This window comes from Mesorhizobium ventifaucium (assembly GCF_935822925.1).
Classification (GTDB): Bacteria; Pseudomonadota; Alphaproteobacteria; order Rhizobiales; family Rhizobiaceae; genus Mesorhizobium; species Mesorhizobium ventifaucium.
Map to the genome: position 1 here is coordinate 212661 of NZ_CAKXZS010000024.1, position 57346 is coordinate 270006.

The 57346-nt window shown below is 62.7% G+C and carries 53 protein-coding genes, 1 pseudogene and 1 riboswitch (1 of these 55 running past the window's edge); of the genes and pseudogenes, 25 read left to right on the forward strand and 29 right to left on the reverse strand.

Annotated features, from left to right (window positions below):
• The 3 genes from NMG70_RS21745 to NMG70_RS21755 all read left to right on the forward strand — a co-directional run.
• A protein-coding gene (locus tag NMG70_RS21745; RefSeq protein ID WP_254026548.1) for an ASKHA domain-containing protein crosses the window boundary here: on the forward strand, positions 1-1191 show its 3' portion. It extends 939 nt beyond the left edge of the window; only the last 1191 of its 2130 coding nucleotides appear in the window; its start codon lies beyond the left edge, outside the window; it ends in the stop codon at positions 1189-1191.
• A 190-nt stretch (positions 1192-1381) separates the two neighbouring features.
• A complete protein-coding gene (locus NMG70_RS21750) occupies positions 1382-1567 on the forward strand; it encodes a hypothetical protein (protein WP_254026427.1) in 186 nt (61 codons plus the stop codon).
• Between the two features lie 261 nt (positions 1568-1828).
• Positions 1829-2812, forward strand: a complete 984-nt coding sequence (locus NMG70_RS21755) for an alpha/beta hydrolase (RefSeq protein WP_254026428.1) — start codon at positions 1829-1831, stop codon at positions 2810-2812.
• Position 2813: 1 nt separating this feature from the next.
• Here NMG70_RS21755 and NMG70_RS21760 read toward each other — a convergent pair whose 3' ends face one another.
• On the reverse strand, positions 2814-3713 hold the full coding sequence (locus tag NMG70_RS21760; RefSeq protein WP_254021926.1) for a LysR substrate-binding domain-containing protein: 900 nt from the start codon (positions 3711-3713) through the stop codon (positions 2814-2816).
• A 229-nt stretch (positions 3714-3942) separates the two neighbouring features.
• Here NMG70_RS21760 and NMG70_RS21765 point away from each other — a divergent pair, with 229 nt between their 5' ends.
• Positions 3943-4131, forward strand: coding sequence for a hypothetical protein (locus tag NMG70_RS21765; RefSeq protein ID WP_254021925.1), 189 nt, complete (start codon positions 3943-3945; stop codon positions 4129-4131).
• Positions 4132-4167: 36 nt separating this feature from the next.
• On the opposite strand, the gene NMG70_RS21770 is transcribed toward NMG70_RS21765, so the two are convergent.
• On the reverse strand, positions 4168-4644 hold the full coding sequence (locus NMG70_RS21770) for a hypothetical protein (protein WP_254026560.1): 477 nt from the start codon (positions 4642-4644) through the stop codon (positions 4168-4170).
• A gap of 300 nt (positions 4645-4944) precedes the next feature.
• On the opposite strand from NMG70_RS21770, the gene NMG70_RS21775 reads away from it, so the two are divergent.
• Positions 4945-5883, forward strand: a complete 939-nt coding sequence (locus NMG70_RS21775) for a GlxA family transcriptional regulator (protein ID WP_367185576.1) — start codon at positions 4945-4947, stop codon at positions 5881-5883.
• Between the two features lie 56 nt (positions 5884-5939).
• On the opposite strand, the gene NMG70_RS21780 is transcribed toward NMG70_RS21775, so the two are convergent.
• The 11 genes from NMG70_RS21780 to NMG70_RS21830 form a co-directional block, all read right to left on the reverse strand.
• Positions 5940-6788 (reverse strand): DUF1194 domain-containing protein, encoded by an 849-nt coding sequence (locus NMG70_RS21780; protein WP_254026429.1) that lies wholly within the window; start codon positions 6786-6788, stop codon positions 5940-5942.
• Between the two features lie 220 nt (positions 6789-7008).
• Positions 7009-9570 carry a GcvT family protein gene (locus tag NMG70_RS21785; RefSeq protein WP_254026430.1) on the reverse strand — a complete coding sequence of 854 codons (2562 nt, stop codon included), beginning with the start codon at positions 9568-9570 and terminating at the stop codon, positions 7009-7011.
• Positions 9571-9727: 157 nt separating this feature from the next.
• Positions 9728-10486 carry an FkbM family methyltransferase gene (locus tag NMG70_RS21790; protein WP_254026431.1) on the reverse strand — a complete coding sequence of 253 codons (759 nt, stop codon included), beginning with the start codon at positions 10484-10486 and terminating at the stop codon, positions 9728-9730.
• Positions 10483-11718: a hypothetical protein gene (locus tag NMG70_RS21795; RefSeq protein WP_254026432.1), complete on the reverse strand. Its 1236-nt coding sequence runs from the start codon at positions 11716-11718 to the stop codon at positions 10483-10485. The genes NMG70_RS21790 and NMG70_RS21795 overlap by 4 nt, the downstream gene beginning before the upstream one ends.
• A gap of 21 nt (positions 11719-11739) precedes the next feature.
• Entirely contained in the window at positions 11740-13212 is a 1473-nt protein-coding gene (locus tag NMG70_RS21800) for an aspartate aminotransferase family protein (protein ID WP_254026433.1), read from the reverse strand.
• Between the two features lie 23 nt (positions 13213-13235).
• Entirely contained in the window at positions 13236-14243 is a 1008-nt protein-coding gene (locus tag NMG70_RS21805; RefSeq protein WP_254026434.1) for an NAD-dependent epimerase/dehydratase family protein, read from the reverse strand.
• Positions 14240-14701, reverse strand: coding sequence for an EamA family transporter (locus tag NMG70_RS21810; protein WP_254026435.1), 462 nt, complete (start codon positions 14699-14701; stop codon positions 14240-14242). Before NMG70_RS21810 ends, NMG70_RS21805 begins: the two co-directional genes overlap by 4 nt.
• Before the next feature lie 118 nt (positions 14702-14819).
• Positions 14820-16172, reverse strand: a complete 1353-nt coding sequence (locus tag NMG70_RS21815; protein WP_254026436.1) for an FAD-binding oxidoreductase — start codon at positions 16170-16172, stop codon at positions 14820-14822.
• A 2-nt stretch (positions 16173-16174) separates the two neighbouring features.
• Positions 16175-17608 carry a UbiA family prenyltransferase gene (locus tag NMG70_RS21820; RefSeq protein WP_254026437.1) on the reverse strand — a complete coding sequence of 478 codons (1434 nt, stop codon included), beginning with the start codon at positions 17606-17608 and terminating at the stop codon, positions 16175-16177.
• A gap of 268 nt (positions 17609-17876) precedes the next feature.
• Positions 17877-18140 (reverse strand): hypothetical protein, encoded by a 264-nt coding sequence (locus NMG70_RS21825; protein ID WP_254026438.1) that lies wholly within the window; start codon positions 18138-18140, stop codon positions 17877-17879.
• A gap of 242 nt (positions 18141-18382) precedes the next feature.
• A complete protein-coding gene (locus NMG70_RS21830) occupies positions 18383-20872 on the reverse strand; it encodes a mechanosensitive ion channel family protein (protein ID WP_254026439.1) in 2490 nt (829 codons plus the stop codon).
• Between the two features lie 236 nt (positions 20873-21108).
• Between NMG70_RS21830 and NMG70_RS21835 the strand changes: the two genes are divergently transcribed.
• From NMG70_RS21835 to NMG70_RS21850, 4 genes are all read left to right on the forward strand, one after another.
• On the forward strand, positions 21109-22368 hold the full coding sequence (locus NMG70_RS21835) for a sarcosine oxidase subunit beta (RefSeq protein ID WP_254026440.1): 1260 nt from the start codon (positions 21109-21111) through the stop codon (positions 22366-22368).
• Positions 22369-22456: 88 nt separating this feature from the next.
• On the forward strand, positions 22457-22753 hold the full coding sequence (locus NMG70_RS21840) for a sarcosine oxidase subunit delta (protein WP_254026441.1): 297 nt from the start codon (positions 22457-22459) through the stop codon (positions 22751-22753).
• On the forward strand, positions 22750-25758 hold the full coding sequence (locus NMG70_RS21845; RefSeq protein WP_254026442.1) for a sarcosine oxidase subunit alpha: 3009 nt from the start codon (positions 22750-22752) through the stop codon (positions 25756-25758). Before NMG70_RS21840 ends, NMG70_RS21845 begins: the two co-directional genes overlap by 4 nt.
• The gene (locus NMG70_RS21850) at positions 25751-26353 is read left to right on the forward strand and encodes a sarcosine oxidase subunit gamma (RefSeq protein ID WP_254026443.1); all 603 of its coding nucleotides are present in this window, start codon (positions 25751-25753) and stop codon (positions 26351-26353) included. Before NMG70_RS21845 ends, NMG70_RS21850 begins: the two co-directional genes overlap by 8 nt.
• A gap of 37 nt (positions 26354-26390) precedes the next feature.
• On the opposite strand, the gene NMG70_RS21855 is transcribed toward NMG70_RS21850, so the two are convergent.
• The gene (locus NMG70_RS21855) at positions 26391-27095 is read right to left on the reverse strand and encodes a nitroreductase (protein ID WP_254026549.1); all 705 of its coding nucleotides are present in this window, start codon (positions 27093-27095) and stop codon (positions 26391-26393) included.
• A 313-nt stretch (positions 27096-27408) separates the two neighbouring features.
• Between NMG70_RS21855 and NMG70_RS21860 the strand changes: the two genes are divergently transcribed.
• From NMG70_RS21860 to NMG70_RS21880, 5 genes are read left to right on the forward strand one after another with little or no spacing between them, the layout of a single operon-like run.
• Positions 27409-28002: a helix-turn-helix domain-containing protein gene (locus tag NMG70_RS21860; RefSeq protein ID WP_254026444.1), complete on the forward strand. Its 594-nt coding sequence runs from the start codon at positions 27409-27411 to the stop codon at positions 28000-28002.
• Positions 28003-28018: 16 nt separating this feature from the next.
• Positions 28019-30472, forward strand: coding sequence for a GcvT family protein (locus NMG70_RS21865; protein WP_254026445.1), 2454 nt, complete (start codon positions 28019-28021; stop codon positions 30470-30472).
• Positions 30469-31368 carry a homocysteine S-methyltransferase family protein gene (locus tag NMG70_RS21870; RefSeq protein WP_254026446.1) on the forward strand — a complete coding sequence of 300 codons (900 nt, stop codon included), beginning with the start codon at positions 30469-30471 and terminating at the stop codon, positions 31366-31368. Before NMG70_RS21865 ends, NMG70_RS21870 begins: the two co-directional genes overlap by 4 nt.
• Positions 31368-32549: a pyridoxal phosphate-dependent aminotransferase gene (locus NMG70_RS21875; RefSeq protein WP_254026447.1), complete on the forward strand. Its 1182-nt coding sequence runs from the start codon at positions 31368-31370 to the stop codon at positions 32547-32549. The genes NMG70_RS21870 and NMG70_RS21875 overlap by 1 nt, the downstream gene beginning before the upstream one ends.
• Positions 32546-35005, forward strand: a complete 2460-nt coding sequence (locus NMG70_RS21880; protein WP_254026448.1) for a GcvT family protein — start codon at positions 32546-32548, stop codon at positions 35003-35005. Before NMG70_RS21875 ends, NMG70_RS21880 begins: the two co-directional genes overlap by 4 nt.
• A gap of 1 nt (position 35006) precedes the next feature.
• On the opposite strand, the gene NMG70_RS21885 is transcribed toward NMG70_RS21880, so the two are convergent.
• From NMG70_RS21885 to NMG70_RS21915, 7 genes are all read right to left on the reverse strand, one after another.
• Positions 35007-35594: an NAD(P)H-dependent oxidoreductase gene (locus NMG70_RS21885; protein ID WP_254026449.1), complete on the reverse strand. Its 588-nt coding sequence runs from the start codon at positions 35592-35594 to the stop codon at positions 35007-35009.
• The gene (locus NMG70_RS21890; protein ID WP_254026450.1) at positions 35594-36175 is read right to left on the reverse strand and encodes an NAD(P)H-dependent oxidoreductase; all 582 of its coding nucleotides are present in this window, start codon (positions 36173-36175) and stop codon (positions 35594-35596) included. The genes NMG70_RS21885 and NMG70_RS21890 overlap by 1 nt, the downstream gene beginning before the upstream one ends.
• 47 nt (positions 36176-36222) lie before the next feature.
• Positions 36223-37623 (reverse strand): FAD-binding oxidoreductase, encoded by a 1401-nt coding sequence (locus tag NMG70_RS21895; RefSeq protein WP_436798435.1) that lies wholly within the window; start codon positions 37621-37623, stop codon positions 36223-36225.
• On the reverse strand, positions 37620-38921 hold the full coding sequence (locus NMG70_RS21900) for a cytosine deaminase (RefSeq protein ID WP_254026451.1): 1302 nt from the start codon (positions 38919-38921) through the stop codon (positions 37620-37622). The genes NMG70_RS21895 and NMG70_RS21900 overlap by 4 nt, the downstream gene beginning before the upstream one ends.
• Before the next feature lie 177 nt (positions 38922-39098).
• Positions 39099-39950: an ABC transporter permease gene (locus NMG70_RS21905; RefSeq protein ID WP_254026452.1), complete on the reverse strand. Its 852-nt coding sequence runs from the start codon at positions 39948-39950 to the stop codon at positions 39099-39101.
• A complete protein-coding gene (locus tag NMG70_RS21910) occupies positions 39937-40767 on the reverse strand; it encodes an ABC transporter ATP-binding protein (protein WP_254026453.1) in 831 nt (276 codons plus the stop codon). Before NMG70_RS21910 ends, NMG70_RS21905 begins: the two co-directional genes overlap by 14 nt.
• Before the next feature lie 9 nt (positions 40768-40776).
• The gene (locus NMG70_RS21915; protein WP_254026454.1) at positions 40777-41781 is read right to left on the reverse strand and encodes an ABC transporter substrate-binding protein; all 1005 of its coding nucleotides are present in this window, start codon (positions 41779-41781) and stop codon (positions 40777-40779) included.
• Positions 41782-42049: 268 nt separating this feature from the next.
• Between NMG70_RS21915 and NMG70_RS21920 the strand changes: the two genes are divergently transcribed.
• On the forward strand, positions 42050-42433 hold the full coding sequence (locus tag NMG70_RS21920; protein ID WP_254026455.1) for a RidA family protein: 384 nt from the start codon (positions 42050-42052) through the stop codon (positions 42431-42433).
• 221 nt (positions 42434-42654) lie between these two features.
• Entirely contained in the window at positions 42655-43458 is an 804-nt protein-coding gene (locus NMG70_RS21925; protein WP_254026456.1) for a creatininase family protein, read from the forward strand.
• Between the two features lie 154 nt (positions 43459-43612).
• Here NMG70_RS21925 and NMG70_RS21930 read toward each other — a convergent pair whose 3' ends face one another.
• Both NMG70_RS21930 and cobD read right to left on the reverse strand, forming a co-directional pair.
• Positions 43613-44122 (reverse strand): tyrosine phosphatase family protein, encoded by a 510-nt coding sequence (locus NMG70_RS21930; protein ID WP_254026457.1) that lies wholly within the window; start codon positions 44120-44122, stop codon positions 43613-43615.
• 115 nt (positions 44123-44237) lie between these two features.
• Positions 44238-45278: a threonine-phosphate decarboxylase CobD gene (cobD, locus tag NMG70_RS21935; protein WP_254026458.1), complete on the reverse strand. Its 1041-nt coding sequence runs from the start codon at positions 45276-45278 to the stop codon at positions 44238-44240.
• Here cobD and cbiB point away from each other — a divergent pair.
• Positions 45277-46245, forward strand: a complete 969-nt coding sequence (gene cbiB, locus NMG70_RS21940) for an adenosylcobinamide-phosphate synthase CbiB (protein ID WP_254026459.1) — start codon at positions 45277-45279, stop codon at positions 46243-46245. The two genes, cobD and cbiB, sit on opposite strands and share 2 nt — an antisense overlap.
• A gap of 422 nt (positions 46246-46667) precedes the next feature.
• Here the strand turns inward: cbiB and cobO are convergent, their stop codons facing one another.
• The 4 genes from cobO to NMG70_RS21960 are packed head-to-tail and all read right to left on the reverse strand — an operon-like array spanning position 46668 to position 48759.
• Complete coding sequence (gene cobO, locus NMG70_RS21945) at positions 46668-47282, reverse strand: cob(I)yrinic acid a,c-diamide adenosyltransferase (RefSeq protein WP_254026460.1); 615 nt, start codon at positions 47280-47282, stop codon at positions 46668-46670.
• Position 47283: 1 nt separating this feature from the next.
• Positions 47284-47781, reverse strand: a complete 498-nt coding sequence (cobU, locus tag NMG70_RS21950) for a bifunctional adenosylcobinamide kinase/adenosylcobinamide-phosphate guanylyltransferase (RefSeq protein WP_436798442.1) — start codon at positions 47779-47781, stop codon at positions 47284-47286.
• 22 nt (positions 47782-47803) lie between these two features.
• Entirely contained in the window at positions 47804-48565 is a 762-nt protein-coding gene (locus NMG70_RS21955; RefSeq protein ID WP_254026462.1) for a CbtA family protein, read from the reverse strand.
• A gap of 14 nt (positions 48566-48579) precedes the next feature.
• On the reverse strand, positions 48580-48759 hold the full coding sequence (locus tag NMG70_RS21960; protein ID WP_023798882.1) for a CbtB domain-containing protein: 180 nt from the start codon (positions 48757-48759) through the stop codon (positions 48580-48582).
• Positions 48760-48796: 37 nt separating this feature from the next.
• Positions 48797-49005: riboswitch (cobalamin riboswitch) on the reverse strand.
• 138 nt (positions 49006-49143) lie between these two features.
• On the opposite strand from NMG70_RS21960, the gene NMG70_RS21965 reads away from it, so the two are divergent.
• From NMG70_RS21965 to NMG70_RS21975, 4 genes are all read left to right on the forward strand, one after another.
• On the forward strand, positions 49144-50145 hold the full coding sequence (locus NMG70_RS21965; protein WP_254026463.1) for an aromatic ring-hydroxylating oxygenase subunit alpha: 1002 nt from the start codon (positions 49144-49146) through the stop codon (positions 50143-50145).
• 44 nt (positions 50146-50189) lie between these two features.
• Positions 50190-50321, forward strand: coding sequence for a hypothetical protein (locus NMG70_RS32690; RefSeq protein ID WP_301555173.1), 132 nt, complete (start codon positions 50190-50192; stop codon positions 50319-50321).
• Positions 50322-50405: 84 nt separating this feature from the next.
• On the forward strand, positions 50406-51398 hold the full coding sequence (locus NMG70_RS21970) for an acetyltransferase domain-containing protein (RefSeq protein ID WP_254026464.1): 993 nt from the start codon (positions 50406-50408) through the stop codon (positions 51396-51398).
• Positions 51395-51901 (forward strand): methyltransferase family protein, encoded by a 507-nt coding sequence (locus tag NMG70_RS21975; protein WP_436798436.1) that lies wholly within the window; start codon positions 51395-51397, stop codon positions 51899-51901. Before NMG70_RS21970 ends, NMG70_RS21975 begins: the two co-directional genes overlap by 4 nt.
• A 3-nt stretch (positions 51902-51904) precedes the next feature.
• Here the strand turns inward: NMG70_RS21975 and NMG70_RS21980 are convergent, their stop codons facing one another.
• Positions 51905-52291 carry a MerR family transcriptional regulator gene (locus tag NMG70_RS21980; RefSeq protein WP_023685221.1) on the reverse strand — a complete coding sequence of 129 codons (387 nt, stop codon included), beginning with the start codon at positions 52289-52291 and terminating at the stop codon, positions 51905-51907.
• A gap of 138 nt (positions 52292-52429) precedes the next feature.
• Entirely contained in the window at positions 52430-53845 is a 1416-nt protein-coding gene (mgtE, locus tag NMG70_RS21985) for a magnesium transporter (protein WP_254026465.1), read from the reverse strand.
• Between the two features lie 427 nt (positions 53846-54272).
• On the opposite strand from mgtE, the gene NMG70_RS21990 reads away from it, so the two are divergent.
• From NMG70_RS21990 to NMG70_RS22005, 4 genes and pseudogenes are all read left to right on the forward strand, one after another.
• Positions 54273-55133 carry a MipA/OmpV family protein gene (locus tag NMG70_RS21990; protein ID WP_254026466.1) on the forward strand — a complete coding sequence of 287 codons (861 nt, stop codon included), beginning with the start codon at positions 54273-54275 and terminating at the stop codon, positions 55131-55133.
• A gap of 25 nt (positions 55134-55158) precedes the next feature.
• Positions 55159-55907: pseudogene (locus NMG70_RS21995) on the forward strand (response regulator transcription factor); the annotation flags it as partial.
• A gap of 175 nt (positions 55908-56082) precedes the next feature.
• Positions 56083-56724, forward strand: a complete 642-nt coding sequence (locus NMG70_RS22000; protein ID WP_254026467.1) for a methyl-accepting chemotaxis protein — start codon at positions 56083-56085, stop codon at positions 56722-56724.
• Positions 56691-57323, forward strand: a complete 633-nt coding sequence (locus NMG70_RS22005) for a sensor histidine kinase (RefSeq protein WP_254026468.1) — start codon at positions 56691-56693, stop codon at positions 57321-57323. The genes NMG70_RS22000 and NMG70_RS22005 overlap by 34 nt, the downstream gene beginning before the upstream one ends.
• The last annotated feature ends 23 nt before the right edge of the window (positions 57324-57346 follow it).

Genomic DNA, 57346 nt, shown 5'->3' on the forward strand with positions numbered 1-57346 from the left:
GAGGGCAGCGTCCAGCGCAACGACATCCTGGATTCCGTCTTCGTCGGCAATCCGATCATGCACCATCTGTTCCTCGGCATCGACCCGACCGAACTCGGCGGCGCACCTTTCGCGCTGGCCGTCTCGGGTGCCGTGCACATAAAGGCGTCGGACATCGGCCTCAAGCTCAACCAGGGTGCTAGGCTCTACATGCTGCCCTGCATCGCCGGCCACGTCGGCGCCGACGCGGCGGCGGTGACGCTGTCGGAAGGTCCGCACCGCCAGGACGAGATGATGCTGATCGTCGACGTCGGCACCAACGCCGAGATCGTGCTCGGCAATCGCCAGCGGGTCGTGGCGGCCTCCTCGCCCACCGGTCCGGCCTTTGAGGGCGCGGAAATCTCCGGCGGCCAGCGCGCCGCGCCCGGCGCCATCGAGCGCGTCCGCATCGATCCCGACACGCTGGAGCCGAAATACCGCGTCATCGGCTCGGAACTGTGGTCCGACGAGCCCGGCTTCCTCGACAGCGTGCAGGCGACCGGGGTCACCGGTATCTGCGGCTCCGGCATCATCGAAGTGGTCGCCGAGATGTACCTGGCCGGCATTATCTCCGAGGACGGCGTCGTCGATGGTGGGCTCTCCGCCCGCTCGCCGCGCGTCACAGCCATTGGCCGCACCTTCTCCTACGTGCTGAAGGAGGGTGAGCCGAGGATCACCATCACCCAGACCGACGTGCGCGCCATCCAACTCGCCAAAGCCGCACTCTATGCCGGCACCAAGCTGTTGATGGAAAAGCAGCACACCGATCATGTCGACCGCATCCACTTCGCCGGCGCCTTCGGCTCGTTCATCGATCCGAAATACGCCATGGTGCTGGGATTGATCCCCGACTGCGATCTCGACAAGGTCTCGGCCGTCGGCAACGCCGCCGGCGCCGGTGCACGCATGGCGCTGCTCAATCGCGGTTATCGCCGCGAGATCGAGGAAACGGTGAGCCGGATCGAGAAGATCGAGACGGCGCTGGAGCCAAAATTCCAGGAGCACTTCGTCTACGCCATGGCGCTGCCGAACAAGGTCGACCCGTTCCCGAAACTATCGGCGGCGGTGAAACTGCCACCGCGCAAGACCGTCAGCGAGGACGGCATTGCCGGCGATGCCGCCCCACGGCGTCGTTCGCGCGAGGGCCACGCCGCCCGGCGCGGCCGGGGGTAGCCCCCACTGCTAAAAAGCTGCACTTCGCCCTCATTCTCGTTTGCATGCAAATGTTTCCGGATCAGCCAAAGTGAAACAAGGCGCTGTTTTTCGTGAAATCCACCAGATACACGCGCGGCGCATTTAACCGGCATCGAAAGGCAGGCAGATAATAACTTTCAGCCGCCGCAGCACTCCAAGGGAGATGAAGATGTCGATGTTCGAAAGTCTCGGCCGCTTTGGTACGGCCATCAAGCACGCGCACAGCAGGAACAGGTCGGTCCGGGCCCTCAAAAGCCTGCCGCCCGAAATTCAGAGGGACATCGGCTGGCCCGTGTCGCCGCGCAACGACCCCCAGGTCGCCTTCTCGACCCTGCTTCTCGGTTCGGCGCGCTGATGACCTTCGCCGACAAATGCAAGCTGCTGGCCAAGCGCCGGAGCCGTCATCCGGCTCCGGCGGCAAGCGACCGTCGGCTGCGCGCCGTACTGCTGCCCCGACGCTGATCGCTGCGGCGAACCATGACCAGATGCTGCCTTGATTGCCAGCCAGATCACAGGGCCGTGTTGAGACTGCGCAAATCTTGACATTCTGGGCGAAGGCACGATCTTCGATAGCAAGGGTTCTCTTAGTCGGCTCAGCCGAAGTCCGTGTGTCCGCATGCCCAGTATCAAAAGCCACGTCGTGTCCTTCGTGCTCAGGTATAGCCGCAAGAAAGCCTTCTCCAGCCCGGAGAACCTGCAGCGCTGGATTGCCTACGCGCGCACGACGGAGAACCATCGGCCGCCCGCATCGCTGCATCAGCGTTTCGAGATCGCGACGCACAGCGTCGACGGCTTTCCCGTGTACGAGATCGCGCCAAAGACCGGCGAGCGAAGGCGGATCCTTTACCTGCATGGCGGCGCCTATGTCTTTCAAATCACGTCCTATCACTGGGGATTGATCGCCGACATGGCGGCCCGGCTGGGCTTCGGCATCACCGTGCCGATCTATCCTATTGCTCCCGAACACGATTTCCACGCCATGTTCGGCATGGTCGGAAAGGTCTACCGTCAGATGCTCGACGAAACGGAAGCGCAGGACATCGTCTTCATGGGCGATTCCGCCGGCGGCAACATGGCCGTGGTGCTGACCATGATGGCCGCGGAAGCCGCCCTGCCCTTGCCGTGGCGTCATGTGCTGATTTCGCCCGGGCTCGATGTGTCGCTCGCCAATCCCGAAGTGTTCGAGGCGGAACGCTACGATCCGTGGCTGGGAATTCCTGGCGGGCTGGAGGCAGTCCGGCTCTACAGTGCCGGCATAGATCCCAGCGACTGGCGCATCAGTCCGCTTTACGGTGACCTCTCGGTGTTGCCGAAAACGCTGCTTCTGACCGGTTCGCGCGACATGCTGACCCCCGACAATCTGATCTTCGCGCAAAAGGCCCGTGCCGCCGGTGTCGAGATCGAGGTCGTGCACGAGCAAGGCATGTTCCACGTCTGGCCGCTGATCGACATGCCGGAAGCGCGGCGCGCGCGGGACAGCATCGTGACGTTTTTAGCCAGCGCCACCGAAAGCTATCATGCCAAAGCCGGCGAATTGGCGCTGCAAAGGACGGATCGCGGCGTCACCGCTCACAACCTGGCTACGCCGTTGAGGTCCTAAGTCAAAATTTCCCGGTTTCCCTGAACACTTCGAAAGTCGCACGGATGTGGTCGGCAACGGCTTTCACTGGCGCGCTGGCGTCCGGCGCCACCACCATGGCCAGATTGTAGGTGCCGATGTCAGGCATGCCGTCCTTCGGGCAAAGCTCGACCATATCGCTGCCGAGGAACGATTTCGGCAGCGGCGCCACCGCGAGGTCGGACATGATTGCGGCGCGCTGGCCGGCCGTGTGCGCACTCATATAGGCGACGCGGTAGTTGCGGCCCTCACGCCCAAGCGCCTCGAGCGCACCGGCCCGCCAGGCGCAGCCCTCTTCCCACAATGACACCGGCAGCGGCTCGCGCAGATGTGCGCAGCCGCCCTTGGCGCCGGCCCAGACGATCGGTTCGGTGAGCAGCACTTCGGCGCCGAGCGCGCTGGTCTTGTAGGAATTGGTGAGAAGCGTGATGTCGAGCGCCCGGTCGTCCATGCGCCGGCGCAGATTGATGCTCTGGTCGATGGTGACGTCGACCGCGATCGAAGGATGCGACTGCGCAAAACGCTTCAGCACATGCGGCAGCACGCGCTCGCCATAGTCGTCGGGCGAGCCGAGCCGCACCACCCCGACAATGTCGGGGATAATGAACTTCGACACCACCTCGCGGTTGATCGACAACAGCCGGCGGGCGTAGCCGAGCAGCATCTCGCCATCCGTGGTCAGCGTCACCGAGCGGGCGTCGCGCGCAAACACGGAGCGGCCGAGAATGTCCTCCAGCTTCTTGATCTGCATAGAAACAGCCGACGGTGTGCGGAAGACGGCATTGGCCGCGGTGGTGAAACTGCCGGTCTCGGCGATCGCCACGAAGGTGCGCAAGACGTCGAGATCGAGCAGCGGCAACGGATGATTGAGTGGGGCGTTCATTGGGATCGACCTTCAATTTTTCTGATGCAAACTATCATTCCATTTCGTTTGATTGAACATCATTTTGGGAGGATAGTCAACTCCATCGAACGCAGACGCATCGAAGGCGGCGTTGAAACGCCGGTGACACTGATCTGCAATCGACACGAAATGAAGCTGAAACAAATCGGATGTAGCGCTTGGTCCGCCGAGCGACCGGCACCCGACCCAACCTGAAGGAGATTTAAAAATGTCTATCCTGTCATCCATCGGCCGCATCGCGACCGAATTCAGCGCGGCCCGCGCCCGCTACCAGACCGAACGCGCCATCCGCTCTCTGCCGATCGAACTGCAAAAGGATATCGGCTGGCCCGAAGCCGCCGACACCAAGACCGGCACTCGCTATGGCGTTGGATCCTGGGCTGGCGGAGTAAAATAGATCGTGTGCATCAAAGCTGAAGGCCTGCCGCGCAGATCATGTCCGGCGGGCTTTTTTGTTTGCAGCCATTTCCGAGCCATGCCGTCGTCGCATGGTGCCTTTGAACAGGCCGCATAGCAGCTCAAATTTTGAACTAACGCCTTGTAAGTGATCATAAATCTGGGCGGAATGCCCAAATACGTCGCATTCCGTGTCGCTTTTCATATCAAGTGCTTCGCATTTGCGATTTAGTTTCCCCTCACGTAAGCCTATATCAGCGCTAGCCAACGAGCTGCCCCACTCCATCACGCGAAGGCGACCCGTCTGAGCAACCGAATGGAGATGATGATGAAGCTTTTTGCCCGCCTTTTTGCTCGCCGTGAAATGAGCCTGACGACCGCGCTCGAGCGCCAGCGCCTTGCCAACACCATGCCGGGTCAGACCGGCGCCGTGGCCGCCGCGCGCCTCGGCTTCGTCGCCTGATCTGCCAAGCTCGCAAGCGGCGCTCGCTGCTGTTGCTTCGAAGTTGATCACAGCGCCGCTTCGGTCTGCCGAGGCGGCGTGCTTGGTTATGCCCCGACCACATGCGGCCTACGCTCAATCCGGCAGCATGTTGGGTCCATCATCACATAGCGATTGCCCATTTGCGACCCATGTCGCAAATAAAGTCTTTCCGTTGCCGCCTAGCCGATTGACAGGAAAGCTTTTTCCTGATGTCGCTATGCTGATCGCGACATCCTGTTCGCGCCATTGCAGCGTGAGGGTTACCCTGTGAACGTCGTAAATCATCAGATCAGGCGATCGTTTGTATTCTTCCTGGTCCCCGATTTCACCATGATCGCCTTTGCAACGGCGCTCGATCCGTTGCGCTCGGCCAACCGGATGCTCGGCTACGAGGCCTACCGCTGGCGGCTCGCCAGCATCGACGGCAAGCCTGTGCGCGCCTCGAATGGCGTCGAATGCGCCGTCAACACCTCGCTGGAGGACGAACGCAAGAAGATGTCCGGCCCCGAACGGCCGAACATGGCGGTCGTTTGCAGCGGCATCAATGTCGAGCGCTACCAGAACAGATCGGCCTTCGCCTGGCTGCGCGAGGAATACAACCGCGGCGTCGCCCTCGGCGGCCTGTGCACCGGCGCACATATACTGGCCGCCGCCGGCCTGTTGTCCAACAAGCGCTGCGCCATTCATTGGGAGAACCTGCCCGGCTTTTCCGAAGCGTTCCCCAAGGCCAATGTCTTTGCCGACCTCTTCGAGATCGACCAGAACATCTACACCTGCGCCGGCGGCACCGCGGCGCTCGACATGATGCTGAAGCTGATCGGCGACGATTTCGACGACAATCTCGTTAATCGGGTCTGCGAGCAGGTCTTGACTGACCGCGTGCGCAGCCCGACCGATCGCCAGCGCCTGCCGCTGCGCGCACGCCTTGGCGTACAGAACTCCAAGGTGCTGACCATCATCGAATTGATGGAAGCAAACCTGTCCGAGCCGCTGTCGTTGATCGAGATCGCCGACCATGTCGATCTGTCACGCCGGCAGATCGAGCGCCTGTTCCGCACCGAGATGGGACGATCCCCTGCCCGCTACTATCTGGAGATCCGCCTCGACCGGGCCCGGCACTTGCTGATCCAATCATCGCTGCCGGTGGTCGAAGTGGCGGTCGCTTGCGGCTTCGTCTCCGCCTCGCATTTCTCCAAATGCTATCGCGAGCTCTATGCGCGCTCGCCGCAGCAGGAGCGCGTCGATCGCAAGCAGTTGCTGGCCGCGTAGACAAGCCAACATCTTGCACGCGTACTTCTGGCGGGCAGCACTTGAAGTCAAGCTAGCTAGCGGCTGTCGAACATCCAGCTTCGGTCGCGCCACATTTTCTCGCCGACCTGGCAGTCGGTGGCCGGCTTGTCTTGCGCCAGCACCACCGGCGGATGCGCCGCTTCTTCCACCGCCCATTGCGGTGAGGCAGGCCCGGCAAGCTCAAGCACCAGCTTGCGGCGGATCGCTTCGGGAAACTGCGTCCACTCATTGACCGGAATCATGAACGCGCCGGGCCCGCCGATGACGCAGTCGGTGTAATAGCGGTCGAGATAGTTGACGTCGTAGACGCTCGTGAAGCCGCCCCGGGTCATCAGCGGCAGGCCATTGATGGTGATGCCTTGCTTGACCAGTTCGTCACGGATGATGTCGACGGGAGCACCTTGATTGTTGGGGCCATCGCCTGAAATGTCGATGACCCGCTTGACGCCCTGAAAGCCGCTTTCGGCGAAGAGATCATTGCCGAATTGCAAGGCACCGGAAATCGAGGTGCGCCGGGCGCTGTTGGGCGCATGGGCGGAGAGCTGTTCGACCACCCGCTCGGCGTCGGCACGATTGGCGATCACCGTCCACGGCACGATGACGTGCTGCCAGGTCGTGCCGGCCCATTCGACATAGGTGACGGCAATCTTGCCATAGGCGCCCTCAGCGATGGCCTGCAGCACAGTGTCGTGCGTCAGCGCCGCGACATAGCCGCGACGCTGGATTTCGAGTTCGGCCGGCGACATCGACAGCGAAACGTCGACCGCCAGCACCAGTTCGATATCGACAGGTTCGGCGGCGCGGGATTTCGGCGCCTGAACGAGCATCAGCGCCAGCACGGCGGCGCCTGAGAGGAGATGTCCTGCGTGAGGAAAAGCAGACATGCCGCAAGGTAAGCGAAGATCATCGCGCCACAAAGCGAAAAGCCCAGCGCCGGTCTAACTAATCGGGCTTGAACCGAGGGTGCGCAGCGGTTTTGGGTAACGACATGCATAAAAACGAGAACTTAAAGCGCGTCGCATGACTCCCGTCAGACGCGACGCGCCTTAAGTCTTTGCGTTCACGTTTTGCGAGTCCAACCCCTCACCGTCTATTGAGGAAGGCTCAACTGCGTGGCTTGAGGTTCTCCGGGTCGTAGAGCGGCCTGTAGCCGACTGCGGCCACTTCGACCGGGTATGTCTCGCCAAAATATTCGACGTTCAGATTGCGGCCCTCCTGGCAGTACGCCCAGGGCAGATAGGCAAGCGCGATGTTCTTGCCGATGGTCGGGCCGTAGGCGATCGAAGTCGTGAAAGATCGGCGGCCGAGTTCGTCGACCAGCGTCTCGCCCGTTTGCGGATCCATCACCGGCATCGTGCCGACGGGATAGCGGGCAACGCCCTTGGAATCGACATTATTCGTCATGACAAGCGTGCAAAGCATGGCCGGCTGATGTGCGCGGGCGCGATAGTCCAGATGCTTCGCCTTGCCGCTGAAATCAGCCTCCTTGACCTTCGGACGGGCAAGATCGGCCTCCAGCAGATTGTACTCGGTCAGAAGATCCGCGTTCTGCAGGCGCAGGCTCTTCTCCATGCGGCGGCTGTTGGCATAGGTTTCGACGCCAAAAGCCATCACCCCGGTCGAACGCAACGCGTCCCAGACGGCCAGGCCGTCTTCGTATCGCATGTGCAGTTCCCAGCCCTGCTCGCCGACATAGGAGATGCGGAAAGCGGTCACGTCCTTGCCGGCGATCCGGACAGGCTTGATCGCCGCGAAGGGGAAATTCTCCGGCGTCAGGCCGTCCGGGTCTTCCACGACCTTGCTCAATGTTGCCCGGGCGTTTGGGCCCCAGATGCCGACGGTCACATACTTTTCGGTCACGTCGGTGATGGTGACGTCGAAACCTTTGTCTTCTGCCATCCGCCGCATGTAGTGGAAGTCGCGCGGGCCGGCATCTGCGCCGTCGATAACGCGGCAGCGGTCGGCCATGCGGATGACGGTCAGGTCGGCGCGCACCATGCCCTCATCGTCGAGGAAATGGGTGTAGATGCCTTTGCCGATATTGCCGTCGCCGCCGATCTTTGCGGCGCATAGCCATTCCATCAGCGCGACATGATCCGGGCCTTCCACGTCGTACATCGCGAAATGCGACAGGTTGACGATGCCGCAATCCTCGCTCATGGCGAGATGCTCGGCATTGGAGACGCGGCAGAAATGGCGGTTGTCCCACTCGTTTTCGCGCACCGGCACCCGGTTGCCGTATTTCTCGAGCAGGTGCTCGTTGGCGGCATAGCCATGGGCGCGCTCCCAGCCGCCGAGTTCCATGAAATAGCCACCGAGTTCCTTCTCGCGCTCCCAGAAGGGCGAGCGGCGCATATTACGGCCTTTTGAGAACGGCTCGCGCGGATGGACGGCCGGATTGTAGACCTTCATCGCTGTTTCCGTGCAGCGGTCCCAGATGAACTGCTCTTGCGTCTGGTGCGGATAGAAGCGCGAATAATCGATGGCGTGATGGTCGATCGACGTCCGGCCGTCCGTCATCCAGTCGGCGATGAGCTTGCCCATGCCGGGGCCGTCCTTGACCCAGATCGCGACGGCATACCAGAGGCCCCGCACCTTCTGGCTCTCGCCCATGGAGGGGCCGCCGTCTGCCGTCACCTGCAGAAGCCCATTGAAGGAATGGCTCTCATTGTAGCCCAGTTCGCCCAGAATCGGCGTCAGTTCCATGGCGCGCTCGAGCGGCGCGAGGATCTGTTCCATGTCGAGGTCGCGCTGCGAGGGCGAAAGACGGGCCTGGTCCTTCTCCAGCAGGTCGCGCGGATGGCAAAGGCGCGGATTGGTCTCTTCGTAATAGCCCCACTCGATCTGCCCGCCTTCGGCGGTCTTGGGATCGCCAGTGTCGCGCATGTAAGCCGAGTTGCCCTGGTCGCGCAGCAGCGGCCAGCCGATCTCCTTGCCGGTGCCGGCGAACTCGGTATAGGGCCCGAAGAAGGTGAGCGGATGATCGATCGGCATGATCGGCAGGTCCTCGCCCACCATTTCCGCGATCAACCGGCCCCAGATACCCGCGCAAACAATCACATAGTCGGCTTCGATGGTGCCGCGATCGGTCACCACGCCCTTGATGCGACCGTTCTCGACGACAAGCGACCTGGCCGGCGTGTTGGCGAAGGATTTGAGTTTGCTGGAGGCTTCCGCCTGGTCGACCAGCTTGCCGGCGACTGTTTGCGAGCGCGGGATGACGAGACCGGCATCGGGATCCCACAGGCCGCCCTGCACCATCTCTTCTTCGATCAGCGGGAATTTTTGCTTGATCTCAGCCGGTTCGATTAAGCGCGCGCGCGTGCCAAAAGCCTTTGCCGAGGCGATCTTGCGCTTGATCTCCGCCATACGATCGTCGTCGCCGACGCGGGCAACCTCGAGGCCGCCGATGCGGGCGTAATGGCCCACCTTTTCGTAGAAGTCGATGGAGTAGAGCGTGGTCCAGCATGACAGGAAATCATGGCTGGTGGTGTAGCAGAAGTCGGAAGCATGCGCTGTCGAGCCGATATCGGTCGGGATGCCTGACTTGTCGATGCCGACGATGTCGTCCCATCCGCGCTCGATCAGGTGATGGGCGACCGATGCACCGACAATACCGCCCAGCCCGACGATGACGACCTTCGCCTTTTCCGGAAACCCTGCCATTGCCCGCGACTCCAAAAGTGCTGCTGCAGGCGCCAGGCGCCCGCTTGATCGGCGCACAATATGCAGGCGACAGCCGCCATGCTACCGCCTGTTTGCGACACGCTGCAGGTGCGACGCGACCCGAAAAAATCAGGTGCTTTCGGGCCCGGGGCTACCCTCAGGCGAAGGCCCAGATGTCCTCGGCCTGGAAGCCGACCTGGTAGCCGGCGGTCTTCAACTTGACCACGACCTGGCCGATCTCGGCCGCCGGCAACGCACCAACCTCGACCTTGATCATGCCGGGACGGTAGCGCTCGAGGTCGAGCTGCTCGAAGACGATCCAGTCGGCGCCTTCGCAATCGACAAGGAAGGCGTCGATATGGGTGATGCCGTTGCGGTCGAGCAGCGTCTGCAAAGTCTCCGACGGCACTTCGATATCCCTGAGGTGCGGCGCGAATTTGTTGAAGTTGGCATCGGCCTCGCCCCAGGCATTTTTGCCCGACATCAGATTGGTGTCGGTCACCGACGAGCAGCCGATGAACTCGATCGGCAGCGTGCCAGCCTCGAGTGCGGCGGCATCGAAGGTGTGGACCGTGATCGTTCCCTTGGTCTTCGTCACCGCGACCGGCTCGATGATGAAGCGGCCCGTATCAGGATAGTTGGCGCGCAACCGTTTCTGGTTGTATGGAATCGGCTCGACCAGTACGGCGCGAGCGTGCGGGATGTGGTGCAGCCACGGCGTTACATCGTCGAACAACGCGCCATCGCAGGCCCCGACATTGACCATTTGGAACCGCCTTTTTGCCCCACTGAGGCGCGCCTTCAGAGCGGCCTTCGCCAGAAACTTGGTACCGCGCAGCGACGGCCCGCGATCGAGGATGCCAGCGGGGAGGCCGAGCGACAGCGCGATGCGCGCCAGGCTGGAAACGGAACTCATGGCTTGTCTCCAGGAATGACGTGCAATGGCGCGGCGTCGCGCCCTTTGGTGCTCGCTGATGCCCACAACGCCATGAATGGCCCGGCGAGCAGCAGGAACGGCGGGATCAGATTGGGAAAATAGATGCGGGTGTCGTGGATCGGGAAGACGGTGAACTTCGCCAGGACGCCAAGCACCAATGCCGCAAACAGAATGCCGGCGCGGCGGTCGAGCTTGAAGCCTGCACGGCTTAAGGCATACCACCCCGCCAGCGCCAGCACGGAGACGCCGACCCAGTTGTTCAGGCTGACGGCACGGATCAGGGAGACGGCAAAAGCCCTGAGGTAAGCGACAGCCGAGAACGGCGGATCGAAGCCGGCCATATTGTAATGCTGCTCGATCGAGGAGAACCACAGATGCGGCCACCAGCCGGGATGCTGCGCCCAATGCGAGATGGCAAAGTAGGCGACCAGGGAGGCGGCAAAGCCGGTCAGCGCGCCCCACGCCTTCTGCCGGAAGACCAACAGCAGCACGGCAAAAATTGCAAGGAAGACAATATTGTCGGGCCGCGCCATGAAAGCGAGGATGAGCAGGATCGCGGTGGCCACTTCACGACCGCGGATATAGGCAAAGAGCCCGCCGAGGAACAGCGCCGAGCACAGCAGATCAGGCGTCGACGCCCGCGCCGCGTCGCCGAAATCTGCCATCATCAGCACCGCGCCGAGAACCGGCGCCAGCGCCAGCGCGCCTTCGGACCGCAGCCAGAGCAGCGCGATCGCACCGAACAGCAGCACTGACAATACCGAGACCGCGCGCATCGCCTCGACCGGCGACATCACAGAACTCATCGTCGAAAGAATCTCGGCGTAGAGGAACTTGATCCGGTACATGCCGAGCAGCGAATGGAAATCGGCGGCGTTGCCGGCCATATGACTGCGGAAGCCGCCGCCATCATCGATCAGTGTCTTATAGTCGCCCGCCGACACGCCGTCCCTAACCGTGCCATAGGCATAATCATGCAGCGCCTGCACATCGCGATAGGTGCCCTCCTCGGCGATCGCAAGATAGGGCAGCATGTCCCAATTGGCGTCAGGCATGAACCATGCGGTGACGGCGGTTAGCAGAATGTAGAGCGCGAAGGCAGCCGCCCCGATCGGTGCGGCAAGACGCGCATAGGTGCCCTCGCCCCACGCCAGACCGGCCTCGGTGAACCGGTCGAGCGGGTTTGTCGGAGCGGGAGACTTGGTCAGCATGGTCTCGCTCGGCGCACCTGGCTAACGGACCTGGCTTTTGACGAAATCCTTCACGATCGACACGATGCCGCGCGACAACAGGCTGTCGAGCGCCTCGACAAAGCGGTCGACATGGTCGCGCTGGCAGATCAGCGGCGGTTCGAGACGGATGACGTTGCGGTTGTATTCGGTGAAGGCGACGAGCACATCGTAGTCGCGCAGCAGCAAAGCACCAACAAAGCCGGACAAGGATCCCTTCAGCTTGTCGTCAAGCACGCTGATCACAGGCCGCAGTACCATCGGCAAGGTCTGCGAAAAGTCGTGGAATTCCAGCCCGACCATAAGGCCTTTACCGCGGACCTCCTTGATGATCTTCGGGTATTTTTCCCGCAACGCCTGCAGGCGTTGCAGCAGATAGTCGCCGGTGACCGCGGCGTTGTCGATCAGCCCCTCATCGTAAAGCACGTTGAGCGCCTCGATCGAAGTGACGCAGGCCTCGCCCATGCCGCCGAAAGTGGCCATGGCGTGGATCATCGCCATCTTCGGCGTGCCATAGGCCTTCATATAGACCTCGCGCCTGGCGATCATCGCGCCGACCGCCGCCTTGCCGCCACCGAGCGACTTTGCCAGCGCCGTCACATCCGGAACGACGCCGTAGTGCTCGAAGGCATAAAAGCGGCCGGAGCGCCCATAGCCGCACTGCACCTCGTCGGCGACCCACAGAACACCGTAGTGGTCGCATAGCGCACGCAGCTTCTGCCAGTATTCGGCAGGCGCCTGGATGATGCCGCCGCCGCCCTGGATGGTTTCGAGCACGATGACGCCGACCTCGGGATCGGAGCGGAACGTGCGCTCGACCGCTTCGATGTCGGCAAACGGGATGCGCACTACATTGTCGGCCATCTTGAAGTCGGCGCGATAGAGCGAACCGTCGGTGATTGCCAGCACGCCCTTCGTCTTGCCGTGGAAGGAATTCTCGGCATAGACGATTTTCGGCCGCTTCGGGCCGGCGGCGCGCTCGGCGAGCTTCACCGCCGCCTCCATGGCTTCCGAGCCGGAAGAGCCCAAAAACACCATGTCGAGGTCGCCGGGCGAGCATTTGGCGAGATTGTGCGCCAGCGCCGCCGCGTATTGCGACATGAAGGCGATGGCGATCTCCTGCCGCTTCTCCTCCTGGAACTTTTTGCGCGCCTCGAGAAGGCGCGGATGATTGTGGCCGAAGGCCAGCGAGCCGAAGCCGCCGAAGAAATCCAGGATCTTGCGGCCGTTCTGATCGATGTAGAACATGCCTTCGGCGCGCTCGACCTTGATCTTGTGGAAGCCGAGCAGCTTCATGAAATGCAGCTGGCCGGGATTAAGATGCGCCTTGAACAGGTCGGTCATGCGCGCGACGTCCATCGCCTTGGCCTGCTCGACGCTGATCAGATCGGGCTTGGCTGTGGTGGCGGGCGAAAGCGCCGGTGCGCGGACCGTGGCGCGCGCAGTCGTGTGGTCTGGCTTGGTCATGACGGTCATCTCAAGAGTCTCCTGCTGGCCCTTCACTCGGCGGGCACATGTTTGGCGGCGACGGCATGGCCGTCTTTCTTGGCGCGGTATTCGCTGTAGGCGGCGATCAGCATGTCCTCGTCGCGATATTGCGGTACCCAGCCGAGCTGGCGTTCGGCCTTGGACACATCGAGCACGCAATCCTCGTCGGCGATCAGATACTGCTCCGGATCCATGATCGGCATGTTCAAGAGGTCGAGCAGGTCGAGCGTGCGCTTGACCGCCCAGCCCGGTGTCGGGATCAGGATCGATTTCGAACCGGCATGCCTGATCAGGTCGCCGAGCAGTTTCCGGACCGGCGGCGGGTTGAGCGAGCCGAGATTATAAGCCTCATCAGGCACGCCGGCTCTCCAGGCGGCGCGCGCCGCCTCGGCGCAGTCGAACACCGAGATGAACTGATACGGGTTCTTGCCCGAGCCGATCATCGGCACCGGAAGGTTCCAGTCGATCAGCTTGAACAGTTTCTCGAGGATGCCGAGGCGGCCGGGGCCGATGATCAGGCGCGGTCGAAACAGCGAGATCGACATGCCGCGCTTGCGCCATTCTGCGGCCAGTTCCTCGGTCTTCTGCTTCGACCAGCCATATTCGCCGAGCGGCGCGACCGGGTGCTCCTCGGTCATCGGCTGCGTGACCGTATGGCCGTAGATCATGTCAGTCGTGTAATGGACAAGCTTGGGCGCGCCGGCTCTGTCCATCGCCTGCATGATGTGCTCGGTGCCGTGGAAATTCACCGGGAAGAAGAATTCGTGGCGCTTGGCGCGCACCTGGATCGGCGACAGCATTTTCGCCGACAGATTGTAGACCATGTCGTCGGCCTTCAGTCCGACCGAAGCGACCGAGGCCGGATCGGTGACGTTGCAGCTGACATATCGGGCGGAGCGGTAATGCGGCAGATCGCTCCTGGCGATGTCGGCGACGACCACCTCCTCGCCGTCGGCCAGAAGTTTCGGGGCAAGATGGCGGCCGACGAAACCGTCGCCGCCGAAGATCACATGTCTCATCGAACGATCCCACTGTGAATCTTGTCGGACGAAAGGGAGGCCGTTTCCTCGTCATGCCCGTGACCGCTCAAATCCCGGCCACCCAAATCCCGACCACTTTGGGCGATCAGCACCGTGCCGATGCAGATGAAAGCGATGCCGGCGATACGCCAGCCATTGAGATCTTCGCGGAAAATGAAATAGGCGAAGATCGCAACGGCGACATAGGCGAGACTGAGGAACGGATAGGCGAAGCTGAGCTCTACCTTGGACAGCACGTAGAGGTGCGACGCCATCGAGATGACGAAGGTGCACAGGCCGAGGAAAACCCATGGGCTGAAGACGATCTGCAACAGCTTCAGCAACGGATTGGTGCCCTCGAAGGAAATCGGACCGAGTGACATCATGCCCTGCTTCAGCATGAGTTGGGCGGCGGCGTTGGTCATGACCGTGAACAGAATGAAGACAATGTATTTCATGCTTTTTCCATCAACCTTTCCCGTTCTATTGAAAACTTCCAAACATTTCGTGAAGCACAAAAAAGTTCGAGGAAAGCTTGAGTTATCGATCCGTTAACCACGAACTATTCGAATGTATTTATTCCGCGGCTTCAGCGGTTCCGAGTCGCGCCTCTAGCTTTTTCGCCGTTCGCGCCCAGAAACTCGACATGAAGACGGGATCGCGGATCGCTTCGAGGCGTTGCCATTCCGGATAGGAGGCGGCGAAAACGTCGGCGCCCATGCGGGCGTCCTTGTAAGGATTGACCGCGCCACCGGCCTCGACTGTGATTTGGTCGAGCTCCTTCAGCAGCGCCAGCGTCGCCCGGCCACGGTTGGGGAAATCCAGCGTCAACGTGAAACCCGGCCGCGGGAACGACAGCAGTGCCGGCGAGCGGACCCCGCCGAAGCGCTTCAGGACTGTGAGGAACGAGCCCTGCCTGGCCCGTTTTGCCGCTGCAAGCAACGCCGGCACCACTCGGCGCGCGACGTCTTCCGGCATCACGCTCTGGTGCTGGAAAAGCCCATTCGGTCCATAGAGCCGGTTCCAGTTGCCGACGCCGTCGAGCGGAAAGAAGAAACCCTGGTAGCCCACCTGGCGCGGCGCCGTGGACCGGCCTTTCTTCCACCGGTAGGCGGCATTGAAGGCGGTCAGGAACGGCCGGTTGAGCACGTTGAACGGCGGCTGGAACGGCACTGAAAGATTTCCACCGGCACGCAAGGCGACATGGGAGCCATGCTCGGCGTGATTGCCGGTGAACAGCAGCCCGCGCCCGCGTCTGTGGCCGCCGGCAAGCTGGTCGATCCAGGCGACGACGTATTCGTTGGCCTGATCGGCCGCTTCTGCAAGTTCGAAGAACTCGCCGAGATCACGGAACGGCGTTGTCTTCTCGACGATGTCGAGCGATGGCACCCGCATCAGCCGGATCGATGCGGACAGTATCAGGCCAGTCAGCCCCACCCCGCCGATCGTCGCCGCGAACAGCCGTTCATTCTCCGTGGCCGAGCAGTAATGGGCCTGTCCGTCCGATCTGAGCAGCATGAAGGATTCGACATGGCAGCCGAAGGTGCCGCGCCGGTGATGGTTCTTGCCGTGAACGTCGTTGGCGATGGCGCCGCCGAGCGTGACGAACTGCGTGCCCGGAACGACGGCCGGAAAGAAGCCGTATGGCGCTGCATGGGCGATGATGTCGGACAGAAGCACGCCGGCCTCGGCCTCGATCAGGCCGGTCTCGGCATTGAAGGCGCGGATCCTGTTCAGCGGCCGCATATCGACGATCATGCCGGCCCCATTCTGGCAGGAATCGCCATAGGAGCGGCCATTGCCGTAGGCGAGCAAAGCGTTTCTTGTCGCCTTGCCGCTCTTCAGCAGCGCAACAGCGTCATCCGCCGGGATCACTTTGTGTGCCGGTGGCGTGGCAAGACCGAAGCTCTGGAGCCGCTCCTTCCCCACGCCTACCAGCCTCCGGCGACCAGAAACACGGCGCCGATGAGCACGACGATCTGGCTGCGCCAGTCGCGGATGATAAAGACGACTGGATCGTCATGCATCTGGTCGCGGCGAGCGAGAATCCAGACGCGCATCGTCAGATACAGCACGATCGGCGCCAGCGGCCAGACCAGCCAAGGATGCGGATAAAGTTCGCGCACCGCAACGCTGTCCATATAGAGCGCCAGCACCAGCGCCGAGGAAAAAGCCGAGGCCATCCCCGCCTGGGCGACGATCTCCTGGTCTTCGGTGCGGTAGCCGCGGCCGGCGATGCGCTCGCCGGCCGGAATGACAGTCGTGCGCAGCTCGACAAACCGCTTTACCAGCGCCAGCGACAGAAAAAAGAAGATCGAGAAGGCCAGCAGCCAGAACGAGACGTCGACGCCGGTCGCCGCGGCGCCTGCCAGAACGCGGATCGTGTAGAGACCTGCCAATGTCAGCACGTCGATCAGAAGCATGCGCTTGAACGATAGCGAATAGCCGGTGGTGATGACCATGTAGCCGCCGAGCACGCCGAGGAATTCGATCGGCAGCAGAAGCCCTGCACCAACGCCTATTGCGAGCAGCACCATCATTGAACCGAGGCCGAACGGGATCGACAGCGCGCCGCTGGCGAATGGCCGGTTGCGCTTGGTCAGGTGTTTGCGGTCGAGCGCGAGATCGAAGAAATCATTGAGAATGTAGATGGCGGAAGCGACTGCGCTGAACGAGACGAATGCCAGCAGGCATTCCCAGATCATGTCGGCGTTGAAGTATTCGTGCGACAGCACCATCGGCACCGCGATCAGCGAGTTTTTCAGCCACTGATGAACGCGCAGCATCTTGACGATGGTTCTGAATGTCGGCTTCGGCGCCGGCATCATTTCGGCGCTGTGCGCGGCCTGCCAGCGCGCGGCATGGCGGTCGGGCGCGACGACGATTGCCGTGCGCGCGGCGTCAAATACCCTAAGGTCGTGCCGGCTGTTGCCGGCATAGTCGAAGCCGCCATCGCCATAGGCGGCGACAAGCGAGGCGCGCTTTCTGCCCGACGTCATGTTGTGGGGGCCGTCGGTCGCCAGGACGCGATCGAATATCCCGAGATGTGCGGCGATCGCCTCGGCGAATTTGCGCGGCGTCCCGGTCGCCAGCACGATCTTGCGGCCGTCTCCATGTTCGGTGCGAAGGCGCTGAAGCAGCGCCTCGCGGTAGGGCAGCGACGCAGGATCGATGTCGATGCGTTGGGCGATGGCCTGCTTCAACCGCGCCGGCCCGCCGGCGAGCCACAACGGCACCAGGAAAATATAGAGCGGATTCTTCTTGAGAAGGATGAACAGGCCTTCCCACAACAGGTCCGTCGCGATCAGCGTGCCGTCGAGATCGACGGCAAGCGGGATTGCGTTCCTGTCCGACCGCGCATCCATTCTTCGTTGCCCCTGCCTAAAAGCGCATGATCCCCGAAACTCGATCTTTCGGAGAGGATCAGGCGCCGATCCAAACCCGCCCGTGCTTCGGCGTCTTCGGCCCGATATAGCGGGCAACAGCGCAGCGATCGTTAAAACGCCCAACCCGGCCGGGTTCGCGTCACGGTATTTCCCTTTTCATCGTTAAGTTTCGATAACCCGAAACGATCAAAGGCCGGGCAATTTGCCCGGCCTTCGAAAAACAAGTCGTCAACGTTTTTTGACGCGGTTACTTGATACGGGCGACGCCGCCCGAGATTTCGATCGTTTCCGAACCGGTCAGCGCTTCGAGGTCGCCGTTCGGCATCGTAACGAAACAGCCGGTCGGGCAGAATTCCGCGGTTTCGCCGGCGGCCAGCGCCAGCTCCGTCTTGCCACCGCCTTCGGTCACGACGAGTGTGCGGGTCTCGGCGTCCTTGTTGGTCGCGCTGGCGGCAAGGGCTGGACCGCCCACGGCAAGAATAGCGATGGCGGCGACGAGAGACTTCCACATTTGCAGTATCGGTGTTGCCACCGCCTCTGTTGCATTTCGCAAGGCATTCCTGCCCTTTGCATGTGAGCTTATATGAGATGCAAGGTGAACGGCAACTGAATGCCGCATTCATGCCGCAATTGCTTTGCTGCGCCGAAAGCCGGATTTGAGGGTATGTTGAGATTCAGGTCAGGCCTTGCCGGAGTCCCGGAAGCGCAGGAAACCGCCGTTCGCAGGCCGGCATCACGTGTTATCAATAGACCCTAATCGGGATCCGGCTTGCGGGTCCTGCGCCCGGATCTGGCCAGGCGTTTCGTCTCGGCCACGGCTTCCGCCTTCGCTTGCTCGTGTTCGGCAAAATCGACTTCGATCTTGTCGTCATCGATCGGCCACGCCTCATGCTTCTTGGTCTCGACGACGGCGCGCGGCGCCGACGGAATTTCGATATGCTGGTCGGCGAACTCATCGAGGACGGCAAACCGGATGTCGTTCTGCACGATGTTGCCGTTCATCACGTCGGCCAGGAACACTCGGATTTCGAATTCGAGAGCGGCCGCCCCGAAATTGGTGAACAGCACGAAGGGTTCCGGATTTTTCAGCACCAGCGGATGGCCGCGCGCAATCTCCAACAGCACAGCATGGGCCTGCTTGACGTCGCTGCCGTAGGCGACGCCGACCTTGATGTCGATGCGACCGAGCTTGTTGCGGTGCGTCCAGTTGCCGACGGCATTGTTGATCAGGTTTGAATTGGGCAGGATCACCGACTGGCGCTGGAACGTCTCGATCTCGGTAGCGCGCACGCTGATCTTCTTGACCGTGCCGCTGATGTCACCGGCGACGATCCAGTCGCCGACCTTGAACGGCCGCTCGGCCAGAAGGATCAGGCCGGAGACGAAGTTGGAGACGACATTCTGCAGGCCAAAGCCGATTCCGAGCGACAGGGCGCCGGCGACAAGCGCCAGGTTGGAGAGATCGATTCCCGCCGCCGAGACGCCGACGAGTGCTGCGAGCGCGACGCCGGCATAGCCGACCGCCAGCCGGATCGAGTTGCGCACGCCGGTATCGACCTTGCCGCGCGCCATCACCGAGCCGTCGAGCCAGCCCTGGAACCAGCGCGTCAGGAAATAGCCGATGATGAAGACTATGATGCCGGTGAGGATGCCGGTCACCGAGATCGTCACCGAGCCGATGGTGAGGCCCGTCGCCAGCTTGTAGCCCCAGGCCTGGATGTCGCCGGGCTGGAAGCCCCACATCAACAGGATCAGCGGCAGGAACACCAGCACGATCATCAGGTTGATGGCGACGCTGACGACCAGGCCGAGTTGGTCGAGCGCGGACTCCTCATAACTGGAATTGGTCGATAGCCAGCGCCCGATCGATGTGTTGGCAAAACCGCCTTCCTCGCTGATCGCCCGCGCTGACAGGAAGCCGATATAGGCGGTCACCAGAATCGTGCCGGTGACCACGACTTGTAGCGAGACGAAGATGGCAAGGCCGATATAGCCGAGCAGCGCAGTGGCAATGGTGAAAAGGCCGATCGCGACTGCCGTGTAGCGCAGCCAGGCCGGCCAGGGACGCCAGCTTCCGTCGGCAGCCTTGAACGGTTTCAGCAGCCCCATCAGGATCAGGATGATGCCGACGACGATGGTGGCGACAAAACTTCTGGCGATGGTCAGCGACAGCGGCGAGCCCATCTTGTCGTTGACGACCGACAGGAAATTGTTGACGCCGATCACCACCGCCATGGCGGTCGTCAGCCGCACCAGCCAGCGTGCCGGGCCGGTTTCAACGGGGATGAGCCGCCAGTTCGGCAGCCGCGGCTCCAGCGCCGCATTGGCCAGCCGGTTGACGCAGAACACCACCGCGATGAGCGCAACCAGCGCATTCAGGAAAACGCCAATGTCGCCGCGCAACACGTTGTAGTAGTTGAAAAAGAACACCGTCGAGACGAGGAAGGCGCCGACCGCCAGCGTCGGCAGCAATGTCGACCAGAACGCCACCGACAGCCGGCTGAGATAGGACGGATCTTCGATCGAAGGGTCTGCTTCGAAGACACGCCCGAACAGACGCCGTCCACCGACAAAAAGCACCGCCGCCAGCGAAAGCGCCATCAAGGTCGCGGCCAGCACGGCCTGAAACTTGAACCTGAAGGCGAAGGCCAGCCACGACGACACCGCCTTGTAAAAGCCGGTAAATTCATCGTTGGCATCGGAAATGACCTCAGGGCTCAACGCGTCGGACAGCACGTAGCGCTTGGTGAGCAGGTTGCGAAACAACTCGCTGCGCATATTGGCGATCTTGGCGATGAGGCCGCTGATGCGGATCGACAGGTTTTGCGCCGCGGCGATGACAGCATTGATCTCGGCCTTTTCGGACGCCAGCGCCTGGCGTTCGCTGGTCACGATGTCGGGTTCGGGCGGCTGGCCCGCGGCCGGAGGCGCCCCGAGCTGATCGAGCCTCGCGTTGATCTCCGAAAGGCGCGGGCGGAAGGCAAGCGCGCTGTTCAGCGCACCTCGCGACATTTCCTCGAGTTGCAGGCGGATATCGACAAGACTGGCGTCGTCGTCACCGTCCTCCTGGATTTTCTTTTCGAGATTGTCGGTCCTTGTCGTCAAGTCCTGCAGGATTTTCTGCTGGTCGGCGACCACTCCAGAGACAGCTTGGTCAAGCCCCTGCGCCGCCGCATCAATCGACAGCGGCGCCGAGGCGACGATCGCCAGGACCAGAACGAAGTGGAGCAGTCGGAAAAGCATGATCGTTTGGCGACTCACAGGCGGTAAGGCGTTCTAAAGCTCGCCCTTGATAAAGACGCTCATACCGGGGAGCAAGCCGTCCCGCTCTGCCCGCCATTTCGGAGTCGGCCAGTCGAAAAGCGATGGCGCAATCTTGGCTTTGCGGCAGCGGCCTGCTCTATAATGTGCCGCATTGCCCAGAACGGATGATGAAAAGCCAGAACGGACAACAAAAAGCCAGAACGGATAACAAAAGAATGGCGGAATATTCGGCCTTCTCGCTTCTCAAAAATGCGCTGACCGGCAACAAGGACTGGAAACCGGCTTGGCGCAAGCCGAACCCGAAGGCGTCCTACGACGTGATTGTCATCGGCGGCGGCGGCCATGGCCTGTCGACCGCCTATTATCTCGCCAAGGAGCACGGCATCACCAACGTCGCGGTGCTGGAAAAGGGCTGGCTCGGCTCCGGCAATGTCGGCCGCAACACAACGGCCGTCCGCTCCAACTACCTGCTGCCTGCCAACACGCGCTTCTACGAACATTCGATGAAGCTGTGGGAGAACCTGTCGCACGATCTGAACTACAACGTCATGTTCTCGCAGCGCGGCTGCCTCAACCTCGCGCACACGCCGGCCCAGTTCGACGAATTTGCCCGCCGCGGCAACGCCATGCGCCATCTCGGCGTCGACGCCGAACTGATGACCACGGCCGAGATCGCGCGCCTGGTGCCGGCGCTGGACGTCTCCGCCACGGCGCGTTTCCCAATCGTCGGCGGCCTGATGCAGCGGCGCGCCGGCACCGCCCGCCACGATGCCGTCGCCTGGGGCTATGCGCGCGGCGCCGACCGTCGCGGCGTCGACATCATCGAGAATTGCGAGGTCACCGGCTTCCTGCGCGACGGCGACCGCATATCAGGCGTCACGACCTCGCGCGGCGAGGTCCGCGCCAGCAAGGTGGCGGTCGCGGTGGCCGGCAGCACCGGGCAAGTCATGCGGCTCGCCGGCATCGATACGATGCCGATCGAGAGCCACGTGCTGCAGGCTTTCGTGACGGAATCGCTGAAGCCGTTCATCAACACGGTCCTGACTTTCGGCATGGGCCATTTCTACATGTCGCAGTCGGACAAGGGCGGCCTTGTCTATGGCGGCGATCTCGACGGCTACAACAGCTACGCCCAGCGCGGCAGTTTGCCTGTTGTCGACGAGGTGATGAGCGAGATGCTGGCGCTGTTTCCGGGTCTCGCCCGCGTTCGTATGCTGCGCAACTGGGGCGGCGTCTGCGACATGTCGATGGACGGCTCGCCGATCATCACCACCGGCCCGCTGCGGGGCATGTATCTCAACTGCGGCTGGTGCTACGGCGGCTTCAAGGCGACGCCGGCCTCCGGCTGGTGCTTTGCCTGGACCATCGCCAAGGATGAACCGCATGACATCAACGCGCCCTTTACGCTGGATCGCTTCCATCGCGGCCTGGTGATCGACGACAAGGGCCAGGGCGCGATGCCGCGGCTGCATTAGACCATGATCCCGAACCGCCGGTCGGTGTAACAAAGAGTGGAAACCGGTTTTCGGCCAAGATCATGGTCAAACGAGAAGATACAATCGCATGCTGATTACCTGCCCCTATTGCGGCCCGCGCGACGTCATCGAGTTCACCTATCAGGGTGACGGCAACCGCGAGCGCCCTCAACCTGCCTCGCAGGACCTCGATGCCTGGAACGCCTATGTCTATGACCGATTGAATCCGGCGGGTGACCACAACGAGATCTGGCAGCATTCCGGCGGCTGCCGCGCCCATCTCAGGGTCGTTCGCAACACGCTGACACACGAGATCTCCAGCGTCGCGTTCACGCGCGGCCACCACAAAGTCGCTGCTCGGCACAAGGCGGAGGGCAAGATATGAGCCCGCGCCGCACCGATGCCGGTGGCCGGATCGACCGGCTGCGGACCATCCGGTTCACCTTCGACGGCGCGGCTTACACCGGCCATGCCGGCGACACCCTTGCCTCGGCGCTGCTGGCCAATGGCGTCACCCTGTTCGGGCGCTCGTTCAAATATCACCGTCCGCGCGGCGTGCTGACGTCAGGCGTCGAGGAACCAAACGCACTGGTGACGGTGTTGCGGGGCGAGGTTCGCGAGCCGAACATCGCCGCGACCATGGTCGAGATCTATGATGGGCTGACCGCTGTCAGCCAGAACCGCTTTCCATCGCTGGCCTGGGATATCAGCGCCGCCAACCAGCTCGGCGGCAAGCTTCTGTCCGCCGGCTTCTATTACAAGACCTTCATGGGGCCCGCGATCGGCCCGCTGAAGAGCACGCGTTTCTGGATGTTCTGCGAGCATTTCATTCGCCGCGCCGCCGGTCTCGGCCGCGCCGGGACCGCTGCCGACACGGCGCGTTACGAGCGCATGAACGCCTTCTGCGATGTGCTGGTGGTCGGTTCCGGTCCGGCCGGACTGATGGCCGCCAGGGCAGCCGCCGATCAGGGCGCGCGTGTCATCCTCAGCGAGCTCGAACCGCGTTTCGGCGGCTCGGCCAATTGGTCGGCTGAGACGATCGACGGGATGCCCGGGGCGGACTGGGCAGCGCGAGCCGCCGGCCAGCTCGAAGGCTATGACAATGTCCGCCTGCTGCCGCGCACCACGGTCTGGGGCTATTACGACGGCAACACGCTCGCCGCACTCGAACGGGTCACCGATCATAAGGAGAGGCCCGGCAAGGGCGAACCACGCCATCGCTACTGGATCATCCGCGCCAAATCGGTGGTGCTGGCCACCGGCTCCTTCGAGCGGCCGCTGGTGTTTCCGGGCAACGACCGGCCGGGTGTGATGCTGGCGCATGCCGCCGAGCGCTACGCCAACGAGTATGGCGTGCTGCCCGGCCACAGGATCGCGCTTTTCACTAACAATGACAGCGCCTATCGCTCCGCCCTCGCACTGAAGAAGGCCGGTGCGGCGATTGTCGCCATCGTCGACGTGCGACCGGAGCTTTCGAGCGAGATGCGCGAGCTCGCCGATGAAGCGGAGGCCAAGAGCCTTGCCGGTCACGCCGTGGTCGCCACCGAAGGCGGCAAGGCGCTGTCCGGCATCAAGGTGCAGCGCTTCGACATGGTCAACGGCGCGCTTGCCGGCGATCAACGCAGCATTCAAGCCGACTGCCTGCTGATGTCGGGAGGCTGGTCGCCGACCATCCATCTGGCCAGCCAGGCCGGCGCCAAGGCGGAATGGAATGCCGCCCGACAAGCTTTCCTGCCGCCAAAGCCGACGCAGCAGTGGCCAACCCGGCGATGGATTGGCGCCGGCGCCTTCACCGGCAGCTTTTCCACCGCCGAGGCAATCGCCGAAGGCCGCGCCGCTGGCCTGTCCGCGGCGGGCGGAACCGGCACGCCGGCGGCCTTGCCGGTCGTCGAAGCCGCACCCGGCGATCCCGATCCGGCGCCGGTGTTCGAGATCAGGGCTGATGGAAAAAGCTTCGTCGATTTCCAGCACGACGTGACCGCGGAGGATGTGCGGCTGGCGCATCGCGAAGGCTTCATCTCGGTCGAGCATCTGAAGCGATACACCACGCTCGGCATGGCGACCGATCAGGGCAAGAGCTCCAACATACCCGGCCTCGCCATCATGGCCGAAGCATTGGGCAAGCCGATCCCTGAGGTCGGTACGACCCGTTTTCGTCCGCCCTTTTCGGCCGTGTCGATCGGCTCACTTGCCGCCGAACGGTTCGGCGACCTGAAGGCCGAGCGGCTGACGCCGATGCATGACTGGCACGTCGCCAACGGCGCGACCATGTATTCGGCCGGCCTCTGGTATCGACCGATGATTTATGGCCATCCCGGCGAGACGATTGAGCAGGCCTATGTGCGCGAAGCCAGGGCGACGCGCGAGAGCGCCGGCATCGTCGATGTCTCGACGCTGGGCAAGATCGCCGTGCAGGGCCCGGACGCGGCGGGATTCCTCGACCGGGTTTACACCAACATGTTCTCGACGCTGGCCGTCGGCAAGGCCCGCTACGGGCTGATGCTGCGTGAGGACGGCCTCGCCTTCGACGACGGCACGACATGGCGGCTCGGCGAACAGGACTTCTTGATGACCACCACCACCGCCAATGCCGGCAAGGTGATGCAGCACCTGGAATATTTCCTCGACGTCATCTGGCCGGAGCTGAAGGTCCACGTCACCTCGGTGACCGACCAATGGGCGGGTGCGGCGATCGGCGGGCCAAAGGCACGAGCCATTCTTGCTGCTTGCATCACCGGCACTGCCGTCGACAACGCCGCACTGCCCTTCATGGGCATCGTGCATGGCAAGATATCAGGCGTGCCGGTGATGATCTGCCGGCTTTCCTTCTCCGGCGAAATGGCCTTCGAAGTTTACTCCGGCGCCGGCTACGGCACCCATGTCTGGGAAGCATTGATCGATGCCGGCAAGCCGTTCGGACTGGTGGCTTACGGTCTTGAGGCGCTGGGCACGATGCGCATCGAGAAAGGCCACGTCACCGGCGCCGAGATCGATGGCCGCACCACGGCGCGCGACCTGCATCTCGACTGGATGCTGTCCAAGAAGAAGCCCTTCATCGGCTCGGCGATGATGGATCGCGAGGGCCTGATCGCGCCCAGCCGCCTGGAACTTGTCGGCCTGATTTCGCTGGACAACCAGCCGCTCAGCGGCGGCGCGCACATCGTCGAGGCGCTTGACCAAGCCAATCCGCACGATTCCATCGGCCACATCACCGCTTGCTGCTATTCGCCGGCGCTCGGCAAGTACATCGCGCTCGCTTTGGTCAAGGACGGCAAGGCACGGCGCGGCACGCGCGCCCATATCTCCGATCCCCTGCGCAACCGGTTCGGCCCGGTCGAGATCGTCTCCAACCACTTCTTTGATCCGGACGGGAGCCGCATGCATGGTTGAGCGCCAATCACCGCTTGAGCCGGCCCCGCTTGAGCCGGAACTGCGCACCGGCTCGCACGGCGATTTCGAACACGGCATCGAGGTCATCCTCTCCGAAACCAGGCCGGGGTCGATCCTGCAGCTCGCTGCCTGGCGTGGCCAGGAGAAGGAATTGATCGCCGGTATCCGCAACGTGACCGGCCTTACTCCGCCCGATGGCGCCGGCGCCGGCAGCACCGACGGCGTGAGATCGGTGTTCGGCTTTGCGCCGAGAAAATTCACCGTGGTCGATGAGGCCGAGGGCCTGGCATCGGCCTTCGCCGGTGTCGTCACCCCGGCGGTCGGCACGGTGACCGACCTGTCGCATGGCCGCACCGCGATCCGCATCGCCGGACCGAAGGCCGAATGGGTGCTGGCGAAATTCTTCGCCATCGACTTCGCGCTGCCGGCCTTCCCGGTCGGTGCCGGCCGCTCGACCATGCATCATGACGTCTTCGCCCAGATCCAGCGCACCGGCGCCGACCAGTTCGACATCTATGTATTCCGCTCGTTTGCGCGCTCGTTCTGGAAGGCGCTCTGTCACGCCAGCGAGGAAGTCGGCTACGAAGTGCAGTAGGCCGAGACGGCGCGTCGTCACCTCACGTGGCGCCACCTCATTTGGCGAACGTCACCCATTCTTCCAGCGGCGCGCGGTCGGTGCGGAACTCGTTTTCGGGCTTGGATGTGTCCTCATGGCCGAGCGCCATGCCGCAGACGACGATCTCCTCGTCAGGGATGTTGAGCACCGGCCTGATCTGCTTGTGATAAGGTGCAAAGGCCGCCTGCGGGCAAGTGTGCAGGCCCCTGCCCCGTGCCGCCACCATGATGTTCTGCAGGAACATGCCGTAATCGATCCACGACCCCTTGTTCAGCCGCCGGTCGACGGTGAAGATCATGCCGACCGGCGCGTCGAAGAAGACGAAGTTGCGGTCGTGCTGCGCGCGCATCCTGTCGACCTCACGCCGGCCGATGCCGAGCACGCTGTAGAGGCCGAAGCCGTTGGCCCGCCGCCGGGTGAGATAGGGTTCGAAGAACTGGTCGGGATAGTAGCGATACTCGTCCCACTCAGCCTTTTCGGCACGGATGCCGGAGTTGAGGATGGCGTCAGTGATCCGCTGCTTGACCTCGGCCTTGGTCACGTAGACCCGCCAGGGCTGCATATTGGTGCCCGAAGGCGCGCGCGCGGCAACCGAGAGAATGGCGCGGATCGTCTCGTCGTCGACCATATCGGGCAGAAAGGCGCGCACCGAACGGCGCGACGTGATCGCCTCGTCTACGACCGCTGCACCATCTGTAATTGTAGTCCTGTTTTCCAGCATGGGCGTCCCTTTGCGCGTGACCCGGAAACCGGAATCGATTCCGGAAAGGATCATGCGCCGTCCAGAAAATGAGAGAGCACCATTACGGGTCTAATTTGACGCGTGGCGCTCTATCGCAAGCCTCGACCGGGCGCCCTCACTCGCCGTTCGTGGCCGAGCCTTTGCCTGAACCGCCAAAATGGCGCAAGCAAATCTTGCGGCTCGTGAAAATCCTCTTGATTTTTTCACAAACCTGACCTGTCATGAAATTTGTCCCCAATTTTTCACCAATGGGTAATTTTTCACCTTCACCAGAGAAATTTCACCAAGAGAAATGGCTTTGCCCTCCACCGCCGTCAGATCGGAGCAGGAAAACCGCGAGCGGCTGCTGGCCGGCGATATCAGGGCGCTGCGCAGGGCGCGCGGTCTGACGCTTGCCGAGATCGCCCTGAAGCTCGGCCGCTCCGTCGGCTGGGTCAGTCAGGTCGAGCGCGGCCTGTCGATACCATCGCTCAGCGATCTCAGAGCCTTCGCGGAATTGTTCGGCGTGCCGGTCAGTCTGTTCTTCAGCCACGACGTGCCCGTTGAGAACGAGCGCGGCGTGGTCGTGCGCGCCGGCAGCCGCCGCACGCTTGGCACAAGCGATTCCGGCCTGGTGGAGGAGCTTCTTTCGCCCGATCTTGGCGGTAGCTTCGAGATGCTGCGTTCGGTCTTCGCGCCGGGTGCTGAGCTGAAGACCGAGGCGCGCCGGCCGACGGAGGAAGCCGGGTATGTCGCTTCCGGCAGCTTCGACATCGAGATATCAGGCGTCTGGCACCGGCTTGGTGAGGGCGACTCCTTTCGCTTCGACGGCAAGCCGTTCCGCTGGCGCAATCCTGGAGCGGAGCCGGCCGTGGTCATCTGGGTGGTTTCGCCACCTGTTTACTAGAGGTTTGGAGAAGAATATGGCCGGTTTGCCGACCACGGCACGTGTGGTGATCATCGGAGGCGGTGTCGTCGGCGCCTCCTCGCTCTACCATCTCGCCAAGGCGGGCTGGACCGACTGCGTGCTCCTGGAAAAGAACGAGCTCACCTCCGGCTCGACCTGGCATGCAGCCGGCAACGTGCCGACCTTCTCCTCGTCATGGTCGCTGATGAACATGCAGCGCTATTCGACGGAGCTCTATCGCGGGCTGGCCGACGAAGTCGACTATCCCATGAACTATCATGTCACCGGCTCGCTGCGTCTTGCCCATACGCAGGAGCGCATGCAGGAGTTCCAGCGCGCCAAGGGCATGGGCCGCTATCAGGGCATGGACATCGATGTGGTCGGGCTCGACGAGATCAGACGCCGCTACCCGTTCATAGAAACGCATGAGCTGAGGGGCGCGCTCTACGATCCCAGCGACGGCGACATCGACCCGGCGCAGCTTACCCAGGCGCTGGCCAAGGGCGCCCGCGACATGGGTGCGAAGATCATTCGCTTCTGTCCGGTCACCGGCTTGCGCCGCGAGAAGGACGAGTGGGTGGTCGAGACCGCGCAGGGCGAGATCCGCTGCGAGATCGTCGTCAATGCCGCCGGCTACCGTGCGGCCGAAGTCGGCAGGATGTTCGGCCGCGACGTGCCGATGATGGTGATGAGCCATCAATATATCCTGTTCGAGGAAATCCCCGAACTGGCCGCATGGTCGAAGGAGCAAGGCAAGAAACTGCCGCTGCTGCGCGACGTCGACACCTCCTATTATCTGCGCCAGGAAAAGAACGGCATGAATCTCGGCCCCTACGAGCGCAATTGCCGTGCGCATTGGGTCGGCCACAACGACCCGATGCCAGACGATTTTTCATTCCAGCTATTCCCCGACGATCTCGACCGGCTGGAGGATTATCTGGCCGATGCCGTTGCCCGCGTGCCGATTCTCGGCACTGCCGGACTGTCCAAGGTCATCAACGGCCCGATCCCTTACGCGCCGGACGGCAATCCGCTGATCGGCCCGATGCCCGGCGTGCCGAACGCCTTCGAGGCCTGCGTCTTCACCTTCGGCATCGCCCAGGGCGGCGGCGCCGGCAAGGTGCTGGCCGAATGGGTGACGGAGGGCCAGACGGAATGGGACATGTGGTCCTGCGACCCGCGTCGCTTCACCAGCTTTGCTTCGGCCCCGGATTACTGCGTCGCCAAGGGCATGGAAATCTACGGCAACGAATATGCCATCCAGTTCCCGCGTCATGCCTGGCCGGCTGGGCGCGACCGCAAACTGTCGCCGATCCATGATCGCATTAAGGCGCTCGGCGCCCGGTTCGACGCCTACAATGGCTGGGAGCGCGCCACCTGGTATGCGCAAGCCGGCGACGATGTTTCGGAAGCCGCGACGCTGACCTTCCGCCGTGACGGGCCCTGGCATCATCGCGTCCGCGAAGAATGCCTCGCCGTGCGCGACGCCGCCGGCATTCTGGACCTGCCTGGTTTTTCCCGCTTCAACCTAGACGGTCCGGGCGCTGCGGAATGGTTGAGGCAGCAGGTCACCGGGCTGGTGCCGAAACCCGGCCGCATCGGCCTCGTCTACTTTGCCGACGACAAGGGCCGCATCGTCACCGAGATGTCGGTGGTGCGTCACGACGAAGATCACATGACGCTGATCAGCGCCGCGGTGGCGCAGTGGCACGATTTCGAATGGCTGAAATGGCGCATGCCCAAGGACGCTTCATTCAAGCTGGTAGACCGGACCGAGGAATACTCCACGCAGATCCTCGCCGGGCCCAACTCGCGAAAAATCCTCGCCGATGTCTGCGCCGCAGACCTTGCTCTGCCCTGGCTGACGCACCAGGAGACAACAATCGTCGGCCGTTGGGCAAGGCTGGTGCGCGTGTCCTTCGCCGGCGAACTCGGCTGGGAAATCCACACCAAGGTCGACGACACCGCCGCCGTCTTCGACGCCGTCTGGGCGGCCGGGCAAAAGCATGGCTTGAAGCCGTTCGGCATGTATGCGCTGGATTCGCTGCGGCTTGAAAAGGGCTACCGCGCCTGGAAGGGCGACCTGTCGACTGACTATTCGATCCTGCAGGGTGGGCTGGAGCGCTTTGTGAAATGGGACAAGCCCGACTTCCGCGGCAAGACAGCGTTGCAGAACGAGAAGCAGCAGGGCGTGAAGAAGCGTTTCGTCACGCTGGTCGTCGAAAATCCCGGCGACTGCGACGCCCCCTCCATGTCGACGCTGTGGCATGACGGCCGGATCGTCGGCGAGACGACGTCCGGCCGTTGGGGTCATCGCATCGACAAGTCGATTGCGCTAGGCATGCTGCGCGCCGACCTCACCGAGCCGGGAACCGCGGTCGAGGTCGAGATCTTCGGCGAGCGTTTCAAGGCGGTCGTGCAGAACGATGAACCGCTGTGGGATCCAAAGAACGAGAGACTGAGAGCATGAAGACTGTTATTCTCACTGACGGCGGCATGGGTCAGGAACTGGTACGCCGCAGCAAGTCCGAGCCCACCCCGCTGTGGTCGGCCAGGGTACTAATCGACGAACCGGACCTGGTGCGCGACCTGCATGCGGAGTTCATCCGGGCCGGCGCCCGTGTCATCACCATCAACACCTATTCCGCAACCCCCGAGCGGCTGGCGCGCGAGGGCGCGGAAGAGTTGTTCAAGCCGCTGCAGAAGCGCGGCATAGAACTGGCAAAGCAAGCTCGCGACCAGGCCGGCGACGCGGCGATCGCCGGCTGCCTGTCTCCCCTGTTCGGCAGCTACGCCCCGGCACTGACGATATCCTTCCAGCATACGCTCGACATCTACCGCCGCATCGTTGCCGAGCAGGCTGACGGCGTCGATCTGTTCCTGTGCGAGACCATGGCGTCGGCCGAGGAGGCGCGCGCGGCTGTCACCGCGGCGTCGGAAAGCGGCAAGCCTGTATGGGTGTCGTGGACGCTCGCCGATCACGGCGCACCGCGGCTGCGCAGCGGCGAAACCCTAGCGGCGGCAGCGAGCGCTCTCGACAGCCTGCCGGTCGCAGCTAGACTGATCAATTGCTGCCGGCCCGAAGCGATTGCTGCAGCGCTGCCCGAACTGATCGGCCTCGGCGGCCCGGTTGGCGCCTATGCCAATGGCTTCACCTCGGTCGAGGCACTTAAGCACGGCGGTACCGTGGAAGTGCTGCACGCCCGCCATGACCTTGATCCGGATGCCTATGCCGGCCAGGCGGTCGGCTGGGTCGAGGCCGGCGCCGACATCGTCGGCGGCTGCTGCGAAGTCGGGCCGCCCCATATTGCCACCTTGAGCGACCGGCTCGAACAGGCCGGCTACGAAATTTCGGGAGTAGCATAGTGCCCAGACCATCATCGCGCATTTCCGGCATCGTGCCTTCCGGCAAGGATGGCTGGGAGGTCCATTTCGCTGCCTGGACACGCAAGGAGGCCGGCGAGGACATCATCATGCTGTCGGTCGGCGACCACGATTTCGACACGCCGGCGCAAACGATCGAAGCCTGCGTGACCGCAGTTCGCGCCAGCAACCACCACTATACCCCGCTTCCTGGCATTCCGCGCCTGCGCAAGGCCATGGCGGCGGCCTCGACCGCGTGCACTGGCGTTGCGACCAACCCCGACCAAGTCATCGCCACGCCGGGCGGGCAGGCTGCACTTTACGCGGCGGTGCAGGCCGTTCTCGACCAGGGCAACCATGCCATCGTGGTCGCGCCCTATTACGCGACCTACCCCAACACGTTCAGTGCAGCGGGCGCCGATTTCACCGTGGTCGAGACACCCGCCGAGGATGGGTTTCAGCCGCGAGCCGCCGACATTCGCGCAGCTCTTCGGCCGAACACGCGCGCCGTCCTCATCAACACGCCGAACAATCCGACGGGTGCCGTCTATTCGCGCCAGCGGCTGGAGGAGCTGGCGCAGATCTGCCGGGAGCATGACCTCTGGCTGCTGTCGGACGAGGTCTATTGGACGCTGGGCGGCGGCGAGCATATCTCGCCGCGTTCGCTGCCCGGCATGGCGGAACGCACGCTGGTCATCAATTCCATGTCCAAGAGCCACGGCATGACCGGCTGGCGCATGGGCTGGCTGACCGGGCCCGAACAGATGATCTTACTGCTGACCAGCCTCAATCTGGTGACGACTTACGGCCTGCCGGCCTTCATTAGCCTCGCTTGCGCCGAGGCACTCGAAAACGGCTACGGCGTCAAGGAGATCGCCGAACGCTATGCTGCCAGGCGCACCGTAGTCCTCGATGCCATGCGCGGCATGAACAACGTCACCGTGCGCGGTTCGGAGGGCGGCATGTATGTAATGCTCGACATATCAGCCATCGAGCCGGACGACGAGAAATTCGCCTGGGCGTTTCTCGACAAGGAAAAGGTCGGCGTGATGCCCGGCTCGAGCTTCGGCGAGGCGGCCGCCGGTCATATTCGCGTCAGCCTCTGCCAGCCCGAGGCGATACTTTTGAAAGCAGCCCTTCGCCTGCGCCGGTTTGCTTCCACCTATCGCCGTGAGGCCGCATGAGCGCCCTGCACCCCAAAACCATTCCGGCCAAGGCAAGGGCTGTCATTATCGGCGGCGGCGTCTCTGGTTGTTCGGTCGCCTATCATCTGGCCAAGCTCGGCTGGACCGATATCGTATTGCTCGAGCGCAAGCAGCTGACATCGGGCACGACATGGCATGCCGCCGGCCTGATCGGCCAGTTGCGCGGTTCGCAGAACATGACGCGGCTGGCGAAATATTCGGCCGACCTCTACGTCAAGCTGGAGGCCGAGACCGATGTCGGCACCGGCATGCGCCAGGTCGGTTCGATCACCGTGGCGCTGACCGAGGAACGCAAGCACGAAATTTATAGGCAGGCGTCGCTCGCCCGCGCGTTCGATATCGACGTGCGCGAGATTTCGCCACACGAAATCAAGCAGATGTACCCGCATCTCAATGTTTCCGATGTGGTCGGCGCCGTGCATCTGCCGCTCGACGGCCAATGCGACCCGGCCAATATCGCCATGGCGCTGGCAAAGGGTGCGCGCCAGCGCGATGCGACGATCGTCGAGAATGTGAAGGTCACCAAAGTCCATGCCAGGGCTGGCCGCGTTACTGGCGTTTCCTGGACGCAAGGCGACGAGCAAGGCTTCATCGAGGCCGATGTCGTCGTCAATTGCGCCGGCATGTGGGCGCGCGAGCTCGGGCGCCAGAACGGCGTCACCATCCCGCTGCATGCCTGCGAGCATTTTTATCTCGTTACCGAGCCGATCCCCGGGCTGACCCGCCTGCCGGTGCTGCGCGTGCCGGACGAATGCGCCTACTACAAGGAAGACGCCGGCAAGATGATGCTCGGCGCCTTCGAGCCGGTGGCCAAGCCGTGGGGCATGGAGGGCATTCGCGAGGATTTCTGTTTCGACCAGCTGCCCGAGGACATGGATCATTTCGAGCCGATCCTGGAAATGGGCGTCAACCGCATGCCGATGCTGGCGACTGCCGGCATCCATACCTTCTTCAACGGTCCCGAAAGCTTCACGCCTGACGATCGCTACTATCTCGGCGAGGCACCGGAGCTTTCCGGCTACTGGATGGCGACCGGCTACAATTCGATCGGCATCGTCTCTTCCGGCGGCGCCGGCATGGCCCTGGCGCAATGGATTAATGACGGCGAAGCACCCTTCGACCTCTGGGAGGTCGACATCCGCCGGGCCCAGCCATTCCAGAAGAACCGCCGTTACCTGAAGGAGCGCGTCTCCGAGACGCTCGGCCTGCTCTACGCCGACCATTTCCCGTACCGGCAGATGGCGACCTCGCGGAACATCAGGCGCTCGCCTCTGCACGAACATCTGAAGGCGCGCGGCGCGGTGTTCGGCGAGGTTGCCGGCTGGGAGCGCGCCAACTGGTTCGCCAGGCCCGGCCAGGAGCGCGAATACCGCTATTCGTGGAAACGGCAGAACTGGTTCGACAACCAACGCGACGAACATCTGGCGGTCCGAAACGGCGTCGGGCTGTTCGACATGACCTCGTTCGGCAAGATCCGCGTAGAGGGCCGCGATGCCTGTGCCTTTCTGCAAAAGCTTTGCGCCAACGACATGGACGTGGCGCCGGGCAAGATCGTCTATACCCAGATGCTCAACCAGCGCGGCGGCATCGAGAGCGACCTCACCGTCTCGCGGCTGTCCGAAACGGCTTACTTCCTCGTCGTGCCCGGTGCGACGCTGCAGCGTGATCTCGCGTGGCTGCGCAAGCATCTCGCCGATGAATTCGTCGTCGTCACCGATGTGACCGCTGCCGAAGCCGTGCTCTGCCTGATGGGCCCGGATTCGAGGACCCTGATTCAAAAGCTGAGCCCGAACGATTTCTCCAACGAAACCAATCCGTTCGGGACGTTTCAGGAGATAGAAATCGGCATGGGGCTGGCCCGCGCCCACCGTGTGACCTATGTCGGCGAGCTCGGCTGGGAGCTTTATATCTCGACCGACCAAGCAGCACACGCCTTCGAGGCGATCGAGGAGGCCGGCGCCGATGTCAGCCTGAAACTCTGCGGTCTGCACACGCTGGATTCCTGCCGTATCGAAAAGGCGTTCCGGCATTTCGGCCACGACATCACCGACGAGGACAATGTGCTGGAAGCCGGCCTGGGCTTCGCAGTGAAGACTGCCAAGGACGATTTCCTTGGCCGCGATGCCGTGCTGAGGAAAAAAGAAAGCGGGTTGGACCGGCGGCTGGTGCAGTTCCGCCTGAAAGACACGCAACCCCTGCTCTTCCACAATGAAGCGATCGTGCGCGACGGCAAGATTGTCGGCCCGATCACCTCGGGCAATTACGGCCATCATCTCGGCGGCGCCGTCGGCCTCGGCTACGTGCCTTGCAAAGGCGAGAGCGAGGCGGATGTGCTGTCGTCTTCCTACGAGATCGAGATCGCCGGCCAGCGCTTCGCCGCGGAAGTGTCGCTGAAGCCGATGTATGATCCGAAGGCAGAACGGGTGCGGATGTAGCTCAAAACCGCTCCAGCTTCGTTCGCACTTTCTCCAGAAATGCCGCCCTCGTTTTTGGCGTCGACGCGTCCATCAGGTAGTGCGCCAGAAAGAACGTCCTGCAGCGGGTGGCGCAGAGTGCCCGCATGCCGCGCAGGATTGTCTTTCGTCCCGGCTGGCCGACGACGATGCTCCACCAGGTCGGTGCGCCGCAGGTCGTGATCACCCCGATCTTCGTCACATGCCTCATCAGCGACTGGATCCGTCCCTTGCCGGCCGGCAGCCGGAAGGCGACGTCGGTCGCCCAGACCCGGTCGAGCCAGCCCTTCAGCATTGCCGGCAGCCCGTACCACCATGTCGGATAGATGAAGAGGATTGCCTGAGCCCAGTTGAGATTCTCGATATGCGACTTGAGCGCCGGGTCCTGCGGGGCGTGCTCATTGTAGGAGCGTCGCTCGCCGCAGCCCATGACCGGATCGAAATTTTCCGCATAGAGGTCGAGCAGCCGCACCTCCCAGCCTCTCGCCTTCAGCACCTCGATGGCACTATCCCGGATCGCGGCGCAAAAGCTTTCCGGAACCGGATGGCAATAAACCACCAGGACCCGCATCAGAAGGCATCCATGCAGGCTGCGACTTTCGCCGTAAATCTCTTCCGCGTTTCATCGGTCGACAGGTTCATCGAATAATGCGCGAGATAGGACACGGAGGCACCTGGCTTGAGGGTGGCGCGCAACACGCGCTTGACCAGCTTGCGCGGCGGGTCGCCCATCAGCATGGCGTGGAGCCGGCTGCCGCCATAGGTGGTGACCGCCGCCAGCTTGCGGATGTTGTGCAGCGAAGGCTGCACCTTGCCATTGACCAGCTTGAACGAGACGCCGGGCAGGAAGACGCGGTCGAAAAAACCTTTCAGGATGGCCGGATAGCCGTAATTCCACACCGGAAACGACAGCACCAGCGCCTCTGCCCTCAGCAGGCGCTCGACATAGGGCGCTGCCGGATCACCGGCGCCGCGCTCGTCGTGATAACCGAGCCGCTCGGCCCGCGTCAGCCGCGGGTCGAAATCCTCGGCATAAAGATCGCAGTCGTCGACGGCGTGGCCGGCGACCGTCAGCCGCTCGACGATCGTCCGGTGCAAACCGGCGTTGAAGCTGTTTTCGACCGGGTGAGCGTAGAGCACGAGGATGTTCACCGAAGTCCTCGCAGGTCAGCGCGACAGCACCGTACGCTCGTCATCGTTCATTCCGCCTTCTGCAACCCCTTGAACAGGAACGACTTGCCCGAGCGATAGTCGTACTCAGGGTTTTCCCAGGCGATCATCTTGCCGGGATTGAGCAGCCCTTGCGGATCGGTCTCGCGCTTGAAGGCGAGCTGCACCTCGTCCGTCTGCTTCATGCCGCCCTCTTCCAGCGTGTAGCGGTGCGGATTGAAGACCCAGCAGCCATTGTCTTCATGGATGCGGATGATCTCGTCGAGCCGCTCCGCCGTTGTGAAGCGGACCAGCGGCAGTCCGGCCACGCCGATCGCCCCGTCGAAGCGAATGAATTCGAGATGAACCGGCACCTCGTCGCCGAAGCGGTCGATCATGGCCTTGACGTAAGCGAGGTGATCCGGCGAGGGATAGCGGGTCTGCAGATAGGTAATATCAGGGTCGACCCTGATGGCGCGCAGCGTCGTGTGGTTCCAGGTCAGCTCATAGGCCGGCGGCAAGCCCCTAAGATCGGCCTCCTTGTCGGCGCGGAAGACGATCTCGCCCTTGCTGCGCGCCGTGAGGGCGACAAAGGCGTCCATCGCATGCGGCGCGATCATGCAGACGACGATGCTTTGCTCGCGCCGGAAGTATTTCTGGTGCCGCTTGAAATAATCGTAAGGGATCGGCGCGGCGATCGGCGTAATCAGCTTCACCAGAATGCCGTCCTGAATGGCGAGATCGTTGCCGAAGCCGGCCGCATCCATGAACTCGTCGAAGCCGACGATGACATCGATCCAGTCGTAGGATGCGGTCAGCGGCATCTCGACCTCGGTGATGATGCCGTTGGTGCCGTAGGCATGCATCACCTTCAGCACCTCCTCGCCGCTAAGATCCATGATGCGAGGCTCCGCCTCCATGGTCACCGTCCTGAGCCGGATGACATTGCCGAGGTCGCGCAGCCCGCCCCAGCGGATCGAGCCGATGCCGCCCGAGCCGCCGGCAACGAAACCGCCGATCGACGCGGTGTTATAGGTCGATGGCGACATCCGAAGCTCCTGGCCGGAATGGGCGCGCGTCGCCCTGTCGATGTCGGCGAGGACGGCACCCGGTCCGGTCACGACGCGGCCGGGCGCGATCGTCCTGACTGCGTTCATCTCGGCGAGATTGAGCACGACGCCGCCGGACAAAGGCATCGCCTGCCCGTAATTGCCGGTGCCGCTGCCGCGCGGTGTCACCGGAATGCCATGCCGATGGCACGCGGCAAGCACGCGGATCACCTCGTCTTCCGTCTTCGGCGCCACGATCAGGTCGCCGGTGACATGGTCGAGCTGTTGCTTCAGCACCGGGCTGTACCAGTAGAAATCGCGGCTCTTCTGCTGGACGATCGCCAGATGATCGTCGATCTTCAGACCGTCGAGGTCGCGCTTCAGCGCCGAAATGTCCATCATCGCACCATCAGATCGTCGAGTTCGGCATAGTCGGGCAATTGGCGCTCGATGGCGCGACCATCACGCACCACGATGCGATCCGATTCGGGCCGCGACAGCATTTCCGTCCAGCTGCGTCCCCTAAAGACGACGAAGTCGGCGGCGCCGCCTGCGGCAAGCGTGCCGAAACCATCGAGCCGCATCACCTTGGCCGGCGTCGAAGTCACCGCTTGCGGCCAGTCGCCGATCGGGTGATCGAAATGCAGGACACGCGTCGCCATCCGATAGACCTCCAGCATATCGAGATCGCCATAGGCGTAGAACGGATCGCGGGTGTTGTCGGAGGCGACGGCGACTGGAATGCCGCGCGCCTTCATCTCGTGCAGCAGCGTCACGCCACGCCAGCGCGGCGTGGTGTTGTCGCCGCGCCGGTCCTGCAGATAGAGATTGCACATCGGCAGCGACACCACGGTGCACACCGCCTTCGCCACCTTGTCCAGCGTGTCGAGCACGTCGAGATCGGGCTGGCGTGCCAGCGAGCAGCAGTGGCCGACGAGGATGTTTCCCTCAAAACCATTCCACAGGGCCGCCTCGGCGATCTTCTTCAGCGAGATCGCCGAGATGTCGTCGGTCTCGTCGGCGTGGAAATCGAGGTCGAGGCCATGCTTGATCGCCTGCGCGAATACCCGATCGAGAAGCTCTTCCAGGTCCGGCAGCATATAGGTGACGACGCCAAGCACGCCGTTGGCCGCAGCTACGCGTTTGGCCAGGCTTTCGAACCATTTCTTGTCGCGCACGCCTTCGATGCCGAGCAGGCAGGCGGCCTGCAGCTCGATGCGGCCACGCCATTTCTCCCGTACCGCCTCGAACACCGGCCAGGAGATCTCTTCCTGCGGTGCGACGCTGTCGAGATGGGTGCGCAAAGCCCTGGTGCCGTGCGCGTAGGCGCAACGCAGCGAAAAATCCATGCGGCGAGCGACGTCCTCGGCGCTCCAACGTGCAGCACGGTCGGCGCCGGTGGCGTTCAGCGCGCCCATGAAGGTGCCGTCGGGATTGGGTTTGCGAGGCCAGATATGGCCTTTGTCGATATGCGTGTGGCAGTCGACGAAGCATGGCATGACGATACGGCCGCCAAGGTCGAGGGCGCCTGCGGGCGAATCGGAACGGCCGCGCGCGGTAATGCTGTAGATCTTGCTGTCGGCGACAGCGATGTCGGCGAGCGCAAAGCCGTCCGTATCGAAGGCTGCGGCAAGACCTCGCGTCAGGGACGCATGAAGCCGGACGTTGGTGAGATGATAAGAACCAGACGCCGGTATCAAGCCCTACCCCCCTCTGTCCTGCCGGACATCTTCCCCTCAAGGGGGGAGATTGGATGCCATCTAGGATTTCGCCAATCACCAACGTTGCAAGACGAGCGCCATGGGCGAACCTGCCCATCTCCCCCCTTGAGGGGGAGATGTCCGGCAGGACAGAGGGGGGTGCCTTGCTCCAACATTTCATCGCTCCTGCTTCAGCGCACTCTCATGCCAGCGTCGCAGGATCAGATGCGAGATCAGCGACAGCACCAGGAAGATCAGAATGCCGGTGAACGAGATCAGGATCAGCGCCGCGAACAGCCGCGGTGCGTTGAGCCGGTAACCGGCCTCGATGATGCGCGAGGCCAGCCCCGACGACTGTCCCTGGGCCCCGGCGACGAACTCCGCCACCACCGCGCCGATCAGCGACAGGCCGCCGGCGATCTTCAGCCCGCCGAGGAAATAGGGCATCGCCGCCGGCAGGCGCAGGTAGCGCAATTGCTGCCAGCGGCTCGCGCCGTTAAGCCTGAACATGTCGCGCAGATTGCGGTCGACCGAGTTGAGGCCGAGCGTCGTGTTGGACAGGATCGGGAAGAAGGCGACGATCCAGGCACACAGCAGAAGCTTCGTCGTCTGGTTGTCGACATAGATGTTGATCAGCGGAAAGATCGCGACGATCGGCGTCACCTGCAGGACGATGGCGAAAGGGAAGAACGACATCTCCACCCATTTCGATTGCGCGAACAGCACCGCTAGCCCGACGCCGCCGATGACGGCCAGAAGCAGGCTGAGGAAGGTGATCCTGAGCGTCACCAGCAGGGAGGAGAACAGCAACCCGGCATCGTCGAACAGCGTCTGCAGCACCACACCGGGGCGCGGCAGGATATATTTCGGGATGTCGTTCCAGATGCAGATGCGGTCCCACAGCCAGATCGCCAGGACCATGATCGCCAGCGGCAGCAGCCATCTGCCGATCCGCTCGAGCCGCTCCTGGCGCACGCGACGCGCCTCCTCTGGATCGAGCGTCAGCGCGTGCTCTTCAATGGCCGTCATAATGCGGTCCGGCGGTTGAGTTGATGGCGCCGATCAGCACATCGGATGCTTGGCGGCAGAGCGCGGCATAGTTGGGCGAAGTGCGGAAGGCCTCGTTGCGCGGATAGGAGGCATCGATGGCGAGCTCTTTGAAGACCCGGCCCGGTCGCGCCGCCATGACGACGACGCGATTGGAGAGAAAAACGCTTTCGAAGACGCTGTGGGTCACGAAGACGACGGTGAAACGCTCGTCCTGCCACAGTTCCAGAAGATCGTTGTTGAGTTTGAAGCGGGTGATCTCGTCCAATGCCGCAAATGGCTCGTCCATCAAAAGCACGCGCGGCTTGGTCACCATGGCGCGGGCGATCGAGACGCGCATCTTCATGCCGCCGGACAATTCGCGCGGCACAGCTTTCTCGAAGCCGCTCAGGTGAACTCGCGCCAGCATCTGCATCACGACAGGCGCAGCCTTGGCCCGCGACACGCCCCTCAGCCGCAGCGGCAGCCAGACATTGTCGAAGACCTCGGCCCACGGCAGCAACGTCGGTTCCTGAAAGACGAAGCCGATGTCAGAGCGATCGGCGGCGCTGCTGCCGCGCCAGTCGAGCAAGCCGGAGGTCGGCGTTGCAAGACCGGCGATGAGGCGCAAGGCCGTCGACTTGCCACAGCCGGACGGGCCAAGAAGGCTGAGGAAGTCGCCTTCCCGGATCGTCAGGTCGACGTCGCTGAGCGCTGTCACGCCGTTGGAAAAGACCTTGCCGACGCCGCGCAGCGCCAGCAGCATCGGACCTTTGCCCGATGCGCTTGCCGGCGCTTGCGCCAATTTCTCCTGCATCATGCCCGGGTGCTATTTCTTCAGGTCGATACCGACGCCCTTGTTGACGAAGGCCAGCGTGTAGGACTTCTTGATGTCGACGTCGGCCGGCACGACCTTAGCCTTCACCATCTTGTCATAGAAGCTCTGGATGCGCGCGTCGGTCATCGCGCCGATGCCGAGTTTTTCCGTGTCGCCGGAATCAACGATGCCGAATTTCTTCATCTGCTCGATCGAAAACGCGATCTGCTCGTCGCTGATGTCGGGGTTATCTTTCTTGATCGCCGCGTTGGCGGCAGCGTTGTCGCCGTAGAGATAGTTGTACCAGCCCTTGGCCGAGCCATCGACGAAGCACTGAACCACCTCCGGCCGCTTGTCGATTGTCGCCTGCATGGTCTCGATCGTCGTCGCATAGGTGTCGAAGCCGTACTCGGCGAGCAGGAACAGATTGGGCTGGAAGCCGCCTTCCTTGGCGACGGCGAAGGGCTCCGAGGTCACGTAACCCTGCTGGATCGACTTCGGATTGGCGATGAAAGGTGCGGGGTTGAACGTATAGGGCACGCGCTTGGCCGGATCGAAGCCGAACTCCGTGATCATCCACTGGAAGTAGCTCTGTGCACCTTCGTCGCCAATGATGTACTGATCCGCGTTCTTCAGATCCTCCCATCTGTCGAGCCCCTGACCAGGATGGCTCATGATCACCTGCGGCTCTTTCTGGAACGAGGCGGCGACGACGCGCAGCGGAATCTCCTGCTGCACGGCGTCGAAGGCCTGCAGCATGTTGCCGCCCATGTAGAAGTCGATCTTGCCGGCAAGCAGCAGCGGCCGCCCGCTGACCTGCGGGCCACCTTGCATGATCGTCACGTCGAGCCCGCAAGCGGCATAGGTGCCATCAGCGACCGCCTGATAATAGCCGCCGTGCTCGGCCTGGGCGAGCCAGTTGGTGCCGAAGGTGACTTTTTCGGTTGCTGCCGCACTCAGCGTGCTTGCGGTAAGCAGCACGATCGCGCCAGCCGAAATCTTGAGTTTTCCGTCCATCCACACCACCCTCAGTTGGCTCCGGCGCGCCGCGCGCCGGCTCGACACCATCGATTCAAGCACCATCAATTCAAGATGCAAGACACATGCCATCACCCGGACCGCCCGCCTGCGCAACGGTGGCGCGCCAAGGCCGGACGGGTCCTACTGAACCGAAGGCATCGTGCCTATTTTTTGAACGCCTGTCCAGAATCGCCCTGATAGTATGCACTGCATCTTGAGGGCTCGCCTAATCCGGCTTTACGCTGGCAGTAGACTGGAGATTTTCATGTTCAAATTCCTGACGCCGAAGTCGATCAAGCCGCCCTTTGCCCGCTACAGCCATGGCGTCGAGGTGCCGCCCGGCAAGCGGCTGGTGCTGTGTTCTGGCCAGGTCGCCATCACTCCGGACGATCAGATCCCGGAGGATGCCGGCGCGCAGGCCGAGCTCTGTTTTCAAAACACCGCGGCGATTCTCGGCGACGCCGGGCTTGGACTTTCCGACATCGTCCGCATCAACGCCTATGTCACCGACCGCGCCTTCCTGAAACCCTATATGGACGTTCGCGATCGCCTGTTCACCAGCCCAGCGCCGGCTTCGACGCTGATGATCGTATCCGGTTTCGCGCGGCCGGAATTCAAGATCGAGATCGAGGTCATCGCGGCTGGGTGAGGAGCGCTGGCCGAAGGCTGAGAATCGACAGGCCAGCGATCTCAAGTTAAACGAAATCAGGTTGGCGCTGCCCCTCATCCGCCTGCCGGCACCTTCTCCCCGTATAGTGACGGGGAGAAGGGACAAGCTCCAACGCCGGCGATCCTCCTCTCCCCGTTCTTTACGGGGAGAGGGTAAGGGTGAGGGGCAGCGCCAACGCCGCCAGTTCCTCGAGGTTCAAAATGGCCGGAACAACGAAACGCGTGTGGTGGGGCGACTACCGGACCACCGAATACGCCACCATCGATCCGGAGGCGACGATCGCGGTTCTGCCGGTGGCGGCGATCGAACAGCACGGGCCGCATCTGCCGGTTTCCACCGACACCTCGATCATGACCGGCATGCTCGAGACCGTAATCGCGCGCCTGCCAGGCGATCTCGACATCCGCATCCTGCCCGTCCAGGCAGTGGGCAAGTCGAACGAACACCTGCATGCGCCGGGAACCCTCACCTTGCCGGCGGCTACCTTGATCGAGGCCTGGACCGAGCTTGGCCTGTCGATCGCGCGCGCCGGCGTCAGGAAACTGATCGTCGTCAACTCGCATGGCGGCAACGAGGAGATCATGGGCATCATCACCCGCGAATTGCGCGTGCGTGCAAAGATGCTGACGGTGAAGACGAGCTGGCAGCGCTTTGGCCGGCCGGCCGGCATGTATACCGAGCTTGAGGATCGCCAAGGAATCCATGGCGGCGATGTCGAGACCTCGCTGATGCTGCATTTCCGGCCGGATCTCGTCGACATGGCAAAGGCCGACAATTTCGTGTCCAACGTCGCCCGCGCCGAAAAGGAATTTGCGCTGCTGCGCCACACCGGAACGCACGCCTTCGCCTGGATCGCCACCGACCTCAACCCGAACGGCGTGGTCGGCGACGCCAGCATTGCAACGGCCGAAAAGGGCCGGCTCACCGCCAACCATCAGGCCGACGGCTTCATCAGCCTGTTGAAAGATGTGCGCAAAGCGAAGCTTGCAGATTGGTTGGCTTAAAACCCTAGACCAGGGTGTGTTGAGATTCAGGTCAGGCCGAGCCGAGAATGATGGGTTTCGAGAACCGGAGCGCAGCGTACATTTTGGTACGTGAGCACCGGAAGCGCAGAAAACCGTCTTTCGCAGGCCGGCATCACCTGAATATCAACACGCGCTAGCCGTCGATCTTCAGCTCAAAAGGCGTGCCTTCGAAGGCCTCGGCGCCGCGCCCGATCACCTGGATCGCACGGGTCATGCGGCCGTTGCGATCGAGCAACGCGTCGGCGACCGCGATCAGCCGCGGATTGGGTGTTGCGGTGGGCGACAGTGCACGCAGCGTCTCAGCCAACTCGACCTCGCAGCGCTGCGGCGCCAATGCCGCCGCGATGATGTAGGCCGAGGCTGTCGACCGGCTGATACCGGCATAGCAATGCACGACCAGCGGCCTTGCACGATCCCATCGGCGCGCGAAATCGAGCAGGTTGCGGACATGCTCCTCACCCGGCATGGTCATGCCCTCCTGCGCCACCGCGATATCGTGCATGACCAGGTGCAGATGGTTCTCCCGGGCGATCGACGCCGGCCGCGTCACCTCGGTGCCGGCGGCCAGCAGCGAAAGCAACCGCTCGGCCCCGGTCTTCGCGACAGTTTCCTCGACTTTTGAAAGCGAACAGACATGGATCATTGCTTGATCTCCCAATGCATGTCGCGCAAAAGTGCGCAGCGGTTTTGCGATAACGACATGCATAAAAACAAGTGCTTAAAGCGCGTCGCATGAGTCCGTCCAATTGCGACGCGCTTTAGGCATCATCGTCGCGCTGTTGCACCCAGGCGGCAAGAGCCGATTCGAGCCGCTGCCATTCCTCGTCCGGTCCCGGAAGCCCGGCGCGCAGCACCTCCGGCCGGCCGGAAAAATGCCGAAGCAGGATGCCGCGCTCGCCAAGCACCGAAAACAGACCGGCGGCGTCCCTCAGCCTGATATAGCGGAACAGCGTGGTGCCGCCGGCCACAGCGACGCCGAAGCGGCCGAACAGCGTATCGAGCCGTGCCGCATCCCTGGCCAGACGGCGACGTATTTCGGCCTGCCAGCCGCTGTCGGCAAGCGCGCGGATGCCATATTCGAGCGCCGGACCGGCAACCGCCCACGGCCCGAACTGCGCCTCAAGCCGTTCGACGGTTAGCGCATCGGCCAGTGCAAAGCCGAGCCGCAGGCCGGCAAGGCCAAAAAACTTGCCGAAGGAGCGCAGCACGACGATGCCGCCTTGCTCGACATCGCCGGCCAGGCTTTCGCCAAGCGGGCCGACATCCATGAACGCCTCGTCGACGACCAGCAACCCGCCTCTGGCGCGCAATTTTTCGGCAAGCGCAAGCAGCTTCTTGCGTTCGACGATGCGACCGTCCGGATTGTTGGGGTTGACGACGATGGCAAGGTCGGCTCCTGCCAGGGCCTCGAAATCATCGATCTCCGTCACCGCATGACCGCCGATTGCCGCTGCCCGCTGATGTTCGGCATAGGTCGGCCCGAGTACCAGCGCCTTGCCGGGGCTGACCAGCGAAGCGACACGCGGCAACAGGATCTGCGTGCCCGGCGCTGCCACCACATTGGCCGCCGATGGCGCGCCATAGGCGCTTGCCGCGACATCAGCCAGATCACGGACCCGCGCGGCTTCCGGCAATCTCGACAGGGCGGTGGCGGGCAGCTCGAAAAACGGATAGGAGTGCGGATTGATACCGGTCGAGAGGTCGACGAAGGGCTGAGGCGCATGCGGAAAAAGCGCCCTCGCCCGGCCAAGGCTTCCGCCGTGATCCACCACTGCCGCCGCTCCATCAAGAGACTTCATGTCGATCCTGATCGCTTTCCTGTCACTGCTTGTTGAATTGGCTGTCGGCTATCCCAGCTGGCTGCTTGGCGCCGTCGGCCATCCCGTCACCTGGTTCGGCAGGCTGATATCCTTTCTCGACCGGAGGCTCAACCGCGATACTAATTCCGACGCCCGGCGTCGTCGGCGCGGTGTTCATGCGCTGCTGATCATCGTGCTGGTGCCAGCCACCATCGCTTTCGCGGTGGAAACCATGCTTGCGGGCATTCCAGCCGGATTGATCCTCACCGCGCTCCTGGCGACATCGCTGCTGTCGCAGAAGAGCCTGGCCGAGCATGTCGAGGCGGTGGCCGACGGACTCGACAATGGCGGACTCGACATCGGCCGTGTTGCCGTCTCGCAGATCGTCGGCCGCGATCCGGAAAAGCTCGACAGAGCCGGCGTCTGCCGCGCGGCGATCGAAAGCCTTGCCGAGAATTTCTCCGACGGCGTCGTCGCGCCCGTCTTCTGGATAGGCGTCGGCGGGCTGGCCGGCGGCGTCGCCTACAAGGCCGCCAACACCGCCGATTCGATGATCGGCCACCGCACGCGGCGTCACGAGGCCTTCGGCCGGGCGGCGGCGCGCTTCGACGATCTGATCAACCTGCCGGCGTCGCGGCTGACCGCACTGCTCATCGTGCTGGCCGCCTTCCTCGTCAAAGACGCCGATGCCGGCAACGCCTGGCGCACCATGCGGCGCGACGCGAAAAAGCACCGCTCGCCCAATGCCGGCTGGCCGGAAGCGGCGATGGCCGGCGCCCTCGGCCTGGCGCTGGCCGGGCCACGCTCCTACGACGGCGTCATGGTCGACGACGCGTTCATGGGCGAAGGCGGCCGCCGCGATGTCGAGAGCATGGACATCAGGCGAGCGCTAAGACTCTATCGGGTTGCCGACTTTCTGCTGATAGCGCTGTTCGGTCTGCTGTCGGTGACCGTCATCGTTGCGTGACGTGCAGCCCAGATCTGCGCCGGTCGAGATCCGCTAAAATAAAAAACCCGCCTCAAGGAGCGGGGTCGCTGGCGCAAATCAGCACCATGCAGAAATCACTAGCACAACTGCCGGCACAAAGCAAGAACAAAGTAGCCGTGGCAGGCAGAGGGGTGTGCCGGAGCACGGCTTCATTCCAGCTTGGGTTCCTCGCCCCACGAATGTGGGGAGAGGTGGCTCGGCGAAGCCGAGACGGAGAGGGGAACCGCGCTCTACGAAGGCCCCCTCTCCGGCCGCTTCGCGGCCACCTCTCCCCCGCTTCGCGGTGGGCGAGGAACCCAAGTCTTGAGAGTGCCGGGGACAGCACCCCCGCTGGCCTGCCGGCCATCTCCTCCGCAAGGGGGAGATCAGCAGCTTGGCACGCTCCTCGCATATCCAATGGCTCAGAACTCTATGCCTTGCTGCGCCTTCACGCCTGCGGAAAAGTGATGCTTGGTCACGCCCATCTCGGTGACCAGATCGGCGGCATCGACCAGCGCCGGCTTGGCGTTACGACCGGTGACGACGATATGCAGGTTTTCGCGCCGGCCTTTCAGCGCCGCCACCACCTTGTCCAAATCGAGGTACTCATAGCGCAGCGCGATGTTCAACTCGTCGAGCACCAGAAGGCTGATCGATGGATCGGCCATCAACTCGAGCGCTTTGGCCCAGGCGGCCTCGGCGGCGGCGATGTCGCGCCTCAGATCCTGCGTCTCCCAGGTGAAACCCTCGCCCATCGTGTACCAGACGACCCGGTCGCCGAAAGCGGCAAAGGCGTCCTTCTCGCCGGTATGCCATTTGCCCTTGATGAACTGGACGACGCCGACGCGCCTGCCGTAGCCGAGCATCCTCAGCGCCAGCCCGAAAGCGGCAGTGGTCTTGCCCTTGCCGGGGCCGGTGTTGACGATCAGCAGTCCCTTCTCGACCGTCTTGGCCGCGACCTCGGCGTCCTGCACCGCCTTGCGCTTGGCCATTTTGGCGCGGTGGCGTTCCTCGTCCCTGTCGTCGATATCGGTCATATCACTTCACCTTGAGCGGCAATCCCGCCACCATCAGCAGCACCGTTTCGGCCACGGCGGCGACCTGCTGGTTGAGCCGGCCCGCGGCATCGCGAAACCGGCGGGCAAGCGCATTGTCGGGCACGATGCCCTGCCCGACTTCGTTGCAAACCACGAACCACGGCCCGCGCGGCCGCGACAGCACATCCGCCAGGCCTCGGCATTCGGCCTCAATGTCGCGTTCGGCCAGCATATGGTTGGTCAGCCACAGCGTCAGGCAGTCGATCAGGACGGGCCGGCCGTCAGGCAGCGCCTCGATCGCGCCGACGAGATCGAGCGGCGCGTCGATGGTCGTCCAGCCGTCGCCGCGCCGCGCCCGGTGCAGCGCGATGCGTTCGCGCATCTCGTCGTCATAGGCTTGCGCCGTGGCGATATAGGCCCACGGCGCCGGGGAGGCCATCGCCAATCTTTCGGCATGCGCGCTCTTGCCCGAGCGTGCACCGCCGATGACCAGCGTCAGCTTGCTGCCTGGAGCAGCGCGATCAGGCAAGGCTATCGCGCAGGCCGGTTGCGGTGCCGCTCAAGCGGCCGCGCACCAAGCCGACGACAGCGCCGAGCACCAGCCAGAACGCCAGATTGGTCAGCGTCACCGCCACCACGAACTGGTGGTGCAGGCGTTCCGGGATCGGCGATTCGAAACTGTCGGGCTGCGGCGCGCCGACAATATGCGGCGCCACGATCAACGCCACGGCAATCACCGCCAGCGGCAGCGACTTGCGGAAGGCGAGCAGGCCGAGACCGGCCGCGGTCACCACCACCGTCGCCGTCCACCAGATCTGGCGCTGGCTGAGATCGGCCGCCGGCATCGCCGGCAGTTCGGGCGGCAGGCCAAGGTTCGGCGCCAGCGTGAACACGGCAAAGCCGGCAAAGCCCCAGAACACGCCCTGACGCCAATTGCCGATGCCGCCGGCGAACTCCGAAGCGGCGACCAGGATCAGCGCAAAGCCGATGCCGGTGACGACATTGGCAACGACGTTGAAGGTGAAGCGCTCGAAACCGTCGGCCGGCGCCCAGCCTTCGTCTTCCGGGACGGCAGCTTCGCCCGGTTCGGCGCGGCTCATGGCATTGGCGTCCGTGGTGTTCGCCGCGATATGGTCATGCGTGTGACCACCGCCGGCCTGTTCGTAGACTTCCGCCTTGAGGATGAGCGGCACCGTGGCAAAGGCCTGCATGCAGGCGAGAACGACGCCGGCCACAAGCCCTGCGATCGCCGCGATGAACACGACGTTGCGAAACAGTGTCATTGTGTCAGCCCTCGTCAGTGGCAGGGAAAGCCCATCGAATGGCGGTAGTCGTGGGCGGCATTGTGGACCGCATCGATATGCGAGAAGCCGACAAAACCCATGACGAAAACGCCGAGAAATGCAGCGAGCGCCAACTGCACGAAACGCGACTGCGAGGAGACGGAAGCGCCGAGCGAGACGGAAGCGGTATTCATGTCTTGTCCTTTCGCCCTCCACCCGAGGGCATAGAAGTCAGTTCTCCTGTCGCCGGCAGGTCTCCTGGCTCGCGGATCAGCGCCCTTCCCCACCTTCCCGAAGAGATCTTCGAAGAGACTCTTCAGTGGCATATGGAGAGGACTACCGCACACAGTTGCGGGGGCAGCCACGGCATTGGGCAAACAATTCGCCCTCACCGCATTCCCTCTTGGTTCCAAAACGGAACCGACGACGGCCGCGACTATAGGCAGAATCGTGCCGCCCGGCAAACCAAATTCCGCCAGCTACCAGCGCGAATGCGCCGTTCGGCAAACCGGCCGCCCGGCGCCGCAATTGACAATTTTTGCGGCCGGGTGTCGGCTGGCGTGTCACAGGAGCCGGTCATGCAGCCCAGCCCGAGCGAGCGCGATCGCTATAATGGTTTGACGCGAGTTGAACCGACGCTGCCGTCGTCAGCCTACTGGGACGTCGAGGCCTATCAGCGCGATCTCGACGCCATCTGGTATCGAAGCTGGCTGGTCGTCTGCCGCGAGACCGACCTCGCCCAGCCGCTGGCGTTCAGGACGTTCCGTATCGGCACCCAGGAGATCGTCGTGCTGCGCGACGAGACCGGCGCGCTTCGCGCCTTCCACAACACCTGCCGACACCGCGGCTCGCAGCTCTGCCGGGAGAGCGAAGGACGGCTGAAGGCGCGGCTCATCACCTGCCCCTATCACGCCTGGTCCTATTCGCTGCGCGGCGATCTCGTACGCGTGCCGTCGAAATCGCTGCCTGAAGGCTTCGACAAGGCCGATCATCCACTCTACCGCGTGGCGCTGTCGGTGTGGCGTGGTTTTGTCTTCGTCAATCTGGCGGAAGATGCCGCCGGTACGGCCGAAACATCCTTCGATCCCGCATCCGGCAATCTCGCCAACTGGCCGCTGGAAACGCTGGTGACCGGCCATGTGCTGCGCACGGTGATGAACTGCAACTGGAAGATCTTCTGGGAGAACTTCAACGAGTGCCTGCATTGCCCAGGTGTCCACAAGGACCTGTCGAGGCTGGTGCCGATCTATGGCCGCGGCCTGATGGAGCGGCACGACGACCCCGAATGGGCCCGTCACGCCGACAATGATGCGCCGGAGTTTTCCGGCGGCCTGCGGGCCGGAGCCGAGACCTGGTCGCGCGACGGCCGCGTCCACGGCCCTGTCTTTCCCGACCTGACTTCGCCTGAGCGTGCCGCCGGACAGACTTATGCCACCAACCTGCCGTCGATATTCATCGTCGGCCACGTCGACTATGTCAGGACCGTGCGGCTGGTGCCGCTCGGCCCGGAGCAGACCGAACTGACCGCCGAATGGCTTTTTTCGCGAGGCGCTCGCCGATCCAACGGTGGACGTCGATAACATCGTCGCCTTCGGCCGGCAGCTGCTGGGAGGAGGACGCTGATATGCGCGATCAACCAGAAGGGCCTGCGCTCGATGCGCCACAAGGCGGGCGTGCTGATGCCGAGGAACATGATTTGCACCGCTTCCACAACTGGCTGCGTCAGCGCCACGAAGCGCTTCAGCCTAAGCCCTGACCATCGAAGGGGTTTGGCCCGCCTTCTTTTGTCCGGGGCAACCATGATAGTCGTCTTGCAGCACTGAATCAGAATTGCGAGACCATGAACATTCCTACGCCGGCCGTTCAAGACCGATCCAGGCGCATCATCACCATCGACGTCGCGCGCGGCATCGCCTTGCTTGCCATGGCGAGCTACCATTTCACCTGGGATCTCGAATTCTTCGGCTACACCGATCCCGGCCTGACAGCCGTCGGTTGGTGGAAGTTCTACGCGCGCTGCATCGCTTCGACCTTCCTGTTCCTCGTCGGCGTCAGCCTGTTCCTCGCCCATGGCAAACAAATCCGCTGGAACGGCTTTTGGAAACGCTTCGCCATGGTCGCCGGGGCTGCGCTCGCCATATCGGCCGCCACAAGATTTTTCACGCCCGACAGCTTCATCTTCTTCGGCATCCTGCACGAGATCGCGCTGGCCAGCCTGCTCGGCCTGGCGTTTCTGCGGCTGCCCGCGCTGCTGACGCTGGTTGTCGCAGCTTTCGTCATCACCGCGCCGCTCTACCTCAGGTCTGAGATCTTCGATCATCCGGCCCTGTGGTGGGTCGGCCTGTCGGCAACCAACCCGCGCTCCAACGACTATGTCCCGCTGCTTCCGTGGTTCGGCGCTGTGCTTGTCGGCATCGCAGCGGCAAAACTCGCCTCCGCTTCCGGCGTGCTGACGCGGCTGGCGGGCCTGACGCCCGGCCGCTGGACCAATCCGCTGGTCTTTATCGGCCGGCACAGCCTCGCCTTCTATCTGATCCACCAGCCGGTGCTGATCGGCTCGGTCTGGCTGCTTTCGCAAGTCATGCCGGCACCGGTCGAAACCAGGCAAGTGACGTTCCTGAAAGAGTGCCAGACATCGTGCGAGCAATCGCGCGACACGGAGTTCTGCACCAGCTATTGTGTGTGCATGCTCGATACGCTCGAGGGCGAAGCCACGCTTGATCGGCTCTACAGCAACGATCAGGCTGCACAATGGAAGGCGCATCTCGGCGAGCTTGCCGGCATCTGCACGGCCAAAGCCGACAGCACTTTGATGGAGGGAGGAGCACAGTGACCGACCATCAACAGAAATCTGGGCAACTGAAACCGCGGCAGCCAAGACCCGGGCTCATACCATGGCCGCCGCTGATCTATGTCGCGGCCATCGCCGTCAGCATCGCGCTTGGCTTGCTCTATCCGCTGCCGTGGATCGGAGGCCTTTTGGGCGACATCCTGTTCGCGGCCGGCTGGGTGGCATTGTTCGGCGTCGTCTCACTCTGGTACACGGCGATCCGCACCATGATCCGGGCAAAGACGACGCTTCACCCAAACGCCGTGCCGGACCACCTGGTGACGACGGGCCCCTTCGCCGTCAGCCGCAATCCGATCTATCTGGCCAACACGCTGCTGATGATCGGCGTCGCCCTTATCTCGGGGATCGTATGGTTCCTGCCGCTGGCGATCATCGCGGCCTTCGCAACGCAGAAAATGGCGATCGAGGGCGAGGAAAAAGTCCTGACGGCGAAATTCGGCAAGAAATACCGGGATTACGCAAAAAAGGTGCGGCGCTGGATTTGAGCTTCAGGTGTTGACGCCGAGCTCCACCAACCGCTCGACGCAGGATTCCTCGGCCTGGTCGAGTTCGGCCAGGGTCTCTTCGAGGTCGCGGCGCTTCTGGCGCAGATCCTCGCGCTTTTCCTCGATGCGCTTGATCATCAGGTTGAGTTGACCGACCTCCCCCGGCGGCTCCTTGTACATCTGGATGATTTCGCGGATTTCGTTGATCGAAAAGCCGAGCCTCTTGCCGCGCATGATCTGGCGGATGAGGTGCCGGTCCGACGGGCGAAACAGCCGCGTGCGGCCGCGCCGTACCGGCTGCACCAGCCCCTCGTCCTCGTAGAAGCGCAGCGTCCGCGTCGAAACATCGAATTCGCGGGTCAGTTCGGTTATCGAATAATATTCCCGCATCATCACCCCAAATGCCCGGCCACGCTGCGAGTTCCACCATGCGGCCTCGTTATCGTCCGCGCGCTTGTCAGAATCGGCCGATGGGCAGTTCCAAAATCTCGCATGGCATTTACGTAAAAGTCAATTGAGCGGCGTCGCTCACACGCCGAACCACCAGGTGGCGAGGCCGAGAAAGGCAAAGAAGCCGACGACGTCGGTGACCGTCGTGACGAAAACCGCCGAAGCCACGGCCGGATCGATCTTGAACCGGTCGAGCAGCAGCGGGATCAGGATGCCGGCCAGTGCGGCCACGAACATGTTGATGATCATCGCCGCGGCGATGATGCCGCCCAGGTTGGGATCGCGGAACCAGGCGGCCGCGACGATGCCGATCAGGATGGCAAAGATGATGCCGTTGATGAAGCCCACCCCCATCTCGCGGCGGATGATGCGGCCGGCATTGTAGATATCAAGGTCCCTGGTCGCCAGCGCCCGCACCGTGACCGTCATGGTCTGCGAGCCGGCATTGCCGCCCATGCCCGCGACGATCGGCATCAGCACGGCCAGCGCCACGATGTGCTCGATCGTGCGGTCGAACAGGCCGATCACCGAGGCCGCCAGGAACGCCGTCAGCAGGTTGACGAGCAGCCACGGAACGCGCGAGCGCGAGGTCGAGAGGATGCTGTCCGACAGTTCTTCGTCGCCGACACCGCCCATGCGCAGCAGATCCTCCTCGGCTTCCTGCTGGATGACGTCAACCACGTCGTCGATGGTCAGCACGCCGACCAGCCGCTCGTTCTCGTCGACGACAGCAGCGGAGAGAAGGTCGTATTGTTCGAATTCGCGCGCCGCCTCTTCCTGGTCCATCGTCGCCGGAATAGCGTGCCTGGTCTCATGCATCACCTCTTCGACCTTGATCGAGCGCTTGGTGCGCAGGATCTGGTCGAGGTCGATGGCGCCGAGCAGCTTGAAGCTCGGATCAATGACGAAAATCTGGCTGAAGCGGTCGGGAAGGTTGTTGTCCTCGCGCATGTAGTCGATGGTCTGGCCGATCGTCCAGAATGGCGGCACCGCGACGAACTCCGTCTGCATGCGGCGGCCGGCGGTCTCTTCGGGATAGTCGAGCGAGCGGCGCAGCCTGATCCGCTCGGTGAACGGCAGTTGCGACAGGATCTCGTCCTGGTCTTCCTTTTCGAGATCCTCGAGGATGTAGACCGCGTCGTCGGAATCTAGGTCCTGCACCCCCTGGGCAATCTGGGCGTTGGGCAGGCTGTCGACGATGTCGCGGCGGATCGCCTCATCGACCTCGGTCAGCGCGGAAAAGTCGAAGTCGGCGCCCAACAATTCGACCAGCGCGCGGCGCTGTTCGGGATGAAGCGCCTCGATCAGGTCGCCGAGTTCCGATTGGTGCAGGTCGTCGACTTCACGCTTCAGCGTCAGCGTGTCGCGATCGGCGATCGCGGCGCCGATCGCGGCAAGGAACGATGACAGAATGGCGCCGTCCTCGCCATAAATGTCGGCGTGGCTGTCCTCAGCGGCCCTGGCGCCGGTCGTCTGTTCGTCCTGGCCTTCCACCAGCGCCTCCCGCCATCGGTATTCCGGAAAAGGTGCCTGTCACGTCTAGAGCATCGAGCCCAAAAGTGGAAACCGGTTTTGGGGAAAATCCGATGCTCAAACACAAAGATAGGGCGGCGACACGATTCCGACTTGGGAGTCCGCCACTCCGATGGCGCAACGCGCGGAAATATCAGACGAAAATGCGTCCTGTCCTGTGGGGAGGCGAAGGCCGATGCAACTTGGATTAGCGGACGGGAGATCGCTTACTCCTGATCGTCCGAAGCGGGAACGGATCGATCATCTGGCATCATCGCTCTCTCGTAGAGACGCCAAGATGAAACCACGATTGCGCAACAAAACTTAACATCACTTCACGCATGCGGCCACTTTCATCTGAAATGGTGAGAGCATCGGAGGCTTATCGCCTCGCTATACTGGAGCACGCATGTTCGCCAAAATGGACTCTGGAAAGTTTGCCGGCCGGGCATCCCTTGCAGCGATGGCCATCCTGTTTTCAACGCCTCCGGGAATAGCACTTGCCGCCGACGCTATTGCCGTGAATTCGGATGATTTCAGCCTGCCGCCGCCTGAACCTTCTCGTTTCGCCCGTTTCGAGCAAAAACTGTCCGACTGGCATGTCGACTTGGGCGGCGGCGCGATCATCGTTCCAAAGTACGAGGGCAGTGACGAGTTCAAGATCATGCCGGTGCCCTTTGTCACGGCGACATTCCGCGATGTGGTAACGATTGATCCGACAGGCGCCGACATTGCCATCTATAAACAAGACCGGTTCGAATTCAGCGCGCGGCTTGGTTATGAAATGGGCCGCGATGAAGACGATGGCGACCGTCTGCGCGGGCTGGGAGACATCGGCATGGGCGCCACCGTCGGAGCGAAGGCCGCCGTGAATTTCGGCCCGGCTGAAATCTTCGCGCAAGTGGACAAGACCATCGGCGGCAGCGATGGCCTGGTGGGTGAGGTCGGGATCGAGGTCAGACAGCCACTGTCCCAATCATTGATGATCAGCGCCAGCGCTTCCGCCGTTTTCGCCGACGAAAATCATATGCAGGCCTGTTTCGGCGTCACGCCGGAACAATCGGCTCGCTCTGGACTGGCGCGCTACGATGCCGGCGCCGGGTTGAAGCGCGCCGATTTTTCGGTCTCCGCCACATATCTGCTCAACCAGAACTGGATGCTTCGTGGCGAAGCGGGAATCGGCGTTCTCGTGGGTGACGCCGCCGACAGTCCGATCGTCGTCGAAAAGATTCAGCCTTCAGGCATGCTTCTCGTCGGCTATCGGATCTGACCGCACACAGGTACCAGTCCAGGCAATGGCAAACGTCGCACGACAACAAGGCGATTTGAACGCCGAGTCCAAATCGACAAGGCAAGTTTGGCGTATCCTCATTGTCGAAGACGATGTCGAGATCGCGCGCATGCTGGGCGAAACGCTCACTGAAAACAGCATGATCGTGGAAATAGCCGAGAGCGGCGTCCGCATGGACGCCGCGCTTCGCAAGCAGAAATTCGATCTCATCGTGCTCGATGTCATGCTCCCCGGTGAAAACGGCCTCAGCATCTGCCGCCGTCTTCGCGCGCGAATGAACGTACCGATCCTGATGCTGACCGCGCTTGGCGAGGAAATCGACCGTATCTTCGGATTGGAGAGCGGCGCGGACGACTACGTGACGAAACCGTTCAGCGCGCGCGAACTAACGGCCAGGATACGCGCGCTGCTGCGCCGCACGGCCTACATTCCCGACGAGCGGGATTGGTCGCGGGTGCTTTGCTTCAACGGCTGGCGCCTCGACCCCATCCGTCGGCAATTGCATGATCCGAGCAATGCGCGGGTTTCAACCACGATGCATGAATTCGACCTGCTGCTCGCATTCTGCCGCAATGCAGGCCGGGTTCTCTCACGCGAGGAGCTGCTCGGCGTGACTCATGCCGGGCTGCCGGCCCGATCAAGCGAAGCGTCGATGTCCATGTCAGCCGGATCCGCCAGAAGATCGAAAAGGATGCGCGCGATCCGGTGCTTCTCAAGACTGTTCGGCTGGGTGGCTACATCTTCACCGCGACGTGGAGGAAGCATGAGGGATTTCATCCGCCGCAGCCTGCCGCAGTCAGTGCGTGGGCAACTCACGGCGATCATTCTCATCGCGGTGTTTGTGATCATGTCCACCGGATCGGTGATCGAAAGTTTTACGAGGAATATCGACCTGCCGGCCATCAACGACAGTGTCGTACGAGCCAGCGTGATTGCCGGCGTGTTGCGCGAAGCACCAGCGGAAGCTCGTAACGAGATCCTCGCAGCGACGGCTCGTGCGGGCCTGGATTTCAAGATACTTTCGAAGGAGCAGATCGACGGTACTCCATTTTCTTATGTGCAGTGGCGAAATATCGAACGGTTTCTCGGATTCGGAAAAAGATCGATTGAGGGGCGATGGCTGATTGTCGATGGTCAATCCGCGTTTGCCATCGGCCTGGATCGGCACACCATCCTGGCTCATTTCGGAGTACCCGATACCTTACTCACGACAGACCTCGTCCGCTCCTTATTCTACAAGTTTATGGGTTTCATCGCCTTGCCCACCTTGATCTGGCTCTTTGCGGTATGGACGGTAACGGAGCCATTGAAACGCATCTCGGCGGCCGTCGGCTCGGCCGAGATCGAGAATGGCGACGAGCTTTTCGTCGAACGCGGCTCTATCGAGATGGTCGGCCTGGCGCACGCTCTGAATAGGATGAGAACACGCATCCGGACTATGATCGAAAACCGCACGTCAGCCACGATCTGCGCACGCCTTTTACGCGGCTGCGGCTTCGCGCCGAGCGCATGGATGATGGGCTCATCCGAACCGCGATGCTGTCCGATATCCAGCATATTGAAGATCTGATCGACGAGACCTTGACCTATCTGCGCAACGACGTCTCGACGGAAAAGCTGCAACGCGCCGACATTGCCAGCGTGCTGCAAACCGTCTGCGCCGAATTTTCGGATGTCGGGTTTCCGGTCTCATATTCTGGGCCGGATCGGCTTTTGGGCTGGTGCAAACCCAATGCGTTGGCGCGTGCGATCACCAATCTCTGCGACAATGGGGTCAGGTTCGCCGGCAACGTCACCGTCGCATTGACGCAGACTGATACAGTGGCGCGCATCGCGGTCGTCGATGATGGGCCGGGCATTCCGACACCCGCGCGCGCTCGTGTCTTCGAACCGTTCTTCAAAGAGGACACGTCGCGCGGTGGTACGTCGAAGCATGGCTTCGGTCTGGGCTCTCGATCGTTGCGGACATTATCCAGGGCCACGGCGGCAAGATCGAATTGCAAGACAACAAGCCAACCGGACTCGTCGTTACCGTCGATCTGCCGAATGGACCAAGTGTCCAGCCGTCATAAAACGGCCCGCACGAGAGGATATGGTGTGTTTGGAGCAGGCAGCAAAATTGGGCCTCTCAATATTTGCCGATGGAGCCTGGAATCCTTATATAGTTGAACCTGCGCTTGCTTCGACTGCGG

Bases quoted from the DNA above. Each gene is read 5' to 3' on its own strand.
- NMG70_RS21750 (WP_254026427.1), top strand. From the start codon at position 1,382: ATGTCGATGTTCGAAAGTCTCGGCCGCTTTGGTACGGCCATCAAGCAC.
- NMG70_RS21755 (WP_254026428.1), top strand. From the start codon at position 1,829: ATGCCCAGTATCAAAAGCCACGTCGTGTCCTTCGTGCTCAGGTATAGC.
- NMG70_RS21760 (WP_254021926.1), bottom strand. From the start codon at position 3,713: ATGAACGCCCCACTCAATCATCCGTTGCCGCTGCTCGATCTCGACGTC.
- NMG70_RS21765 (WP_254021925.1), top strand. From the start codon at position 3,943: ATGTCTATCCTGTCATCCATCGGCCGCATCGCGACCGAATTCAGCGCG.
- NMG70_RS21775 (WP_367185576.1), top strand. From the start codon at position 4,945: ATGATCGCCTTTGCAACGGCGCTCGATCCGTTGCGCTCGGCCAACCGG.
- NMG70_RS21780 (WP_254026429.1), bottom strand. From the start codon at position 6,788: ATGTCTGCTTTTCCTCACGCAGGACATCTCCTCTCAGGCGCCGCCGTG.
- NMG70_RS21785 (WP_254026430.1), bottom strand. From the start codon at position 9,570: ATGGCAGGGTTTCCGGAAAAGGCGAAGGTCGTCATCGTCGGGCTGGGC.
- NMG70_RS21790 (WP_254026431.1), bottom strand. From the start codon at position 10,486: ATGAGTTCCGTTTCCAGCCTGGCGCGCATCGCGCTGTCGCTCGGCCTC.
- NMG70_RS21795 (WP_254026432.1), bottom strand. From the start codon at position 11,718: ATGCTGACCAAGTCTCCCGCTCCGACAAACCCGCTCGACCGGTTCACC.
- NMG70_RS21800 (WP_254026433.1), bottom strand. From the start codon at position 13,212: ATGACCGTCATGACCAAGCCAGACCACACGACTGCGCGCGCCACGGTC.
- NMG70_RS21805 (WP_254026434.1), bottom strand. From the start codon at position 14,243: ATGAGACATGTGATCTTCGGCGGCGACGGTTTCGTCGGCCGCCATCTT.
- NMG70_RS21810 (WP_254026435.1), bottom strand. From the start codon at position 14,701: ATGAAATACATTGTCTTCATTCTGTTCACGGTCATGACCAACGCCGCC.
- NMG70_RS21820 (WP_254026437.1), bottom strand. From the start codon at position 17,608: ATGGATGCGCGGTCGGACAGGAACGCAATCCCGCTTGCCGTCGATCTC.
- NMG70_RS21825 (WP_254026438.1), bottom strand. From the start codon at position 18,140: ATGTGGAAGTCTCTCGTCGCCGCCATCGCTATTCTTGCCGTGGGCGGT.
- NMG70_RS21830 (WP_254026439.1), bottom strand. From the start codon at position 20,872: ATGCTTTTCCGACTGCTCCACTTCGTTCTGGTCCTGGCGATCGTCGCC.
- NMG70_RS21835 (WP_254026440.1), top strand. From the start codon at position 21,109: ATGGCGGAATATTCGGCCTTCTCGCTTCTCAAAAATGCGCTGACCGGC.
- NMG70_RS21840 (WP_254026441.1), top strand. From the start codon at position 22,457: ATGCTGATTACCTGCCCCTATTGCGGCCCGCGCGACGTCATCGAGTTC.
- NMG70_RS21845 (WP_254026442.1), top strand. From the start codon at position 22,750: ATGAGCCCGCGCCGCACCGATGCCGGTGGCCGGATCGACCGGCTGCGG.
- NMG70_RS21850 (WP_254026443.1), top strand. From the start codon at position 25,751: ATGGTTGAGCGCCAATCACCGCTTGAGCCGGCCCCGCTTGAGCCGGAA.
- NMG70_RS21855 (WP_254026549.1), bottom strand. From the start codon at position 27,095: ATGCTGGAAAACAGGACTACAATTACAGATGGTGCAGCGGTCGTAGAC.
- NMG70_RS21860 (WP_254026444.1), top strand. From the start codon at position 27,409: ATGGCTTTGCCCTCCACCGCCGTCAGATCGGAGCAGGAAAACCGCGAG.
- NMG70_RS21865 (WP_254026445.1), top strand. From the start codon at position 28,019: ATGGCCGGTTTGCCGACCACGGCACGTGTGGTGATCATCGGAGGCGGT.
- NMG70_RS21870 (WP_254026446.1), top strand. From the start codon at position 30,469: ATGAAGACTGTTATTCTCACTGACGGCGGCATGGGTCAGGAACTGGTA.
- NMG70_RS21880 (WP_254026448.1), top strand. From the start codon at position 32,546: ATGAGCGCCCTGCACCCCAAAACCATTCCGGCCAAGGCAAGGGCTGTC.
- NMG70_RS21885 (WP_254026449.1), bottom strand. From the start codon at position 35,594: ATGCGGGTCCTGGTGGTTTATTGCCATCCGGTTCCGGAAAGCTTTTGC.
- NMG70_RS21895 (WP_436798435.1), bottom strand. From the start codon at position 37,623: ATGATGGACATTTCGGCGCTGAAGCGCGACCTCGACGGTCTGAAGATC.
- NMG70_RS21905 (WP_254026452.1), bottom strand. From the start codon at position 39,950: ATGACGGCCATTGAAGAGCACGCGCTGACGCTCGATCCAGAGGAGGCG.
- NMG70_RS21910 (WP_254026453.1), bottom strand. From the start codon at position 40,767: ATGATGCAGGAGAAATTGGCGCAAGCGCCGGCAAGCGCATCGGGCAAA.
- NMG70_RS21915 (WP_254026454.1), bottom strand. From the start codon at position 41,781: ATGGACGGAAAACTCAAGATTTCGGCTGGCGCGATCGTGCTGCTTACC.
- NMG70_RS21920 (WP_254026455.1), top strand. From the start codon at position 42,050: ATGTTCAAATTCCTGACGCCGAAGTCGATCAAGCCGCCCTTTGCCCGC.
- NMG70_RS21925 (WP_254026456.1), top strand. From the start codon at position 42,655: ATGGCCGGAACAACGAAACGCGTGTGGTGGGGCGACTACCGGACCACC.
- NMG70_RS21930 (WP_254026457.1), bottom strand. From the start codon at position 44,122: ATGATCCATGTCTGTTCGCTTTCAAAAGTCGAGGAAACTGTCGCGAAG.
- cbiB (WP_254026459.1), top strand. From the start codon at position 45,277: ATGTCGATCCTGATCGCTTTCCTGTCACTGCTTGTTGAATTGGCTGTC.
- cobD (WP_254026458.1), bottom strand. From the start codon at position 45,278: ATGAAGTCTCTTGATGGAGCGGCGGCAGTGGTGGATCACGGCGGAAGC.
- cobO (WP_254026460.1), bottom strand. From the start codon at position 47,282: ATGACCGATATCGACGACAGGGACGAGGAACGCCACCGCGCCAAAATG.
- NMG70_RS21955 (WP_254026462.1), bottom strand. From the start codon at position 48,565: ATGACACTGTTTCGCAACGTCGTGTTCATCGCGGCGATCGCAGGGCTT.
- NMG70_RS21960 (WP_023798882.1), bottom strand. From the start codon at position 48,759: ATGAATACCGCTTCCGTCTCGCTCGGCGCTTCCGTCTCCTCGCAGTCG.
- NMG70_RS21965 (WP_254026463.1), top strand. From the start codon at position 49,144: ATGCAGCCCAGCCCGAGCGAGCGCGATCGCTATAATGGTTTGACGCGA.
- NMG70_RS32690 (WP_301555173.1), top strand. From the start codon at position 50,190: ATGCGCGATCAACCAGAAGGGCCTGCGCTCGATGCGCCACAAGGCGGG.
- NMG70_RS21970 (WP_254026464.1), top strand. From the start codon at position 50,406: ATGAACATTCCTACGCCGGCCGTTCAAGACCGATCCAGGCGCATCATC.
- NMG70_RS21980 (WP_023685221.1), bottom strand. From the start codon at position 52,291: ATGCGGGAATATTATTCGATAACCGAACTGACCCGCGAATTCGATGTT.
- NMG70_RS21990 (WP_254026466.1), top strand. From the start codon at position 54,273: ATGTTCGCCAAAATGGACTCTGGAAAGTTTGCCGGCCGGGCATCCCTT.
- NMG70_RS22005 (WP_254026468.1), top strand. From the start codon at position 56,691: ATGCTGTCCGATATCCAGCATATTGAAGATCTGATCGACGAGACCTTG.